This window comes from Paraglaciecola arctica (assembly GCF_018861065.1).
Taxonomy (GTDB): Bacteria; Pseudomonadota; Gammaproteobacteria; order Enterobacterales; family Alteromonadaceae; genus Paraglaciecola; species Paraglaciecola arctica_B.
In genome coordinates this window covers 57,672-101,073 of sequence record NZ_JAHKQO010000007.1, presented here as the reverse complement: position 1 = coordinate 101,073, position 43,402 = coordinate 57,672, and the positions used below count along the sequence as shown (strand labels likewise).

Genomic DNA, 43,402 nt, shown 5'->3' with positions numbered 1-43,402 from the left:
TCTAGCTTCTAGCTTCTAGGCAATGCTAATCATCAATATCCTGCTGACTTAACCAATTCACTAATTTTTGCATGTCTTGAGCCGCAGCTTGATTTAATTGCTCTACCCAATCATGCACATTCTGCCACCAGGCAGGGTGATCACCTTGTTGAATTTCATTAGCAATTTTTTGCACTCTGGCGAGTCCTACTGAGCCTGCGGCACCTTTGATTTTGTGTGCTTGTGAACACACTTCGTCTTTTTCATCGGCACTTAAACTAATTTGCAATATCTCTAAGTATTCGGGCATTTTTTCTTCAAATACTTTGACACTGGTACGCACCATTTCATGGCCGATAGTATCCACCAACATTTGCAATAATTCTAAGTCGAGGATGGTATTCAATTGGTCTTTTTTGGGTTCTGGTGCGGGTTGATGCGGCTCGCTGGGTTGTTCACAAAACAAGCTATTAAAGACTTCGATGATGCGACTCTTTTTAACCGGCTTAGCTATGACATCGTCCATGCCGTTATCAAGATATTCCTGTCGGGTTTTGATCACGTTCGCTGTCAAAGCTACGATACTGGTTTGTTCTACCAAAGACTCTTCGTGTAAAACATTGGCAACTTCAAATCCATTCATATCTGGCAATTGAATGTCTAGTAGAATCAAATCATATTGTTTGTCTCTTGCCATAGTAATGGCTTCGTTACCCGTCATGGCTACGTCAACATGCTGTCCTAGCTTTTCTAACAGGGCTTTAGCAACCATTACGTTTAATTCAATGTCTTCGACTAGCAGAATCTGCAAGCCTGTAACTTTAAGTGTTTCAACTTGTATAGGATTTTTACTAATAGCAAGCGGCAGCTCAACTGTAAAACAGGTACCTTTACCTTCTACACTACTGACGCTAATTTTTCCATTCATCAATGACACCATTTGTTGACAAATAGCGAGACCAATACCTGTACCTGTGGCACTTTGATGTTCAGGTAAATCAACTTGATAATACATCGCAAATATTTTGTCTAACTCTTGCTGTGGTATGCCAACGCCAGTATCACATACCTTAAATGTCACCATAGAAGTTTCGGCATCAATGCTTTCAGCTTTTACTTCTAAAGACACCGTGCCCTTTTGTGTAAACTTGACGGCATTAAATAACAAATTCCACAAAATTTGCCTAAGTCGAGTTCCGTCTACTTCCACTAAGGCCGGCAGAGGCTCTTGCACATGCGCGACAAAGGTCAGCTCTTTGTCGTCAGCTAACAACTCAATAATACTGCCAAGTTCTTTGGTGAAGTCGTTTATAGAAACGGTTTTAAGGGATAATTCAAGCCTATCTCTATCGAGGCGATCCAAATCAATTATGTCATTAAAAATATTACCAAGAGTGATACCACTGGCATATATAGTACTGACCCAAGCAAACTGCTCGCTAGTCAAGTTGGTATCACGCAACATTCTACTAAGGCCAACAATGCCATTGAGTGGGGTACGTAATTCATGACTAATAGTCGCGATAAAAGCAGTTTTATCTTTACTGGCTTTAGTTACAACGTTTTCTGCCTGCTTACGCTCTGTAATATCACGACCAAAAGCGAGTATGCCCAGTCGAGTCCCGTCAGCACTAAAGAATGGAACCTTACGCATCTCAAAGTATCGGCGTCGACCGTCAGCAAAACGCAACCATAATTCTTCAGTAATACTGACATCGTTTTCGAGGATATCTTGGTCACTCGCGACAACTTGGCGGGCGAGTTCTTCGTCGTAAACTTGGTGAGGTGTTAAACCAATTAATTCTTGTTCGGTTTTACCTGTCATTTGTTCTGCAACTCGGTTGCAGCCTGCAAACTGGCCCTCTTGATTACGATAATAAATTAAGTCGGGAGATGCATCGATAATAGATCTCAATAATGTAGATAACTGCGATGCTTGTTTTTCTTTTTCAGACTTATCTTTGATTTCATGCTCTAAGTCTGTAAATACACTTTCTCGCTCCAACTGCGCATTTTTGCGTTGTTCAATCTCATGATTGAGCTGCTTTATATTATTCTGCAACGTACGATTCAGTAACTCATCTTCTTCACGCAATTTTTCTAACTGCGCAACAGCGTCTTCAAGACTCTCTCTAGAGTTTTCTAGTTGTTTCACTAATTCACTAAAGAGCCACAGTACCCATGGCGCACTTAGCAAAGTCAGAATAAACGCGCTAATAAAATCTTCAATATGAGCTCGGTCACTGACAATGAGTCTCATAAAGTAAGTACCAGTAAAGGTAAATATCAAGGTCAAAATAACGAACAAAACACTGGATTTTACCGCCCCAAAGCGATTGATTAATTGTGCAGCGCGGATTGCCCATGGCTCAACTGAGGTCTTTTTCGTCATAATATAGGGGTCTCAAACTTGTGTGGTTTTAACCAATTCGCGACATGCTAGCAAGAAAGTTCCTAGGATCAAAACTTAGCCAAGCATTAAAGTGTATATATCAAGCCCAATAAAACTATTTATGCACTTTTTTTAAATATAAATTCAATACATTGCTAATCGTCATTTGAAATAAAGCCCTTTTTTTAACCTTTTAGTAACAAACGATGCTGTTTTTTAGCTTTTTTTTATAGCTTATAACCAAGCTGCAATACAAAACTATGCCTTTGAAATAAAAGAATTTTTAATACTAAATAGGTAGCAATGAATGAAAAATACGAAATCCTGCATATAAGAGAATTGATTTATAAAATAATCCTCGGTATTTTGTACAACCTGCTTAGTATAAATATTCGATACTCGACTGGTATCCCCGATAATAATTACGACCGGAAAATAAGCACCAGGGCATGAAGCCACCTCACATTCATACACGTATCTTAGATGTATGATTAGTACTAACAATATACACACCCTGCCCAGTCGAAGGTTGAAGGAGTTTGCATTAATGAGTTTATATCATCCTAATGATTCAAAGGATAACTGTGGTTTTGGTTTAATCGCCCACACTAAAGGCGAGCCAAGTCATAAATTGGTCAGTACTGCTATTGAAGGCTTAGACCGTATGCAACATCGTGGCGGGATCGCCGCAGATGGCAAAACAGGCGATGGCTGCGGACTTCTGCTACAAAAACCCGACGCGTTTTTTCGTGGCATTGCGGAACAAGAAAGCTGGAAACTAAGTAAAATGTACGCCGTGGGCGTAATTTTTCTTAATCAAGACCAAGCTTTAGCTGATACGGCAAAACAAATCATTACCGAAGAACTGGAAAAAGAAACCCTTGGCGTTGTGGGTTGGAGAGTCGTACCCACCGACAATTCTATTTTGGGCGACTTAGCAGCATCTTGCGTACCACAAATCGAACAAGTATTTGTTAACGGACCATCAGGATGGCGGTCACAAGACTTAGAGCGTCGATTGTTTATGGCACGTAGACGTGCAGAAAAACGTCTAGCCGACGACGAAGAATTCTACATTGCCAGTTTATCCAGTTTAGTCACAGTGTATAAAGGCCTAGTAATGGCCGGGGATTTACCGAAATTTTATCTAGATTTAGCCGACGAAAATATGAAATCGGCTATTTGTGTATTTCACCAACGCTTTTCAACCAACACCTTACCTCGTTGGCCACTAGCTCAGCCATTTAGGTTTTTGGCACACAACGGCGAAATCAATACTATTCGTGGCAACCGCGATTGGGCTCAAGCTCGCACCGGTAAATTCAAAACGCCTTTATTGCCGGATTTAGCTGACGCTGCACCTTTTGTAAATGAGGTGGGTTCTGACTCTTCCTCATTAGACAATATGCTTGAATTATTTTTAGCCGGCGGTATGGATTTATTCCGCGCCATGCGTTTGTTAGTGCCACCGGCCTATCAAAACAACAAAACCATGGATGAAGACCTAAAAGCCTTTTACGAATTCAACTCGATGCACATGGAGCCTTGGGATGGTCCAGCGGGCATTGTACTGACAAATGGTAGACACGCAGCCTGTAACCTTGATCGCAATGGCTTGCGACCTGCACGTTACGTGATTACTAATGACGGCTTAATTACCTTAGCATCAGAAGTCGGTATTTGGGATTACAACCCAGAAAACGTCCTTGAAAAAGGCCGAGTAGCTCCTGGTGAAATGTTAGCTATAGATACCCAAACAGGTAAATTATGGCGTTCGAACGAGATAGATGACGATTTAAAAGGTCGACATCCTTACAAAGAGTGGCTCGATAAGAGTATTCGCCGCCTAACACCTATTGAAGAATGTGATGCCCCTGAAATTGGCAAACGTATGTTTGACGATGACATGATGAATACTTACTTCAAGCAATTTAACTACAGTTACGAAGAAATAGAACAAGTCGTAAAAGTGTTGGCGAAAGACGGCCAAGAAGCCACAGGCTCTATGGGTGATGATACACCTATGGCTGTGCTTTCAGGAAAAAATAGAACTGTTTATGACTATTTCAGGCAGCAATTTGCGCAAGTAACCAATCCTCCCATTGACCCCTTGCGCGAAAACCACGTGATGTCATTGGCGACTTGTATTGGCCGTGAAAAATCGGTGTTCACTGAAACATCGGGCTATGCCGACCGTGTATTGTTTGACTCACCAATAATGGTATATACAGATCTAAAACAATTACGTAATTACGATCCTGAACATTATTATGCTGAGTTTGTCGACCTTAACTACCCACCAGATGAAGGCCTTAAAACCGCCATTAATCGCATCTGTAATGAAGTAGAACACTTGGTCTCTCATAAACGTGCCGCATTTGTTATTTTGTCGGACCGCGCTATTAAAGCATCAAGGATCCCAATTCCTGCAGCGATGGCAGTAGGTGCGGTGCAAAAACGCTTAGTCGACAAAGGGTTACGATGTGATGCCAATATAGTAGTAGAGACGGCCTCAGTTAGAGATCCTCATCACTACGCAGTATTGCTTGGTCTTGGTGCCACTGCTATTTATCCCTTCCTTGCCTATGAAATTATTGAGCAAATGTGTGAATCTGGTAATTTGGATATGACACCCATGCAAGCCGTTATTAATTACCGTAAAGGTATTAATAAAGGTCTGTATAAAATCATGTCAAAAATGGGTATTTCCACTATTGCCAGTTACCGTAGTTCAAAATTATTTGAAGCCATAGGCATCAACAATTCGGTAATGGAAACCTGTTTTAAGGGTGTACCGAGTCGTATTCAAGGTGCTGATTTTGAAGATTTCCAGCAAGACCAAATTAATTTAAACCGTGTTGCTTGGTTAAAACGTAAAAACCTGGCTCATGGCGGACTATTAAAATACGTACACGGTGGTGAGTATCATTCTTACAATCCTGACGTTGTTACATCACTACAAAAAGCCGTAGTGAGCGGTAATTATCAAGATTATCAAAAATTTAGCGCCTTGGTGAATGAACGACCTATTGCCTGTTTACGAGATTTATTGGCTTTGGCTCCAACAGCCGAGGCCATTTCAATAGATGAAGTTGAACCGGCTGAAAACCTATTCCCACGTTTCGATACCGCAGCCATGTCAATTGGAGCCTTGAGCCCTGAAGCCCATGAAGCCTTAGCAATCGCGATGAACCGCTTAGGTGGTAATTCTAATTCAGGTGAAGGTGGCGAAGATCCTAAACGTTTTGGCAACGAGCGAAATTCCAATATCAAACAGATTGCGTCTGGTCGTTTTGGTGTGACACCACATTATTTAGTGAACGCCAAAATTCTGCAAATAAAAGTTGCTCAGGGTGCGAAACCAGGAGAAGGCGGGCAATTGCCTGGTGACAAAGTTAATGCATATATTGCTGAATTACGCCATTCGGTGCCAGGCGTAACCTTAATATCACCACCACCTCATCATGATATTTATTCAATTGAAGATCTAGCGCAGCTTATTTTTGACTTAAAACAAGTTAATCCAGCGGCACTTATTTCTGTAAAATTAGTATCAGAACCTGGAGTCGGTACCATAGCCTGTGGTGTGGCAAAAGCTTACGCTGACCTAATTACCATTTCTGGTTATGACGGGGGCACAGGTGCCAGCCCATTAACTTCAGTTAAATATGCCGGCAGCCCGTGGGAATTAGGTCTGGCTGAAACTCAGCAAGCGCTAGTGAGTAATGGGTTGCGCCATAAAGTAAGAGTACAAACCGACGGTGGCTTAAAAACTGGCCTTGATGTTATCAAAGCTGCAATTCTGGGTGCTGAAAGCTTTGGTTTTGGTACCGGCCCAATGGTAGCGTTAGGTTGTAAATACTTACGTATTTGTCACCTCAATAATTGTGCGACAGGTATTGCTACACAAGACGAAAATTTACGTGATAATTATTTCATTGGTTTACCTGATATGGTGATGAACTACTTTAAGTTTATTGCTCAGGAAGTACGTGAAATTATGGCCTCAATGGGGGTTCGCAAACTAGATGACCTGATTGGACGCACTGATTTATTAAACGTCCTAAACGGTATTTCGTCTAAACAAAACAAATTAGATCTCAGCCCTATCCTAGCTAAGCCAGAAGCAGGCGACCATACGAAACTCTTCTGCAGTGAAGAAGCGAATGCACCGGCTGACAAAGGTGATTTAAACCAGTTGTTGCTAGCAGAATTGACCAATACTGTGAAAAACAAAAGTGGCGGTGTTTTCCATTATCCGATCCGCAACACTGACCGTTCTGTCGGCGCTATTATTTCCGGCTTGATTGCTCAGCATCACGGTAACAAAGGTATGGACGAACACCCAATTAAACTGAATTTCACCGGTACAGCCGGACAAAGTTTTGGTGTTTGGAATGCTGGCGGTTTAGAAATGACCCTAATCGGCGACGCCAACGATTACGTAGGTAAAGGCATGACCGACGGTAAGCTAGTGATTCACCCACCAAGAGGTGTTAGCTTCAAGTCAAATGAAAGTGTCATTGCTGGTAATACCTGCTTATACGGAGCAACAGGTGGTAAATTGTTTGCCGCGGGCATAGCAGGTGAGCGATTTGCAGTGCGTAACTCAGGTGCCATCGCTGTAGTAGAAGGCATAGGTGACAACGGCTGTGAATACATGACTGGCGGTATAGTGGCAGTGCTTGGACGCACAGGTGTTAACTTTGGTGCAGGTATGACTGGTGGCTTTGCATACATATTAGACGAACAGGATGATATTGAGCAGCGCGTGAATGGTGAGTTAGTTGAACTTATGTCTATAGAAGACAAAGCTATTTTAATGGAACATCTCCGTGGCCTAATTAACCAACATTACGAAGAAACCGGCAGTGAGCATGCTCATGATATCTTAAGCAACTTTGCTGAGTATTTGCCGAAGTTCAGACTGGTTAAACCTAAAACCAGTGACGTTAAAAATTTACTCGGTCACATAAGTCGGTCTACAGCCGAATTACGTGTTCAAGTGCAATAAGGGGGTATCATGTCTAAGAATGTATACCAATTTGTTGATGTAGAGCGAATAGATCCACCTAAAAAGCCCTCTATCATCAGACGTGAAGAATTTGCTGAAATTTATCAGCCAATGAGTGATACCCAAGTAGCAGGTCAGGCTGACCGTTGTCTTGACTGCGGTAACCCTTATTGTGAATGGAAGTGCCCAGTACATAATTTCATTCCGCAATGGTTAAGTTTAGCTAACGAAGGACGCATCTTTGAGGCGGCTGAGTTATCGAGCAAAACCAACACCCTTCCTGAAGTGTGTGGACGTGTTTGCCCCCAAGATAGATTGTGTGAAGGAGCCTGTACCCTTAATGACGATTTTGGTGCGGTTACTATTGGCAGCATTGAAAAATACATTACCGACACCGCCTTTAAACAAGGCTGGCGTCCGGATATGTCCAAGGTCGTTAAGACCAAAAAGAAAGTCGCCATTATTGGAGCGGGTCCAGCAGGCTTAGGTTGCGCTGATATTTTGGTGCGAAATGGCGTTAAACCAGTCGTCTTTGATAAGTATGAAAAAATTGGCGGATTGTTAACTTTTGGCATCCCATCTTTCAAATTAGAAAAAGATGTAATGGCACTGCGCCACGAAATTTTCACCGAAATGGGTATCGAGTTTGTCCTCAATACTGAAGTTGGCAAAGACAAACCTTTCCAAGAATTATTGGATGGTTATGATGCGGTCTTCCTTGGGATGGGCACTTACCAACCTATGCAAGGTGGTTTTGATAATGAAAAAGCCCCGGGCGTTTACGAAGCTCTACCTTATCTAATTGCCAATGTTAATCGTCAACTAGGGTTAGAAAAATCAGCCACAGACTTTGTCGACATGAAAGGCAAAAAAGTAGTGGTACTAGGTGGTGGTGATACCACTATGGACTGTGTGCGTACTGCAATTCGTCAAGGCGCAACTGACGTTACTTGCGCCTACCGTCGCGATGAAAAAAGTATGCCTGGTTCGCGCCGCGAAGTCGTTAATGCTCGTGAAGAAGGGGTAAATTTCAAGTTTAACCTTATGCCTCTTGATGTTGCCGTTGATGAACACGGTAAAGCCATAGGTGTAAAAATGCTTAAGACTGAAATGGGTGAGCCGGATGCTGAAGGTCGCCGCCGCCCTGTAGTAATTGAAGGCTCAGAACATGTACTTGAAGCTGATGCAGTAATAATTGCTTTTGGCTTCCAACCTAGCCCAGCTAATTGGTTTGCTGACTTTGGCATTGTGCTTGACGAAAAAGGCCGAGTACGTGCCCCTAAACATGGCAAGTACGCTTTCCAGACCTCTAATCCTAAGATCTTCTCTGGTGGAGACATGGTACGTGGCTCAGATTTAGTAGTGACTGCTATTGACGAAGGTCGCTGCGCTGCAGAGGGAATATTGGATTACTTAGGCGTGTAGGCTATCCGTAGCAAACAACTGACCATAAAAAGGGGCTTATACGCCCCTTTTTTGATTTTAGAGATGAAGGAATCCCCTTAATCCTTGGCCACAATATCAACCCACACCAAGCGATGATCAGAAGAACTTTCACGACCTTTAATTAAACGGTATAGCGGATCGTCCTTTTTCGGCCAAAAAACCCCTCTCCCATTAGTTTCAAGTGAAGTAGAAGGCAACACATAATCAGCGCGCATAGCCCATTCAGCAGTATGCTGTGCGGCAAATTCATTGTTGGGGCTATGCATACTTGCCGCTTCACTTGTAGGCACAACAGCATTGTTCACCAATGGGTGAGTAAGTAGCCCTCTGATCCCGTCTTTTAATCCATCCCCTTCATCTGGAGAAGCATTTAAATCACCAGCAATAATAAAGTGCTCTCCTTGAAACCCACCTGAGTTTCCTTGGTCATCGTAAATGTAAGCCGAGCGTTGATTACCCGATAGATAATCATTCCAGAAGCGAATTTCGTCATGATTTCGTTTGCCATTGCGATTTTCAGGTCCGTCAAACACTGGAGGCGTCGGATGACTGGCTAACAAATGAATAATATCCTCTCCAAACTTAATTGGGATATCCCAATGCGACTTAGAAGACAAACGTAAAATTTGCTGAGCGGCATGACTATAGTAAGGCTCACCATTTGTTTCTTCAATCGTAGGCAATAGACTATTGGGCATATCTTTCCAAAGGAAATGTTGAAAGGTTCGGATTTTGTGTTGTTCAATGGGGTACTTGCTAAGAACTAACATGCCATATTGACCAGGGTAAAAGCCAAATCCAAAAGCATCTCCTTGGGTTCCAGAAGCAATGCTATCTTTATCTAAATCCATTCCAGAGTTCACACCTGTATTGACAGCAGCACTGTAAAAATAGGGATAGTCAATTGGATCCTTATGGTTTTGAGGCATCTTAAGATACAGATTTAGGAAATGCTCAACGTCAGACATCGCGTTGTTAGAATAATCAAATTCATTCAATAAAATGATATCAGGCCTAACTCGTTGGATAATTTCCGCTATATTTTTAATTTGCTTGTGCTCACCACTCAGCAAATTTTTAGACAGTTCATTACCAATGGGCACCTGCCCTTGCTCGACATAATTAGTGCCGTCCATACTGACATTAAAAGTCGCAACTCGAATACTTTGACTATTAGAGGTCATGCTGAACACCATTAAGAAAACCATCAATATTTTAAACATAGTTAAACCATTTGTGAGGAGTACCAATAAAAAAGCCGACTACAAGTAGTCGGCTTTTAGAGTGTCTAAGTTACAGCTTAGAACTTATATTTAACACCAAAACGCACTTCCCATAGCGATGCGCCACGGTTTACACCTTGCTCAGAAGCATTATAAGCTTCATATACATATTGGTTTTGGTCGTTGATTGATGCTGTAATTACGTCATCGCCAACGAATGAACCTTGACGGAATACACCCCAATCATCGTTCAACATGTTACCCAAGTTTTCGATAACAAAGAACGCACTGGCTTTATGGCCTTCAAAGAACGAAGGAAGCTCTTGCTCAACTCGAACATCAAACTTAATCCACCAATCAGCAGAAGTAGAGTTACGATCCATGATAGCACCACGAGTTAAACCTTCTTCGTCGATCAACTTGTTGAAACCTTCAAGGTCAAAACCATCTGCATAAACAACATTTGCATCATTCTCTTCAGGTACGTATATCAAGTTTCTGTAGTCGTTTGAATCAGGGAACATGCTTGAAGAGTTTGAGAAGGTATAAGAAATTGGCTTACCTTCGTTTGCAGTACCAAACAGACTAAAACGGGTGTCATGGCCATCAATAAACTCGTGCTTATAGCTCAAGTTCATTGTGAAACGGTGACGAGTTTCATAGTCAGAAGTGAATACACCTGGGTTGGTCACGTTAGAAGTGGCGACGTTACCATAGTTAGAGCCAGCAGTTGAGCTAGTCATTGGGCTAACATCAGTAGAACGTGTAAATGCATAAGCTAATGATGCATCTAGACCAGAGTCATATTCTTTGCTAACAGCTAAAGAAAGTACTTTAGAGTCGCCATCTGAGCCTTTAACGTTAGTTAACATCAAGTCGTAACCGTCAAAGCGACCATTTGATGCAAGAATAGGACGACCGTCTGGTGCGTCTACACCAACATCAGACAATGCCAAATCTTGAACGATAGGAGAGTCTTTTTTCTTGGTGTACATTAGGTCAGCAGAAATTACGTAGTCATTATCGGTAATATAAGTACCACCTACGGCATACTTCCACTCATGAGGCATTTTGAAGTCAGGATCAGTCGCATTAACGCCACCGTCACCTGATGTGATAGAGGTGTTGGCTACCGCGTCGTACATGGCTTGTGGTATGTCATAGATTGGACGACCTTCACCAGTTAACTGAGTAGTGAACAAAGTATCAAAGTTTTCAATTTCCCCTTCACGAACACCAATGTTAGTTACACCATCATTCGAGTAAGCGTTAGAAATCCAAACGTTAGGGTTACCACCAGAGTAACGGCCTACACCACCACGAATTTCAAGGTTTTCAGCAACAGACCAGTTGAAACCAACTCGAGGCTGAACCAAAGATAGTCCGTCAACAGTACCAGTATTTGCAAAACCATAACGCTCTTGGAAGTTAACGTTCAAGGTTGGTGTGTCGTCGGTGCTGTATTTATCATAACGTAAACCTACCATTAACTGGATATCATCAGTCAGATCAAAGTCGTCCTGAACATAAATAGTAGTAGTAGTGTTAGCAAATGTTGCGCCAGCGTCAGCTGGGTTATTCGTACCCGCAGAGTTATTGTAGTAGATACGGTCAACCGCACCCGCTTCAAAATCAGCGATAGAGTTAAAACGATACTCACCCACTGTATGCTGCATAAACAAGTTAAATACGTCTAATTTTTCGTATTCGATACCACCAGTGATTTTGTGATCATCTAAATAGTAAGTCGCTGCTAATTTGAATGTATCTGTATCATAATTTAGTTGGTTAGATTGACGAGAATCATCTGGACCAATGTAAATTGTGCCACCGTCAGTGTTAATTTGCGCTTCGGCAAATCCTGAGGCTGCATCTAGTGAATTCTGGCGATTAAGTAGTTCGGATTGGCCAATACGTAATTCTGTACTGAAATTGTCTGTCCAATCTGAATAAATAGAAACAACAGTATTGGTTAACTCTGCTCCACGCTCGTAGAAATGATTAGACAAAGATAAACGGCTTGAACCCGTGTCTGATTGACTTAGACTAAAACCATCATTCCAGTTGTACATAAGTGATGCACGGTGTTGGTCATTGATGTTCCAATCTAATTTAACTAAGATTTTTTCATCTTCGATTGGTGCACTACCAGGTAAACCGCCCACATCGTAATTATAAACACGCTGCGCGATTTCAGTTACTTGATCGACTTCATCTTGCGTGATACGACCTAATGCGTCGTATCCAAACAACTGAACACCTTCTACTTTTTCATATGAACCAAAGAAGAAAAGCGTATCTTTAATTAGAGGGAAACCAACGTTTACACCATAACGTTTTTCGGTGTAGTTACCGTTATCTTGCTCTTCGCCTTCTACCGAATCACCTTTAAAAGAGTCGCTAGTAAAGTCGTAAAAAGCACTGCCGTGAATTTCGTTAGTACCTGACTTGGTAACAGCATTAATATTACAAGCGGTGAATCCACCGTATTGAACATCAAAAGGCGCTAACTCAACAGCAACTTGCTCGATAGCATCAAAAGAGAATGGCATACGTTCGGTTGGATAACCATTGCTGTTCAAGCCGAAGTTATCGTTCATGCGCACACCGTCAAGTGTTAAGCTATTGTAACGAGGGCTTGCACCGGCACATTGAACCGCATCATTAAAACTTTCATCGATATAGATACGAGGATCGGCGCGGATAACATCGTTAATATCACGATTGATTGCTGGAGCATTTTCTAAATCGGCTAAGTTAAAGTTAGCTGAAGGGCCCGTTCCACCGAATGCTGAAGTACTGACTGCAGAAGCAGTCACTACAATGCTTTCCATATTTTGATCATTTTCAAGGGCGAGACTTAGGTCAAAGGCTTCACCTAAGTTTAAGAATACGTCTTCTACGGTTCGATCTTGAAACTGATTAGAATCAACTTTTACTGTATAAGGACCGCCAACACGTAGACCCTTAGCCGAAAACTGGCCAGAATCGTTAACCACTGTGGTTTTAACGGTTCCTGAAGGGACGTGTGTAATAGTAATAACTGTTCCGGCCGCAGCGTTACCTTGTGGGCCTGTTATTTTACCTGAAATACCTGATGACGTTTCTTGTGCCATCGCAGCTCCTGACATGCCTACGGCCAATGTCACTGCCATCGCGATGCGATTGAGTTTTATTTTTTTAAACATTATGTGTTTCCTAAGTTTTATGCGTTCTGAACAGTTAGTCCGAACAGTTATCTGTACTGAATGCCATGAGTCAATGCTGATGGCTTGGTCGATCGATTTAAACCGATTTCTCATTACGTTAACTCTAAGTTTAACAGAATGATTATGACACTTTTATTACAGCTGTGACAGTATTGGTATAATTTTATAAAACTGTCACATATCTCCGTCAAACAACACAAGTTCGCAACATACTTTAACATTAAACTTACAAACCTGACCAACGGGTCAAGTATAAAAATGTACATTGTGAACTGACTTTTATCAAGTTCGCTGGTATCTTTCGTACCAATTAATTTCTTTGTGAAGCTGTTTGATATGTCTACCCCTTTAGTTATTGCCATTTCAGGCGCATCTGGTTCTGGTAAGTCCTTGTTTACTGAGAATTTATTGAAAGAATTTTCGGAAGAAGGTAAAACAGTACAAATTCTACGTGAAGATCATTACTATCGTTCTCAAGATCATTTGCCCATGACTGACCGTGAAAAAAATAATTACGATCACCCCAAAGCCTTCGAGCACGAGTTATTAGTAAAACATCTACAAGCGTTAAAAAATTGGCAATCAATTGAATATCCCCATTACTGCTACAAGACACACACACGCCTTGCAGAAACTGAGACACTCAATTCAGCGCCTGTGATTATCATCGAAGGCATCATGCTTTTAGCAAATGACGCATTGCAGCCTTTGTTTGATATCAAAATATTTGTTGATACCCCTTTAGATATTTGTTTATTACGAAGAATGAAAAGGGATATTGCAGAGCGAGGAAGAACCTTTGAATCGGTAGCCAACCAATACCAAACAACGGTAAAACCTATGTATCATCAATTTATCGCACCGAGTCGATTCACCGCAGACGTCATTGTTACCCAAGGCGGAAAAAATCGAATTGCGTTAGATGTCATTAAATCTCATATTCAACAGAGCTTGCTATAACTGTCGGTTTTACGCTGCTCGAATAATAATAAAAAGAAGGAAAAAGTATGGTTAGTCTTATTGGCGTTGCTTTAATGCTGCTGATTGCCTTTATGTTTTCAGCTCATAAAAAAGCAATTAATTGGCGGACCGTTGGCGGAGCCTTTGCGATCCAAGCTGGGGTGGGAGCCTTAGTGTTGTACTTCCCTCCGGGAATACAGTTTTTACTGGCTTTAACTGGCTATGTAGAAAACATAATTAGTTATAGCCAAGACGGTATTAATTTCATTTTTGGACCCTTGGGTAATAAGTCGATGGGATTCATTTTTGCCTTTAACGTATTGCCAGTCATAGTATTTTTCTCGTCATTAATCACTGTTTTATACCACCTAAAAATTATGAATGTGATTATTCGAGTAATAGGTGGCTTTTTACAGTTTTTCTTAAAAACCAGTCGCCCCGAGTCCATGTCTGCAGCGGCGAATATTTTTGTTGGTCAAACCGAAGCGCCATTAGTCATTAGACCCTATATTCCCAACTTAACCCGCTCAGAGCTTTTTGCTGTGATGGTAGGTGGATTAGCCTCTATTGCAGGGTCAGTCATGGCTGGGTATGCAGGTATGGGTGTAGAAATTAAGTATTTACTCGCCGCTAGTTTTATGGCTGCACCCGGCGGTTTATTAATGGCAAAAATTATTATTCCAGAAACAGAAAAAGTGAAAGATGAGTTAACGGCTAAAGAAGAGCAAGATAACGAATACGCTAATGTATTTGACGCTGCAGCTAGTGGCGCAGCAAGTGGTTTGCATTTGGCCTTAAACGTGGGCGCAATGTTGCTAGCGTTTATCGGTTTAATCGCTTTACTTAACGGATTAATAGGCTGGGGCGGAGGGCTATTTGGTTCGAAAGATTTAAGTTTTCAGGTAATTTTGGGTTATCTTTTCCAACCCATAGCTTGGACATTAGGTGTGCCATGGGATGAAGCAAATATCGCGGGAAGTTTTATTGGACAAAAAATGGTGGTGAATGAATTTGTCGCTTATCTAGATTTCCTTAAATATCAGGCTGAGCTTTCTCCTATTACTCAAGCCATCGTTATTTTTTCTTTGTGTGGATTTGCAAACTTTTCATCAATTGCCATATTGATGGGTGGCATAGGTGCAATGGCGCCAACTAGACGTAAGGAAATTGCCCAACTGGGTTTAAAAACGGTACTCGCAGCCACACTTGCTAATTTAATGAGTGCCGCTTTGGCAGGGTTTTACCTTAGCCTTTAAACAAATATTTATTTTGAGAGAAAAATTATGAAATTAGTTGCAGTCGATTATAAGGCGCCCAATGCAGATAAACTTTTTGTAGAATCTTTGCATCAAACTGGCTTTGGCGTATTGAAAAATCACCCTATTAGCCAAGACAGAGTCACTAGCATATACAAGCGCTGGGAAGCTTTCTTTAATAGTGAAGAGAAAAACCAATACGCATTTAATAAAGATACCCATGATGGCTTTTTTTCAACTGAAATATCTGAAACTGCAAAAGGATTCAAAAAGAAAGATATTAAAGAATACTTTCACTTTTATCCTTGGGGTCGTTGTCCAGAGGCGTTAAAACAAGAGGTGGCTGATTATTACCGCGACACCAATACATTGGCATCTGAGTTATTGTCATGGGTAGAGAAATATTCTCCTGCAGAAGTATCGGCTAAATACACTCAGTCACTCTCGAGCATGGTAACAGATAGTGAGCAAACGCTTTTACGAATTCTGCATTATCCACCACTAGATGGTTCTGAGGAGCCGGATGCAATACGTGCTGCTGCTCATGAAGACATAAATTTGCTGACTATCCTACCTTCTGCCAACGAACCTGGATTGCAAGTAAAAGGAACAGGGGATTCGTGGATTGACGTACCTTGTGATTTCGGCAATTTGATTGTCAATATTGGCGATATGCTGCAAGAAGCTTCAGGAGGGTATTTCCCATCTACTACTCACAGAGTTGTGAATCCTGAAGGCTGCGATCAAACAAAGGCACGCGTTTCTTTGCCGTTATTTTTGCACCCCAACCCAGAGGTAGTATTGTCGGATAGGTACACGGCCAAGAGTTACTTAAAAGAACGTTTAGAAGAGTTAGGTGTAGCATAAATTTAGACTGAGCTAGGTGACCAGATCTCCCTTAATAATAATCAACCGCCTGATATCAATTAGGCGGTTTGCATGACTAAAAGCCTTGTTTCTTGAATTTATAGGCGACTCAAAAACTCTAATTTAGATTGATACATTTGTTCATCTTGTTTATTACGAGCTTTATTTTTGGCTTGTTTTAAATAGCGTTCACTTTGTTGCAATTCGCCAATTTCAAAATAGGCGCGGGCCAGACCAAAATACACTTCATGTTTATTTCTATCTAAAGCGAGAGCTTTGCGAAAATGTTCGAGAGCTTGGTCCCAATGCTGCTGTTCCATTTGTTGCTCACCTAAATCAACGTGATAGTAGGGGTTATTGTTTCTTCGATCTGCCACTTTGCTTAAAATTTCTTCGGCTTCTACCATACGATTAGTGAGTTTATATAAATAGGCTAAATTTTCCATGGCCGTCAGACTATCAGTGTTTATTGTAAGTGCATGATGATAAGCACTTTCTGCTTGAGGAAAGTAACCGCTTAACCGGTACACTATACCCAGATTAATCCATGCAGAATGAAAGTTTGGTTGGATTCGCAAGGCCTCACGAAAATAAGCATAAGCAGACAAGTAATCTTTGCGTAACACCGCATCGGCGCCCTTATTGTTATAAAACATAGATAAAATCGCTTTTTTGCTAACGATTTTTTTGGGTAATCCGCGCCTAGATGACTGCGGGTCAAAATCAACCTGATAACTTCGAGTATTGAATAAATAAACATTGGGATCTTTAGGCGTTAACATTTTAAGGTTTATATGCCCGTTTAACAGGCTAAAACCAGCTCGTCGGGTCCAGTATTCTGGGATCATAATTTCTTGAAAATTTACTTCAAATCCAGCTTCAGTAGCCAAGGCGTAAGTCATGATAGACATGGACAAACAATTTGCGGCTCGTGCCTTAAAGGTATCATTTGCTATGGTGTTGGCGTCACCTTGATATAACAAATTTAACTCTGAACGATCGAATATGGCTTTAACTAAGGCTTCCATTTGGTCAAGTTTATTTTTATAGGGCTCAATTGTGGAGCCTACAAAGGCCTTAGCCGTTTCATCCAAAAAAAACACTTGATGTTCAGATTCAATGTTTACAGTAGAAAATCCTAAATATCCTTGGTCGTGTAATAGATTATCTGTGGGAGCAACGTTTACCACAGTAGATTGACATGCACTAAATAAAACAGCAAAAATTGAAGAAATCAAAACATTCTGAATAGAGGAAAACCGCAGCATAATAATGCCCAAGCAAAATTAACATATTATTAACATAGCGTTAATTACAATGAACTGCTACTTTATTCATCTTAATAACTAGTGGTTTTATCCTGACTTAATACTAGCTAACAACTTTAATTTTCCTTGATAAATAGTTTGCTCTTGAGCTGTTCTTGATTTCTTTTTTGCGAGCTGCAAAAAATGCTGACTACGTTGAAAGTCACCCAATGCAAAGTAAGTTTTCGCTAATCCGAAAAATACTTCGTGATAACTTCTATCTAATTTCAAAGCTCGCTTATAATGCTGCAATGCCACTTCCCATTGCTGTTTTTCAAATGCTTGATCACCCTTGTTGATATGAAAAAAAGGATTGCTAGCTCGTTTGCGTGCAACCCGACTAACGATGTCCTTAGCTTTTTGGTGTTGCCCCATGTATCGGTACAAATGCGACAAATTGCGCCAGGCCGACAGATTGTTTTTGTCTGTTTTAATGGCTTGTAAATAAGCATTTTCTGAAAACGCGTAGTGACCACTAAGTCGATATAAATAGCCTAAATTTGCAAAAGCTGAAGATAAATCAGGTGATTGTAAAATAGCGGACCTAAAATAAGCATAAGCTTTAACGTAGTCGTTTTTTAGAAGAGCGTCAGCGCCATTGTTATTGTGAAACATCGCAACCACCTGTTTACGCTTAAGCAATGTTTTCGGAAAATGCTGGCGAGTCGCTTGCGCATCAAAATCAACCTCGTACCCCTTCTTCTTGAAATGAAAATGTATTCGATTTTTTTGTCTAGGGAGTATTTGAAGATTAATGTGCCTATTGAGTAAACTTTGTCCTTCTCTAATAGTCCAATATTCTGGAACTTTAATATCTTGAAAGCGCACTTCAAAACCTAGCTCTTGAGCAAGCGCAAAAGTCATTATTGACATTGAAAGGCAGTTAGCGGCACGATTCTGAAAAGTCTGATTGGCGACGGTGTTTGCATCTGCTCGATACAGTAAATTTAAATCAGAACGAGAGAATATATGCTGAACTAAAGTTTCAATTTTTTCCTCTGGTTTAAATACCCCCTTTACTGAAGACCTTGCGAATGCTTTAGCTTCTTGATTTAATTCAAAAATGTCCTTTTCAGTTTCGATGGGAATATCTGCAAAGCCATCAAAACCTTGATCGAACAGTAAATCACTTTTAAGAAATGTCACATCAGGAATAGACTGGCAAGCAGACAAAATAACAAACATGAAGCAAACACTTAAAACTCGCATAAGTTACCTTTTGTAGTCACTAGAACGCACACCTTAGAGTCTGATCGCCTTTGAATTGTTTTATAACACTAGCAGACGTATTAAACTTAGGTACTATTGATTTAACTAATTGAAAATTAAGAAAACCATATGAAGATAGCTATTTTAGGTGCCATGGATGAAGAAATAACTCTTATCCGAGACTCATTACAGAATTGCCAAATACAAACGTTTAATCATCTAACAGTTTATGTGGGCAAACTGGGAGATGTAGACGTTGCTCTAGTTAAGTGTGGAATTGGTAAAGTGGCAGCCTCTGTTTCAACTAGTGTGGTGATCCATCATTTTGCACCAGACTATGTCATAAATACGGGATCCGCAGGTGGGTTTTCTAGTCATCTTAATATTGGTGATATCGTTATAGCAACTGAGTTACGACACCATGATGCAGATCTTACCCATTTTGGTTATGAACTAGGCCAAAACGCGGGTATGCCTGCATATTTTGAATGTGACAAAAGTATACTTAAACACGCCGCAAGCGCGACCTCCAGCCTAAACAACGTGCAAGTACAACAAGGACTTATTTGTACCGGTGATTCCTTTGTTGGAAGTGATGAGGCCGCAGCGGTTATTCGTAGAAACTTCCCTGATGTTTGTGCAGTAGAAATGGAAGGCGTTGCCATTGCCCAAAGTTGCCATTTGTTAGGCATTCCTTTTTTAGTGATTCGTTCGTTATCTGATATCGCCGGTAAAACCTCAACGGTTTCATTTGAAGCCTACCTAGACCAAGCAGCCAAAAATTCAGCCACCTTAGTGATGCAAACAATTTCGAAATTGGCCTAATGAATAGCATTATCAATACCTTAATTAGTGAACAACTGTTGTCTTTCTGGGTATTGTTGCTAGTTGTTTTTACCGAACGTTATTTACCTTGGCCTGACAAATATCACCCTGTTAGCTTTATGAAGGCATTAGCTGCGGGTATGCAGGCCAAAGTACTTTCAAACAACCTCAATTCAACCGGGCAACAGAAACTATCAGGCAGCCTAGCTTGTATTGTTTTATTGTTGCCGTTTTACGTAATACTGGCACTGTTCACATACTTATCCGAATATCCGATATTTTTTGAAGCATTAATGCTGCTTGTGGCTTTGCGCTTTCAAGATATACCTAAACAAACAGCCAAAGTTACCGCTGCATTGGCAAAACAACAAAAGATGTTAGCGCGCCACGCTGTATCACAAATAGTCATCAGAAAAACCGAAACAATGTCGCCAATGGGCATAGTCAAAGCTAATATTGAGTCACTATTATTGCGATTTAGCTATCAATATTGCGGCGTCATTTTTTGGTATCTACTAACAGGCGGCGTTGGCGCACTACTCTATCGATTTGTCTACGAAATGTCGTTGAGTTGGAACATAAAGTTAGAAAGGTTTAAGTATTTTGGCCAACCAGTACGCTACTTAAGCAATATATTGCAGTGGCTTCCTAGTAAGCTCGCTAGCGTGAGCATTGTGTTGGCAGTGAATATTAGCCTGGGTATTAAGGCGTTATTTCAACAGATTAGTTATCAATGCAATCACCTGTTTGTTTTAAATCTGTGCGGTTCCAGCCTAGGTATTGAACTTGGAGGTCCTGCCTACTACGATTCACGAAAAATACGCACCACAAAATGCGGTGGCAGCAGGCAAATAATACTAGCCGATAACAACCGAACGTTAGCAGCAATAAATCGCGCCACTTGGGTATGGTTAACACTATATTTTATGGGTTGTGCTTGGTCATTTTCACTCGCCCAATAAACTCAATAGCTAATTAGAAATGCGCATGTTACCGCAATTGTGCTTTACACTATGAATTGTCCTTATTACTATCACTAACTTACTATGTGAGTCACAAAAGAGACCTTTATTATGTTTAAACGCACCGTATTTTGGGTATTAGGCTTACTCAGCTTTTCAGCTTATTCGGGTAACATCAGTACTATTACCCAACAACAATTATTAGCTGCAGAAACGAATAGTCTAGTCATAGTAGATGTTCGTACCCCTGAAGAATTTCAAAAAGGGCATGTGCCCAATGCCATAAATGTTCCTTTAAGTGAAATTGTTGATAACCCAGCAATTTTGTCTTCGTCAAAGGAAAAACCTATTGTGCTGTATTGTCGTTCAGGTTATAGAGCAGGAAAAGCCGCTGAGGCCCTAATAAAAGAAGGCTATGAAAACCTCAGTCATCTTGAAGGTGATATGTTGGCTTGGCAAAAACAAGGCTTAACTGTCGAAAAGTAACGCCAGTTAAGCTCACAAATGGATATAACCTTAACAACACCAGCCATGTTATTCCCTGCGATATCGCTATTGTTGCTCGCCTATACCAACCGTTTTTTAGCCTTAGCCAGTATCATAAGAAATTTTGATTTAGGTGAAAGCAACGAAAATGATCAGCAACAAATCAAAAGTTTACGCGCTAGAATTCAACTGATTAAAAATATGCAAGGTGCTGGCATGGGTAGTTTTTTCTTGTGTGTATTATCAATGTTGGCAATTTATGCTGAATATCAAACTATAGGTAGCACAATATTCGCCTCTAGCTTAGTGCTGCTTTTGTATTCGCTGTGGTTATCAGTAAGGGAAATTCACATATCTGTTGAAGCCCTTGATTTGCATTTAAGTCACCTAAACTTGCCATCCAAAAAACGTACTTGGCATAAAACCACCAAAAATCAATAAAACCACAACGGGAGTTGTCTGGGCATTTTAAAGGGTTGGGCCAACCTCAATAAAAATTGGCCCTAGGTGTTTATTTAAAAGTTATACGAGCAAATTTACGCTTGCCGATCTGCAAAACCACCTGCAAAGCTTCAGTAAACTGATGTTTAACGTTATCTACTTTTTCGCCATCTAGCTTAACCGCCCCTTGTTTGATCATGCGCATTGCATCCGAGGTCGAATTAACTAAGGCTGTTTCTTTAAGAACGTTGGCGATCATCAAACCTTCACTGGGTACGACAAATTCAAACTCCGGCATTTCATCAGGTATGGCATTTTTCTGAAAACGTTGGATAAAATCTTGGTGAGCCGCGTCAGCATCTTGTTGGGTATGGAAACGCGCAATTATCTCTTTCGCCAACTCAATTTTTGTATCTCTAGGATTTAAACCACCTGCAACTTGTTGTTTAATGAGTTCGATGTCCTTCTTAGGCCTAAAGCTCAATAAATCATAATAGCGCCACATTAAATCATCAGAAATAGACATAATTTTTCCAAACATGTCATTAGGCGCATCGGTGATCCCTATGTAATTACCCAAAGACTTCGACATTTTTTGAACGCCATCTAAACCTTCAAGTAACGGCATCATCAATACGGTTTGCTGACTTTGACCTTCTGATTTTTGCAACTCTCTGCCCATCAGTAGATTAAATCTTTGATCGGTACCACCGAGTTCAACATCTGCTTTTAAGGCAACAGAATCCCAACCTTGCACTAATGGATAAAGAAACTCATGGATAGCAATAGGTTGACCACCAGCATAACGTTTTTTAAAATCATCACGCTCTAACATCCTTGCTACAGTTTGATTAGAGGCTAGTTTAATCATTCCTGCAGCGCCCAACTTATCCATCCACTGTGAATTAAAACTAATGGTTGTTTTTTCAGGGTCAAGTATTTTGAATACTTGTTCTTTGTAGGTTTCAGCGTTAGCTAATACGTCTTCCTTCGTCAGAGGTTTTCTAGTGACATTTTTACCAGTTGGATCACCTATCAAGCCGGTAAAATCGCCAATCAGAAAGATAATCTCATGGCCTAGCTGCTGAAAAGTGCGCAACTTGTTGATTAATACGGTATGACCTAAATGCAAATCTGGAGCAGTTGGATCAAATCCCGCTTTGATTTTTAGAGGCTTGCCAGTTTTTAGTTTGGCAATCAGTTCGTCTTCTATTAATATTTCTTCTGCTCCGCGCTGAATTTCAGCCATTGCACTTTGCCAATCTGACATTTTTGTAACCTTGTTAAAAATCTACTATTTAATTCGTTGTGAACATTTTACTTGGCAAGCCCTTGCAATGAAAGGGCAATAGTATTTTTAACAATAACTTAAAGTGATTAGCTACACCTAATAAACTACTCAAAAAACCACCCTTAACTGGAAAATCCTTGGTAATCCATATATTCTGCAGTTATGTTCGAAAAAGTGTAGTGTGTTTGTGATTAAAAAGACCTTTAATAATATGCCTAAACCGCACAGATGGTTTATATCTGGGGTAGCGGGATTTTTGTTCGTTTTGATTCTTTTTCCCTCTAAACCCGTGAGTGCTATCAAAAACGCTGCCACGACTTTAGAAATTGGTAAACGATACGATTTAGATGTTAACTTTGATAATTTCAAAGTAGAAGACTTTTCTATTGTAGAGGAAATGAACACCCCTCAGTCTGTAGTTGTCAAAAAGGGGGACAACTTAGCCACAATATTTAAACGCGTTGGCCTGTCTCCTCAACAAACTTACCATGTCAGCAAAGCGGGAACTCAAGCAAAAAAATTACTAAAGATAATGCCTGGTGACGTTTTAGAATTACAAATTGACCCATTAGGTCAGTTAGTATCCTTACATTATCCCTATACAAACACCGAAACATTAGTCATTACCAAAGCTGAAGACAACGCTTTCACAAGTACAATTGAAACTCTTGAAGTAGATACCCGTTTAAATTACACCCAAGGTGATGTCACCAACAGTTTTTGGAATGCGGGCTTAAAGGCCAATTTATCCAATAACCAAATCATGCAAGTAGCCGGCATTTTTGGTTGGGATATCGACTTTGCTTTAGGCCTGAGAGCTGGCGACAGTTTTTATGTAATGTTTGAAGAGCATTACATTAATGGAGAGTTCATTGAAAATGGCGACATAGTAGCCGCGCAGTTTGTCAATCAAGGCGAAACCTACACTGCCATTCGTTATCAAGATGGTAATTTCTACACCCCTGAAGGTCGTAGTATGCGTAAGAGTTTTTTGCGCGCACCGGTTAACTTCAGATACATTAGTTCAAGCTTTAAAAAGCGCCGTTTTCACCCTGTTCAAAAACGCTGGAAGGCTCACCGAGGCGTAGACTATGCAGCAGATCGTGGCACCCCAGTTATCGCCGCAGGTGATGGTAAAGTCATCAAATCAAGCTATGACAAATACAACGGTCATCATGTTTTTATCCAACACGGTGAAAAATATGTAACCAAATATCTACACTTTACCAAGCGTAAAGTTAAAAGAGGGCAAACCGTTAAGCAAGGGCAATTGATAGGAACTGTTGGCTCGACAGGTCTAGCTTCTGGTCCGCATTTGCATTATGAATTTTTAGTAGACGGTGTGCATCGCAATCCACGCACTGTAGATTTACCGAAAGCGCAACCCATTGAAAATAAAGAAAAACAAAAATTTATCGATATTGCTAAAAACAGATTGCAGCAGCTAAATAATAACAAACGTATAATGTTAGCAATGAATTAAGGCCTGTTATGCCACAGCTATACCTAGGACTAATGTCTGGTACCAGTATTGATGGGGTGGATGTTGCATTAGTCGACTTTTCAGGCTCTCAACCCCGACTGCTAGACTGTCAAACCTTTCCTTTTTCTGCAGCTTTGTGTGCTGAGTTACATAGGCTATGTGCACCTAGCGAAAATGAAATAGAACGCATGGGACGCGCCGACAGGGCGTTAGCTGAAGTATTTGCTGAAGCATCTCTACAATTACTCAAAGACAACTATGTTCGTCCCGATCAAGTTAGAGCAATCGGTTCTCATGGACAAACAGTTCGTCATATTCCACATGGAGAACATTGTTTCAGTATACAAATTGGCGATCCCAACACCCTAGCCGCACTGACAGGTATTGATGTAATCGCCGATTTTAGACGTAAAGACATGGCCTTAGGCGGTCAAGGAGCCCCCTTGGTGCCGGCATTCCACAAAGCCGTATTCGCCAGTCCAAATAAATCTAGAGTGGTAATTAATATTGGTGGCATAGCCAATATCACTTACCTTCCACAACGGGATTGTGATGCCATTATTGGCTACGATACAGGCCCTGGAAATACCTTGTTAGACGCTTGGTGTAAACTACATACTGGCAAAGATTATGATGAAAAAGGCCAATGGGCAGCACAACGCTCCGCCGATACCGAGTTATTACAACTGTTGTGCTCGCATCCCTATTTTAGTTTGCCGACACCTAAAAGCACGGGTCGGGAGCAATTTAACCTTCCGTGGCTACAACAAAACCTAGCTAATTTATCTCGAGAGGTTGATCCACAGGTAGTGCAGTCGACTTTAGTTATGCTGACCACCCACACCATTGCCAAACAAGTTTTACAATTTAAAGATGTAGAGCAAGTGTATCTCTGCGGTGGTGGGGCGCGAAATGAATTTCTTGTAGAAGAACTAGAGTCCGAGCTACATGAATGTGAGCTATTCACAACAGATGAGTTAGGTGTTGAAGCGGATGCAGTAGAAGCTATGGCCTTTGCGTGGCTAGCCTATGCGCATGTTAATAATATACATGGCAGTATTGCCAGTGTCACCGGAGCTAAAAAAGGGGCAGTATTGGGCACTTTGTGCCCTGGCAAAGTAGAATGACAAAACGTCCTTTAGATAAAACAGATATTGCTATTTTGGCCGCGTTATACAAAGACGCCAGAATGAACAATAAAGATATTGCTGTATCAGTGGGCCTTGCCCCTTCTTCATGCCTTGAAAGAATTAAAAAGTTGCAAACTGAGCAGGTCATTAAGGGGGCGCAATTAAGCGTCGACTTTAAAGCCTTAGGCGGCAATATTCAGGTGATGGTTTCTATCCGCCTTTCTAATCATAGTCGCCCTACTGTGGATACCTTTCAAAAGCAGTTAGCTAATTTACCCGAGGTGATAAGTCTTTATCACATGGGAGGAGAAAATGACTTTTTATTGCATGCGAGCTTAAGAGACACAGAACATTTACGAGACTTTGTATTTAACGCTATTACGGCAAGAAAAGAAGTAAACCATGTTGAAACTGCATTAATTTATAACCAAATAAATGGCACAGAACTGCCTAAGGTATAAGTCGCGTTAAATTACTTTCGTTATGCCCTTACAGCTCAAAATACTCAGTAAAACACTTATACAATTGAGTACCACTTAACACCGAAGCTGAAGGAAAATGTAGAATAGCCACCAAATCACATGGCGCGAGTATTTCTGTTGTCGCCTCGTCGGTATCAAGATTATCCACATTGAGCACTCTAGCTAATACCTCTCCCTTTTGTACAACCTCGCCTGGCTTAACGATATACTCTACAATGCCACCCTGCCGGGTAAAGAGTGTCTTATAATGGCGTAGCATGACCGCTTTACGTGACATCTTTTCTGGGATAATGGTGCTATTAGGTAAACATCCTTTTGCCGTTAAATACGCTAGAATACTTTTTGCGTCATATTCACCTTCTGTGAAACTAATCACTTCTTGGCTACCCATTTCCAAAGTGAACGCCTCAACGGTAAAATCAACTGTCTTTTGGCGTTTGTTACTCACTAAATCTGCCAGCAACCACCAAGGGCAGAATGTGGCTTCATCTAACGCACCTGAAAACACATTAGGCATAAATATGACATGTGGAATGTTGAATAAACTAGCAGATTCCTTCGCATACTCAGGCACATAAAGGTGCCGCGTTGACACTGGCCCGTTATGCAAATCAAGCACGTAATCTGCATCAAACGCTAATTGTTGCAACTTTAGATTGAGATGCTGAGCTAATCCAACCCCCCAAGTTTCGCTTAATCGAGTTTGCAATTGCTGTTTCATTTCTAGGCGAAATCGAGATTTGATTGACTCTACAGATTCCTCATCTTCAATGCTGCGTGCAAATTTACGAATAAAGGCATCGTCATAGTAGTAACCACGATTCCAATTTGTACCATTAACAGGGTCAAAACGCCCTAAGGTATACTCCCCCGCCTTGATATTAGTCCCAACCGGGTTGCAGTTAGGTACCAACAATACTTCACCACAAATAGGCAAAGTTTTAAGCCACTGGACAAGTTGATAAATAACTACATTGCCTTGCACTTCAGCGCCGTGAATCGAACTTTGTATATAAACCTTAGGCCCTGGCTTGGCACCAACAAACCGATACATAGGCACATTCATGTTTCTGCCAGACGCATTCTGTGCCACCACTAGATGCTCTTTGAACAACTGATTCATACGACTAGGCAGTCCTGTCTAAAATTTCTATGTTTTTGTTGCTGGGAAATGCGGGGATATTGAACGTCGAACACCATTCCCCCAAAGAATCGCTTCATTAAATAGGCTATGGAGTAGCTTTTGATCTAATTCTAGAATTTTAGAAATCCTAATCACCTTCAACCAGTTACCACTTTCAAAAGCCTTAGCTAACATTAGGTACATGGATAGATCATTCTGTCCCCCACAGAGCGCCTCTTTTACTTCATCAACTAGAGGTAGTTTTTCAATCAAAGACTCCATTTGTTGATCAAGCAAAGCATCAAGCAATGAAAACAGCCCGACTAAAAAGGCGGTGGGAGGGTTATTGCCGATATTTTTTTCAGTTCCAACTAGATCACAAAACCTTCCGCGAACGAGAGACAAATGTAGTAACTCTAAAGGTTTGTCATCTGATAAGTTTGCCAAAGCCAACAAAGCTATAAACTTCTTAATTTCAACTTCGCCCATATAATTCAAAGCATGGCGTAATGACGTAATTTTGTAGCGTTTATTGATCATTGGGTTATTAATAAAGCGTAACAACATATACGACAAACCCACATCGTGCTCAATCACGCTATTAATGCTTTCAATATCAAACGATTCGCTAGAACTAGCCCCCATCAGTTCGACTAAAGTAAGCTTGGAGGTAGGAATATTTTTACTCGAAACAGACATAGGCCGGGCAAAAAAGTAGCCTTGGAAATAGTCAAACCCCATGTCCCTAAAAATACTAAAACTCTGCTGGGTTTCAACTTTGTCTGCAATCAGTTGTACATTTGCATCAATAAATCGGTTTACATTTTTTTCGAAGAAATCCAAATTTTCGTGATTAGAATTGACTTTTAGCATGTCAACATAGGGTATAAAGTCATCCCAACTAGGCTTTAGTCGACAATCTTCCAACGCAATTTTATAACCCATGTTTTTTACATGTTTGCACACATCTAAGAGGCTACTATCTTCATTGCGCCCGGTCACTAACTCCACCACTACATTTTCTGGGTCAAGAGAAGCGGGCAGACCGCTCATTAATGTTTCAGATTGAAAATTAATAAGTGACTTTTTGTTGCAAGATATATCATCTAAATTGAGGGTCTGATAATTTTTGGCGATCAGTTTGGAAGTTGCCTCATCTCTTTCAACTTCAGGATAACAGTTATTTTTGCCATCTCTAAAAAAAAGCTCATACGCAAAAACTTCTTTGTTTCTGTCCAATATTGGTTGGCGAGCTATAAAAGCAAACATATACGTCCTGTCTAATTTTTTATTATTATGGGTTATCGTTAGGTCAACAATAACGGACCATTTTTTTGAACAACGATTGTATTTTAGACATCATAACACTAAAGAAAAGGGGGATGAATAGACTGTTTTCTAATCATTTAGTATTAAACCTAAGCACACACAAAATTGCTGTTCTACTAACTGATACGTAATCTTTACTATTTTAGTCGCTAAAAGCATAAAAAAAACTAGCAAACTAGGCTTATTGAATAAAATAGCGTCAGTTATCTAACCTCAAATGATGCAGCCTTGTTTCTATGTCAAAACGCTTTAGGGTAAAGGTTTGACTTGCTCTTTCTCCATTAAAAAACAATACTTAAAATTAAGTTGCCATTTATCTCTAAAATGCCTTGACGCGCAACCTACGAAAACATAAATTAACCGCCTTTCTAATAGTCTACTTATTACGAAATAAAGCCATTATTTGGATTGGCCCGTAAAAATGAAACTATTGTGCTTTTTCAGCAAACAATATTCTAATTTTATAACACGACTTGAAAAGATAGATTACGCCACAACATCTATTCGGATATCCGAATTGGAATTTTTTACGATTGTGGCGGTCTACTAAGTTAGAGCAAACGTATAGAGAGTTTGCGAAATGAATTAGAGTCGCGGAGCAATGTCTTTTTTGCTAGAATCGCGAGCAAGGTGTAATACGAGGTATCTATGAGTACGAGTACAGATTTACGCGCACTAACGTTAACCGTTCCGCAAACGGGTAGCATTGAAACTTATGTCCAAGCTGTAAGTGGCATTAATATGCTTAGTGCTGAAGACGAGCGAGCTTTGGCTGAACGTTTACAACAAGACGATGACTTACAAGCGGCAAGAAAGCTAATTATGTCTCACTTACGTTTTGTAGTGCACATCGCAAAATCGTATTCAGGTTATGGTTTGCCTCAGGCTGATTTGATTCAAGAGGGCAATATTGGTTTGATGAAAGCGGTGAAACGCTTTGATCCAACAGTAGGTGTTCGTTTGGTTTCTTTTGCAGTGCATTGGATAAAAGCCGAGATACATGAATTTGTATTGAAGAATTGGCGCATTGTTAAAGTTGCCACGACTAAAGCCCAACGTAAGTTGTTTTTCAACCTTCGTAAGAATAAAAAACGCCTTGGTTGGTTTACCCATGCTGAAGTACAAAAAGTAGCAGAAGATTTAGGCGTTAGTACTAAAGAAGTACTGCAGATGGAAGCTCGTATGAGCAGTCATGATCAGGCATTTGACTTATCTGCTGATGATGATGAAAGTGGTAGTTTTGCGCCAGTACAATTTCTTGAAGATAAAAGTGAAGACGTAGAATCTGAAGTCATTAATTCAGATTGGGACTCGAATGCATCTGATAGATTATACTCGGCGATTAAAACACTTGACGAACGTAGTCAACACATCATTCAAACGCGCTGGTTATCGGACGACAAAACCACACTTCAAGACTTAGCAGATAAATATCAAGTTTCTGCGGAACGCGTTCGACAAATTGAAAAAAATGCGATGAAAAAGCTACAAAACGCAATGGCAGCTTAACCGCAATTGCCCAAATGATTATTTAAAAGCGCGATTTTCGCGCTTTTTTTATTCCAGATTTTTACCTCTCCCCCAATTTGCTGTCAATTTAAGAATCTTCTTCAACCGCTGATTCGGTAATGGGTAAAACCCAGAATACCCCAGAAAACTCAGCAACAGCATTGTCGCCGTCTAAAATAGCGACACTTAGCTTAATTTGACATTTTTTGTTTTTACCAAGAAGTTCAAATTTTCCAGTTAATGATTCTATGTTACACAATGCTCTAGGCTGCAAGGTAATCGGTTTGTGATAATGAATATTGCCATCACCTAACACTATTTCTCCGTCCAACCCTTTCTCTTTGAGTTGCAAAAATATCATTCCCCAACCAGTTAAAGTGGCTAAAGAAAAAATACTGCCTGCGAACATAGTGCCATGTAGATTAATATTTTTGTTCAAAGATGCCCTAGTTTCTAGGGTACGACCGCTAAACTGATGTAACTTGATCCCCATTTGTTCACTGATAGGGATAGTGTCATGCCAAGTATCTTGCAACAATTTGCACCACTTAGGATGCAATAAAATACTACTCGGGTCGCTTAATTTTTTTACCATTTGTTGACGTTGTTGTTCCCCAAGTTCTTTCGGGGCGCCTTTTTGAGCTTTAAATCCTAAACTCGTAAATAACGCTATGGACGCTTGAGTACTATTGGTCACAATTCGTACCGCCCCCTCAGTCCTTGCCACAGACTCTAGAGAGGCGACTAACATTTTAGCTAGCCCTTTCCCTTGGTAAGCTTTTTCAACTGCAACATGGCGCACTTGTGCCTCTTCTGCCGTATTCATATGTACTCGACCAACGGCAATCACTTCTCCATCTGAGTTACGCATCATCCGGTGTTGGCTGACTTGTTCGTACTCATCCTTTTCAGAACCTTCAGGAAAGTTCCAAGGCTCTCTTAGCATTTTCCAACGAAATGCAAAATACTCTGTAAAATCTTGTTCGCTAGATGGCGTTTCAATTTTATACATTTTATCAAGGCTCTCAATGATTTAGTTGCCTGAAGACTTTAGGTCTCAACAGTAGCAAGTATTAGAAACTATAAAATCACTAGCAGCAAATTATACTTGTAATTGAAAAGTCACGGGGCCGTCGTTCAATAACGAAACCTGCATATCTGCAGCGAACCTTCCGGTTTGGCAGGGTACGCCATTATCGCTGCAACACTTGATGAAATATTGATACAGGGTTTCACTAAGCTGTGCTGGCGCTGCGCTCGAAAAACTCGGGCGATTACCACTTTGTGTATCAGCAACTAAAGTAAACTGCGAAACAATCAGTAATTCCCCTTTTACTTGTTGTACATTGAGATTCATTTTGCCTTGTTGGTCTGAAAAAATACGATAATTCATCACTTTCTGACTCAGTTTTTTAGCCTTAGCCTCATCATCATCTTTTTCAATCCCCAACAACACTAATATACCGTGTTTTATTTCACCCACACATTTGCCATCAACTTCTACTTTTGCATGTTTGACTCTTTGGATTAACGCTTTCATTGTTTCTCTTTCCAAAATTTTGCCATAGCTTGACTTGCCGAACACAGCGCCTGGGTAATCAACTTTTCTGAAGAGCTATGCCCTGATTCAGGTACTATGTTCAACTGACTGTTTTGCCAAACTTGACTCAAAGAATAGGCGCCTTCAATTTTACATACACTGTCGTAACGGCCGTGAATAATACTTGCGGGTAGGTGCTGAATTTTATCAATATTTTGCAAAATAAAGTTTTCTGGAATAAAACACTGGTGTTTTATGTAGTGGCATTCTAATAAAGCTAAACTAATTGCACTATGAACATCTGAGATCAATTGACTCTCGTCAAACCGACAATGAAGACGGCTTATTCTGGCTTCCCATAGGCACCATGCCTTGATTGCCGCCATTTTTTGTATTTCATTGTCGCTCTTGAATATTTGGTAATAAGCATCGACTATTGATAAATCTGCAGATTTACCTTTAATTGGCACTAAAAACTCCTGATAGTATTCTGGAAACAGTTGAGCGGCACCTCCTGTTGCTTCTAAATACCAATCATAATCCTGTTCTCTTGCGAGAAAAATACCACGTAGTATTAGTCCAATCACACTTTCTGGCTGACGAATAGCCACCAATAACGCTAAAGTGGACCCCCATGAACCACCAAATAGCACCCATTTTTTGACATTGAAATGTTGCTGAATGATTAATACATCGTCTACTAGGGCATGGCTATTATTGCTTTCCAGTTCTCCAAAAGGCAGAGATTTTCCACATCCTCTTTGGTCGAATCCAATGATCCAGTATTTTTCAGGGTCAAAAAAACGCCGGTAATCTTTACCAATTCCCGCTCCTGGGCCACCATGTAAAAACAACACTGGTATGCCTTTCGGACTGCCAGCTTGTTCCACATATAAGGAGTGCCCATTGGAAACTTGCAACATTTCACTCGCAAAGGGTTGGATATCAGGGAAGAGTAGAGTCATATAAATTTACACATCCTATTTGTTTATTATTCACTAATGCTTTAATTTACTACCTAAGTGCATGAAAAAAGTGTACGAAAAGCGTACAAAAAGTACTTTATCTTAGTGGAGGCACAATATGTCAGGTCAAGGTTCAGGTGGCAACGTAATTGCCGCAATTTGCAATTTTTTTATTCCGGGTTTAGGTCAGTTAGTACAAGGTAGAATTTTAGCTGCCATAATATTTTTTGTTTTGGTGAGTGTAAATTACTCACTTGCAGCAACAGGCATTTTATTTTTTATGGCCTTTTTTGGCTTTATTTTTCATATTTGGGCCATTATTGACGCGGCGCGTTTTAAAGGATAATCATGAAAAAACTAATATTAGTCTCATTATTTGTATGTTTGGCTGGATGTCAAAGCGCCTATTACGCCGCATGGGAAAAAGTCGGTGTTGAAAAACGAGATATTTTGGTAGACCGCGTTGAAGACGCCAAGGATTCCCAAGAAGATGCACAGCAACAATTTACTTCTGCGTTGGATGAATTTAGCCAACTTATCAACTTCGATGGCGGTGAATTACAAGATGTATATGAACAGCTTAAAGATCAATTTGAAGCCAGTGAAGAATCGGCCAATACCCTTACAGATCGCATTGACAAGGTAGAAAGTGTAGCTGAAGCGCTATTTGATGAATGGGAAGATGAGCTAGAAAAATACACCAACGCTAAACTCAAGCGCGATAGTCAAAAACAACTAAAAGATACCCAACGTCGCTATACCTCCTTAGTTCGCACTATGCGCAAAGCTGAAAGTACCATGGATCCTATCCTGTCTTCTCTAAGAGACAACGTACTGTACTTAAAGCATAACCTTAATGCCAATGCAGTAGGTGCACTACAAGGCGAGTTCAATGGCATTAAGAAAGAAATTAATCAGTTGATTGTAGAAATGAACAAAGCCATATCTGAATCAAATAACTTTATTTCTAGTTTACAAAATTAATCCCAAATTATGATGACGACGCAAGGTCGTCATCATCTTCGGTAAAGGTATCTTCTGATTCTTCGTTCAAGAACACCTCTAAAACATGAGTCACCTCTGCACCAATCAGCACCACCACCCATGACAAATAAACCCAAACGAATAAAATAGGGATAACCGCTAACGCGCCGTAAATAAGTTCATAGGATGGAAAACTGGTTACGTAGATAGCAAATATTTTCTTGCTAGCTTCAAACAATAACGCAGCAACCAAAGCGCCACATGCGGCATGTTTAGGAGAGATTTTTTTGTTAGGCACCAACATATAAACAATAAAAAAAGCAAATACTGAGGTAATAAAAGGCAAGGTTTTTAATAGGGTAGTAGTAAGACCTGCGGTATATTCTTCAGCATAAGTTGCCAAACCAACAAGGTAGGAGCTCATGATAACGCTGAAACCCATAAGTAAAGGACCTAAAGTCAACACCATCCAATAGATTGCAAAAGTAAAGATCAGTGGACGTTCACTCTTCGATTGCCAAATACTGTTTAGGGTTTTATCTATGTTGGATATAAGCATTAACGCAACAATAACCAGCGAAAGGATCCCAATGGCTCCCATACTAGAAGCATTGCCAACAAATTCACTCATATAAGTTTGTACTTGATCACCAGCTGTTGGCACAAAGCTACTAAAAATCAACGCTTCTAAATCGCCTCTCACTTCTGCAAAAGCCGGAAACATAGACAGAACATTAAAAAAGACCATAATAAAAGGAACAAGAGACAACAGTGACACATAAGCTAAATGCCCTGCTGAAACTGTTATTTTATCTTTTTTACAGTGACCAAAAAACAACAGCAAAAATCGTTTTGCTGTTGTCATGCTTTCTCCAAAATTTGCGATCCCTATTGATTTAACCTGCATGTACTTTAATAAACCTTAATAGCCAAGATATGACTAGTCTGCTCTAACGCCTAACATATGGCAAATAGCATAACTTAGCTCACTGCGATTCAAAGTATAAAAATGAAACTTTCTAATACCTTCTTTGGCCAAGACTTTAACCATATCCATAGCAATATTAGCCCCCATCAAGTTACGTGTAGTTTGGTCATCTTTATCCAAGCCATCATACATTTTGTGAAGCCATTGTGGCACATGTACGTTGGTAAACCCGGCAAAACGCTGTAATGTCTGATAGTTAGTGACAGGTAAAATCCCTGGGACAATATCCAAGTCAATGCCTGTAGCAGCGGCGCGATCTCTAAAACGTAAAAACACCTCGGCATCAAAGAAAAACTGACTGATGGCTTCTGTTGCCCCGGCATCGGCTTTTCGCTTCAAATTGAGTAAATCGAATTGACTATTTGGCGCTTCTGGGTGTTTTTCAGGATAAGCCGCTACTGCGATTTCAAAATCAGCCACCTCTTTTAACAATGCCACTAGGTCAGATGCATAAGACTGAGGTTTTTCAACTCCGTCCGGCAAATCACCGCGCAATGCGACTATTTTTCTGATCCCGCTTTGCCAGTAATCCTTTGCAATTTCAATGAGCTCTTCTCGGGTAGCATCCACACAAGTTAAATGTGGCACTGCCTGAATCCCTGTCTCTGCCTGTATGCGTTTCACCACGTCATGGGTTCTGTCTCGTTCACCACTATTGGCGCCATAGGTCACAGACATATAGGATGGCTTAAGTGGCGCTAAACGCTCTACTGATTTCCACAAGGTTTGTTCCATTGATTCGGTTTTAGGTGGAAAGAATTCAAAGGATACATCGATCCCCTGCACCTCTGATAATGATTGATTTAATGCATCTATCCCTTGTGCGTAAGACGCCATGGGTAACTCCAAAAGTATTTAGCCGTTTAGACGTCTAAAGTAAACTTTGCACGCAGAGCCGTCAAGATGTTTAGAAGTCTATCATTGACCTTTTGCTGGTATTGTTTAGAATTTCCATGCATAAGAAAGACTAAAGAATACATTTATGGCAAATTCGACAAAATGGAACGGTGAGTATATTCACCCCTATGCTGAGCATGGCAAAAAAAGTGAGATGGTGAAAAAAGTCACAGTCTCTATTCCACTGAAGGTATTAAAAGTGCTAACCGACGAACGTACTCGCCGTCAGGTAAACAATTTACGACATGCGACCAATTCGGAATTACTCTGTGAGGCATTTTTACATGCCTTTACTGGGCAACCCTTACCAGATGATGAAGATTTAGAAAAAGATAATACCCAACTTATCCCCAAAGAAGCCAGACAATTGATGCTAGAGATGGGATTAACCATTGATACTGAAATTGAGGGCGATTAAACACTTACACCTAACGTTTAAGTGCTTAATTTCCTATTAGAACTTATGGAAAATACGCAGTGTTCCCCTAAACATAATCGTACTTTCCACCCTTGCCTAAAGCCGCCTGATATCCCGACCTTGCATGGACTTTTTCTACAAACTGAGTAATGTTAGGGAAGTTTTGGGTATTACCTCGAGCAACAGCGGCCTCTAATGGAAAACTCATTTGTATGTCCGCTCCTGTTAAATATTCCCCTGCAAACCACGGATTATTTGCCAGATGGCTTTCAATATAATCCATATTCTTGGCAATGATCGGACCGTAATAAGACGCCATTAACTTATCCACAATCTTATTTGCTATGATCTTCACAAAAAATGGTTTGGCGTTGGTTCTAACCTTATCAAGCACTAACTTGGCCACTAAGGGTGGCATTAAAGTACCTTCTGCAAAATGCAGCCAATAAGTATATTGTCTATGCACTTCCGTGCCTCGCTCTGGGTCAACAAGCTGTCCTGGAGCATTTTCTTTGTGGTAAGTCCCAATTAAGTATTCAATAATCGCACCTGACTCGGCAATAGTAATATCGCCATCAGTAATGATTGGGGATTTACCTAGAGGATGAATTAAGGTCAAAGTGTTCGGTGCTAGGTTCGTTACCTTATCTCTTTGATAGGTCTTAACTTGATATTCAAGGTTAAGCTCCTCTAACAACCACAAAATACGTTGTGAACGCGAGTTATTTAAGTGGTGAAGTGTGATCATCTTTAGCTCCTTAAGTAGCGAATATTTAGTGGTTTATACGCACTGACTTAATCTAAGACCACTTTAGTTTGAAAATTTGTATGTATTCGTGATTTTTATTAGTTACTCAATCCCACACGTTCCCCGGCTTCGATGACTTGTCGCTTTAACCACTGCCAAAGTAGCGGATTAGCTATTTCAATAGCGGCGTTTTTATGCAAAATTTGCGTCACCGACACATCGTGATCAATCCAACTTTGGCAACCATTATGCAGGTTTTGGAGCACTGGCATTAATCTGTCAATTGCTTTAGCGAATTGCGCTTCTGGAGTTTGAGCATGCTCAAACTCGATCCACAACTTCAGATAAGTTTGCTGTTGTTCATCGGGCAAGATCGCAAAAATTCTCTTAGCTGATAAAAGTTCATTTTCATAATCATCATGATTAGCATCATATGCAAATTTATCACCGGTATCGATCTCGACTATGTCATGTAGTAACAACATAGTCACTACTGTCAGAGGGTCGGTTTGTTTCTCTGCGTAAGGCAACAGCGTCAGCGCCAACAACGCAATTTGCCAACTATGCTCCGCACTATTTTCATAGCGCGATAAGCCAGCTGGTTTAATCTTACGTTCGACGTTTTTTAATTTTTCAATTTCGACAATAAATCGAGTGATTGCTTGAAAGTCTTCAGTCATTTTTTACTCTGCGAATTAAAACAGTGGTGGTATCCCATTCCATTATTTAATTCCAATAAATTATTTTCCTGAAGGATCTAAACTCGCGTAGTAGGCTGCTAAATTAGCAATATCAGTATCGCTTAAACTCGCTACCATAGGCGCCATCACCATATTTTTTCGTTCTCCATCACGAAATGCCTTTATTTGTAAAACCAAATACTGCTCTTTTTGTCCTGCTAGGTTAGGATACATAGGAATAGTAGAAATACCGTTGCTACCATGACAAGCACTACAAGTAACCGACTTCGCCTTACCTGCAGCAATATCAGCTGCTAGTAAAGGTTGAGAAAAAACCGTAGCAACGGCAAATACACTGGTTAACACACTGTTCTTAATCTTTATCATGTTCGTTCCTTAGTCTTACACTCAGAGGGTTGAGTAAATAAATTATGTTATTGAATAAGCGATCTTAATGAAATTAGATCATTCTTTTGCTGAAGAACTTACTGCACTGGCTAGCGAAGTCAAGCCAATTAAATTGCTAAATTCCCACTTAGTTGCTTTTAATCATGAACTTGCGAATGAATTGGGGCTACCTGCACAATGGCAAGAAGAAACACATCTATTCAACGCGCTGTATTCACAAGACGGTGCACTTAATCAACGCTCGGTAGCTCAAAAATATGGTGGTCATCAATTCGGCCATTGGAATCCAGAATTAGGGGACGGTCGCGGTTTGTTACTGGCGGAAACTTGTGATCAACACAATAATCACTGGGATTTACACCTAAAAGGTGCAGGTCCAACTCCCTATTCGCGATTTGCTGACGGTCGTGCAGTTTTGCGTTCTACCATTAGAGAGTACTTAGCCAGTGAAGCGTTGCATTATTTAGGCATTCCCACGTCTCGGGCTTTATGTTTAATAACCAGTGACGAGCCTGTCTATCGCGAAAAACAAGAGCGCGCGGCTAAGATGATTAGAGTCTGTCAAAGTCACTTACGTTTTGGTCATTTCGAATATTTTTACCACAGTAAACAACCGCAAAAGCTGCAAAACCTATTTAACTATTGTTTTAAGTACCACTTTGCTGAATGCTCCCAGTCAGACTATCCATACCTAGCAATGTTTGAAAAAATTGTACAAGATACTGCAAAGCTAATTGCGAAATGGCAAGCTTTTGGATTTAACCACGGTGTAATGAATACCGATAATATGTCTATTCATGGGATCACTTTCGATTATGGTCCCTATGCATTTTTAGATGACTTTGAACCCACCTTTATCTGCAATCACTCCGATCCTCAGGGTAGGTACTCCTTCGATAGTCAGCCAGGGATTGGACTCTGGAATCTAAATGCCTTAGCACAGAGTTTTACCCCATATTTAGAAATAGAACAGATAAAGCAAGTGCTTAACAGTTACGAGGAAACTTTGTTTAAAGAATATTCCACGCTGATGCATTGCAAATTGGGTCTTGTAGTTAGCACCGAAAATAGTGAAACCAACGCCAAGCTTATTAATACCTGGTTAGAGATGTTAGCAGTTGAAAAAAAGGATTATTCTGTGGCATTTAGGCAGCTGTGTGAATTTGATATATTGGGTGAGAACCAGAAATTGCGAGAGCAGTTTATTAATCGTGAACGGTTTGACGATTGGGCTAAACAATACACTTTTGCGCTGAAAAATCAGGGTACAATACAAATCCAACGACAAACACAAATGTGCCGATATAATCCACATGTTGTGTTGCGCAATTATTTAGCACAACAAGTAATAGACCAAGCAGAAGAGGGGAATTTTGAAATGTTTCACCAGTTTATTGCTGCATTAAAAAAACCGTACCAAGAAATTAAGGAATATCAAAAATTCTCTGCGCCCCCGCCTAATTGGGGCAAACAACTAGAAATTTCTTGCAGTAGTTAAGGTTAATATCTCTTGAATTCACTCAGCTATTTTTGCAAAAGTAGTAGCAATAAAGTGCAATATACGCCAACGTATAACTTTCGTAATAGCTGTCGAGCATCTATGAAATCACTTTATTCAGTTGGTTTAATATTTTGTTTTTTATACACTTTTTGGCCCAGCGCTAGCATAGCAGCCGAGCAGGTGGTGATATCCAAACAAAATTCTCAAGTGAACTTACTTCCCCAGATCAACTGGCTGGTCACAGAAAAAAGCAGACAGTTGTCAGATATTCAAAATTTACAAAATTGGCAGCACAGCTATATCCCAAATAAAATTAGCTCAGATGAAAGCCTGTGGGGAAAAATCGACATAGCTTTTGAAAATCCTGATGAAAAACAATATTTTCTGACCGTTGACAATCCTTATCTTAACTATGTTGATGTTTTTTTATTGGACCAAAAAGAGCGCATTTTAGGCTCTTATCTTATGGGCAGTAGTCGAGACTATGCTAAACGCCCATTCAGGCACAGATTGTTTATTACTCCTATCAACGGCGAACAACAAGCTGTAACGGTTTTTTTAAGAATAAAAGACGATGGCCCGTTAGTCTTTTCCATTGACATAGACAAACAATCGTCATTAGTAGAAAGGGAACAATTACTGCTCGCTATCATTGGCTTTATTTGTGGTGGATTGGCATTACTTGCCTGTTATTTCTTTATCACTTACATTTTCATGCGCAGCCCTGTACGTTTTTGGTTTGCACTTTCCAATGCCGCTTTCTTATTATTGTTTTTAAATACTAAAGGAGTGCTAAGTCAAATAATCGGTATCACTAGTTACATATCCAACCTCAGTTTTGCACTGTTTGGGTTGTTGCTATTAACTTCATCAAAAGTCACCTTTGCAATTTTAGAAGGCGTCCCTACTATTTGGCGATATTCCTTGTATTGTTTTGGATTTATTACACTAGGAATGGCTTTTTCTGCAGACAGTGGCCAACAAATTACATTTTCAATACTAATGGCGATATTTTCTACCTCGCTGGTTAGTTTACTGGCATTTTTCTATCACAAACCCGACAAAAAAATAGCTAACTTAGTGTGTTTATGTGGGCTGGCTTGTATTGCTCTAAGTGGGTTTGGCCAAGTGACGTTATTCTTAGCGAGTATCCCTTTAACACAAAACCTATCCCTGCTGTTTACGGTGTTTGTTGTTCTGGGCATACTGTTAATCGCGCTTGCTATTGAAGCTCATGAGCGAGTCATAACCTATCGCCACAGTTTACAACAACAACTGGCAATTACTGACCTACAGCACTTTTATGAGTTGTTCAGAAATTCGGCAGAGGGGTTATACACCTCCACTTTAGACGGTCAACTTATCAGTGTTAATCCGGCGATGTGTAATTTATTTGGTTATGCCGATGAAGAAGAAATGTTGCGTGAGGTAGAAAATGCTTCGCAGTTTTATGCTAATCCACAAGACCGCGCAATTATGCTCGGAGAAATACACCGAGGTGATAAAGTCATAGGTAGAGAAACAAAAGGTGTTCGTAAAGATGGTAGCGAGTTCTGGTTTGCCATCTCAGGACAAATTAAGCAAGAACAAGATAAACAATACTTATTTGGTTCAATCTCAGACGTAACTGAGCGCAAACAATCGAATATTAGTTTGGAATATTTAGCCTCTCACGATTCACTGACAGGGGTGTACAATAGACGCGAGTTTGAGCGCCGCCTACAACGGGGTTTAGTCAATGCGCAAGATCAAAACAGTGATCTGACTTTACTCTATTTGGATTTAGACCAGTTTAAGGTTGTCAACGACACCTGCGGTCACAAAGCCGGTGATTTATTAATAAAACAGCTTTCAGAAAAACTTGATGCTGTGGTGATGGACAAAGGCACATTAGCTAGACTTGGTGGTGATGAATTTGGGGTATTGCTGGAAGGCGATAATGCACAAATGGCCTACTTGCTGGCGAATAAACTACTGACAGCAGTACAAGAGTTTCGCTTTGTTTGGGAAAATCGAATTTTCACACTAGGAATTAGTATAGGGCAAGTACCCTGGCAACCTAATATCAACTCACCAGAGCAGTTATTAAGTATGGCGGATGCGGCCTGCTACTTAGCTAAAGAGTGCGGTCGTAATCAAATCCATACCTATTCAGCAGAAGATACTCACATGCAGCGTTATGAGTCTGAAATGTCTTGGGTAACTCATATCAATCATGCTTTGCAGAACGATAGCTTCGAATTATATTATCAACATTATCAATCATTAAGTCACAAGGCTGACGGACATCATTACGAAATTTTGCTCAGAATGCGCGACCAGCAAGGGAATATTATCGCACCTGGAGCTTTTTTGCCTTCTGCCGAACGATATAATCTCACGGCACAAATTGACCGTTGGGTCGTAGAAAATTATTTCAGTTGGCTCGAAAGTAACCCACAACATAGTGAAAAACTAGAAAGAGTCAGTATTAATCTAAGTGGCCACTCCTTGGCTGACAAGGAGCTTAAGTTATTCGTTTTAAATGCTTTTGAAAAACACAAAATACCTTATCGCAAAGTTTGTTTCGAAATCACCGAAAGCATGGCAATTTTAAAAATGGATGAAACCTTAGAGTTCATCAATACTTTCCACAAATTGGGATGTTTATTTGCCCTAGATGATTTTGGCAGTGGTTTTTCTTCCTATAGCTATTTAAAAAACTTGCCCGTGGATCAAGTCAAGATAGACGGTAGTTTTGTGAAAGACATATTACTAGACCCCGTTGATATGGCGATGGTGAACTCTATTAAAGATGTCGCGAAAGCTATGGGAATGGAAACAGTTGCAGAGTTTGTTGAATCCACTGAAATTATGGTTGAACTAGGTAAAATGGGGGTTGATTTCGCCCAAGGATATGGCGTAGCTAAACCGCAATCACTCAATCACTTCACCGCACATAGATGAATCTAAGCTATTGTAAAACTCTGAATCGTGCCCATATACTCCAATACTTCCGAATTGGAGATGTACTTTAACTTAGTTGTACGAGTACTCAGTATGTGGGCCACTTGCCCGCAAGATTCCCTTTAATAAAGTACGTTTTACAAAATATGAATCCAAAATTAGATCAGTATCAATATGTTAGCTCGGCCATGTTACCTACCCGCTGGGGGAAATTTCAGATTCATGGTTTTATTGATAACGAACTTGACCAAGAGCATGTTGCCCTATCTTACGGAGAATGGAGCATTGACGATATTGTGCCTATTCGAATTCACTCAGAGTGTTTAACCGGCGACGCATTATTTAGTACTCGTTGTGACTGCGGAGCACAACTAGAAAAAGCATTGCAGAATATTGTTCAGCAAGGCAAAGGAGTATTGTTGTACCTGCGTCAGGAGGGAAGAGGCATTGGTTTACTTAACAAAATTCGCGCATACCACTTACAAGATCAAGGTATGGATACCGTTGAAGCAAATGAACATTTAGGTTTTGATGCTGATATAAGAGATTATGGTATTTGTAAATTGATGTTAGAAAAATTGCAGGTGAACAATGTCAATCTAATGACCAATAACCCCAAGAAAGGTCTGGCGCTTACCAGCATGGGCATTAATGTTGCTCAGCGTACTCCTATTGACCACGGTATAACGGATGACAATCGCAACTACATTCGTACGAAAACAGAAAAGCTAGGGCATCAGTTCGATAAACATTTATTTAAATAAACGACTCGTTAGTCAATGTTCAGCCATGGTTAAGGCAACCAATCGTATAACCTAATCTAAACTCTCAAGTGTTAGGCAAGTTTTTAGCCACACTTGGGTTTTCGATTTTATAAGGAAAGGGTTATGCACATTCAAACCAAGTACCTATTCATTTATTTAAGTGTTTTTTACTTATTCACAGCCAATGCCATTCAACCTGCGCTTGGGCAGCAAACCAACAGTGCCGAGATTATCGAACTTGATCAAGCCCAATTAGATCAAATGTTGGCTCCAATTGCCCTATATCCAGATACCTTACTCTCACATATTTTAGTGGCCTCGACCTACCCATTGGAGGTTATCCAAGCCGCACGTTGGCGTGCAGCTAATCCAGACTTAGATGAACAACAAGCTCTCAATGCGGTAGAAAATAAAGATTGGGATCCCAGTGTTCAAGCTTTAGTACCCTTTAATGATTTATTGCAGAAATTAAGCGATGATTTGGACTGGCTACAATCCTTAGGCAGTGCTTTTTTGGTAAACGAACAGCAGATATTAACTAGCGTTCAGAATTTACGCCAAAAGGCCTACGAACAAGGAAACCTGAGTGATAACGACTATATCAATGTAGAACATGACGAAGACCAAATTGTAATAGAAA

At 40.3% G+C, this 43,402-nt stretch carries 36 protein-coding genes (1 of these 36 running past the window's edge); 20 read left to right on the top strand and 16 right to left on the bottom strand.

Annotated elements, in window-relative coordinates; genetic code table 11:
* Positions 1-25: 25 nt before the first annotated feature.
* Positions 26-2,371 carry an aerobic respiration two-component sensor histidine kinase ArcB gene (gene arcB / locus KO534_RS02605; protein WP_215926922.1) on the bottom strand — a complete coding sequence of 782 codons (2,346 nt, stop codon included), beginning with the start codon at positions 2,369-2,371 and terminating at the stop codon, positions 26-28.
* Positions 2,372-2,918: 547 nt separating this feature from the next.
* Here arcB and gltB point away from each other — a divergent pair.
* Together gltB and KO534_RS02595 are read left to right on the top strand one after the other, a co-directional pair.
* Positions 2,919-7,385 (top strand): glutamate synthase large subunit, encoded by a 4,467-nt coding sequence (gene gltB / locus KO534_RS02600; protein ID WP_215926920.1) that lies wholly within the window; start codon positions 2,919-2,921, stop codon positions 7,383-7,385.
* Between the two features lie 9 nt (positions 7,386-7,394).
* Complete coding sequence (locus tag KO534_RS02595; RefSeq protein ID WP_215926918.1) at positions 7,395-8,810, top strand: FAD-dependent oxidoreductase; 1,416 nt, start codon at positions 7,395-7,397, stop codon at positions 8,808-8,810.
* A gap of 77 nt (positions 8,811-8,887) precedes the next feature.
* Here KO534_RS02595 and KO534_RS02590 read toward each other — a convergent pair whose 3' ends face one another.
* Both KO534_RS02590 and KO534_RS02585 read right to left on the bottom strand, forming a co-directional pair.
* Positions 8,888-10,015 carry an endonuclease/exonuclease/phosphatase family protein gene (locus KO534_RS02590; RefSeq protein ID WP_252731919.1) on the bottom strand — a complete coding sequence of 376 codons (1,128 nt, stop codon included), beginning with the start codon at positions 10,013-10,015 and terminating at the stop codon, positions 8,888-8,890.
* 116 nt (positions 10,016-10,131) lie between these two features.
* Positions 10,132-13,242 carry a TonB-dependent receptor gene (locus tag KO534_RS02585; protein WP_215926904.1) on the bottom strand — a complete coding sequence of 1,037 codons (3,111 nt, stop codon included), beginning with the start codon at positions 13,240-13,242 and terminating at the stop codon, positions 10,132-10,134.
* 357 nt (positions 13,243-13,599) lie between these two features.
* Between KO534_RS02585 and udk the strand changes: the two genes are divergently transcribed.
* The 3 genes from udk to KO534_RS02570 are packed head-to-tail and all read left to right on the top strand — an operon-like array spanning position 13,600 to position 16,346.
* Positions 13,600-14,223 (top strand): uridine kinase, encoded by a 624-nt coding sequence (gene udk / locus KO534_RS02580; RefSeq protein ID WP_215926902.1) that lies wholly within the window; start codon positions 13,600-13,602, stop codon positions 14,221-14,223.
* Between the two features lie 47 nt (positions 14,224-14,270).
* The gene (locus KO534_RS02575; protein WP_215926900.1) at positions 14,271-15,479 is read left to right on the top strand and encodes a NupC/NupG family nucleoside CNT transporter; all 1,209 of its coding nucleotides are present in this window, start codon (positions 14,271-14,273) and stop codon (positions 15,477-15,479) included.
* A 27-nt stretch (positions 15,480-15,506) separates the two neighbouring features.
* Entirely contained in the window at positions 15,507-16,346 is an 840-nt protein-coding gene (locus KO534_RS02570) for a 2OG-Fe(II) oxygenase family protein (RefSeq protein ID WP_215926898.1), read from the top strand.
* Between the two features lie 98 nt (positions 16,347-16,444).
* Here KO534_RS02570 and KO534_RS02565 read toward each other — a convergent pair whose 3' ends face one another.
* Both KO534_RS02565 and KO534_RS02560 read right to left on the bottom strand, forming a co-directional pair.
* Positions 16,445-17,614, bottom strand: a complete 1,170-nt coding sequence (locus KO534_RS02565; RefSeq protein ID WP_215926896.1) for a tetratricopeptide repeat protein — start codon at positions 17,612-17,614, stop codon at positions 16,445-16,447.
* Between the two features lie 87 nt (positions 17,615-17,701).
* A complete protein-coding gene (locus KO534_RS02560; RefSeq protein ID WP_252731918.1) occupies positions 17,702-18,838 on the bottom strand; it encodes a tetratricopeptide repeat protein in 1,137 nt (378 codons plus the stop codon).
* A 153-nt stretch (positions 18,839-18,991) separates the two neighbouring features.
* Here KO534_RS02560 and mtnN point away from each other — a divergent pair, with 153 nt between their 5' ends.
* The 4 genes from mtnN (at position 18,992) to KO534_RS02540 (ending at position 21,576) form a co-directional block, all read left to right on the top strand.
* On the top strand, positions 18,992-19,687 hold the full coding sequence (gene mtnN, locus KO534_RS02555; protein ID WP_215926892.1) for a 5'-methylthioadenosine/S-adenosylhomocysteine nucleosidase: 696 nt from the start codon (positions 18,992-18,994) through the stop codon (positions 19,685-19,687).
* Entirely contained in the window at positions 19,687-20,649 is a 963-nt protein-coding gene (locus KO534_RS02550; RefSeq protein ID WP_215926890.1) for a cobalamin biosynthesis protein CobD/CbiB, read from the top strand. The genes mtnN and KO534_RS02550 overlap by 1 nt, the downstream gene beginning before the upstream one ends.
* A gap of 111 nt (positions 20,650-20,760) precedes the next feature.
* Positions 20,761-21,135 (top strand): rhodanese-like domain-containing protein, encoded by a 375-nt coding sequence (locus KO534_RS02545; protein ID WP_215926888.1) that lies wholly within the window; start codon positions 20,761-20,763, stop codon positions 21,133-21,135.
* 18 nt (positions 21,136-21,153) lie between these two features.
* Entirely contained in the window at positions 21,154-21,576 is a 423-nt protein-coding gene (locus KO534_RS02540; RefSeq protein ID WP_215926886.1) for a DUF2721 domain-containing protein, read from the top strand.
* 70 nt (positions 21,577-21,646) lie between these two features.
* Here KO534_RS02540 and tyrS read toward each other — a convergent pair whose 3' ends face one another.
* Positions 21,647-22,846 carry a tyrosine--tRNA ligase gene (gene tyrS / locus KO534_RS02535; RefSeq protein ID WP_215926884.1) on the bottom strand — a complete coding sequence of 400 codons (1,200 nt, stop codon included), beginning with the start codon at positions 22,844-22,846 and terminating at the stop codon, positions 21,647-21,649.
* Positions 22,847-23,054: 208 nt separating this feature from the next.
* Here tyrS and KO534_RS02530 point away from each other — a divergent pair, with 208 nt between their 5' ends.
* Genes KO534_RS02530 through KO534_RS02520 form a run of 3 tightly spaced genes read left to right on the top strand, consistent with a single transcriptional unit; the run spans position 23,055 to position 25,941 of the window.
* A complete protein-coding gene (locus tag KO534_RS02530; protein WP_215926882.1) occupies positions 23,055-24,350 on the top strand; it encodes a peptidoglycan DD-metalloendopeptidase family protein in 1,296 nt (431 codons plus the stop codon).
* A gap of 8 nt (positions 24,351-24,358) precedes the next feature.
* Positions 24,359-25,477: an anhydro-N-acetylmuramic acid kinase gene (locus KO534_RS02525; RefSeq protein WP_215926880.1), complete on the top strand. Its 1,119-nt coding sequence runs from the start codon at positions 24,359-24,361 to the stop codon at positions 25,475-25,477.
* Complete coding sequence (locus KO534_RS02520) at positions 25,474-25,941, top strand: Lrp/AsnC family transcriptional regulator (RefSeq protein WP_215926878.1); 468 nt, start codon at positions 25,474-25,476, stop codon at positions 25,939-25,941. Before KO534_RS02525 ends, KO534_RS02520 begins: the two co-directional genes overlap by 4 nt.
* Before the next feature lie 28 nt (positions 25,942-25,969).
* On the opposite strand, the gene KO534_RS02515 is transcribed toward KO534_RS02520, so the two are convergent.
* Both KO534_RS02515 and KO534_RS02510 read right to left on the bottom strand, forming a co-directional pair.
* Entirely contained in the window at positions 25,970-27,085 is a 1,116-nt protein-coding gene (locus tag KO534_RS02515) for a succinylglutamate desuccinylase/aspartoacylase domain-containing protein (RefSeq protein WP_215926876.1), read from the bottom strand.
* A 27-nt stretch (positions 27,086-27,112) separates the two neighbouring features.
* Positions 27,113-28,354, bottom strand: coding sequence for an EAL and HDOD domain-containing protein (locus KO534_RS02510; protein ID WP_215926874.1), 1,242 nt, complete (start codon positions 28,352-28,354; stop codon positions 27,113-27,115).
* Between the two features lie 708 nt (positions 28,355-29,062).
* On the opposite strand from KO534_RS02510, the gene rpoH reads away from it, so the two are divergent.
* Complete coding sequence (rpoH, locus tag KO534_RS02505; RefSeq protein WP_215926872.1) at positions 29,063-29,923, top strand: RNA polymerase sigma factor RpoH; 861 nt, start codon at positions 29,063-29,065, stop codon at positions 29,921-29,923.
* 88 nt (positions 29,924-30,011) lie between these two features.
* Here the strand turns inward: rpoH and KO534_RS02500 are convergent, their stop codons facing one another.
* From KO534_RS02500 to pip, 3 genes are all read right to left on the bottom strand, one after another.
* Complete coding sequence (locus KO534_RS02500; protein WP_215926870.1) at positions 30,012-30,935, bottom strand: bifunctional GNAT family N-acetyltransferase/hotdog fold thioesterase; 924 nt, start codon at positions 30,933-30,935, stop codon at positions 30,012-30,014.
* A 90-nt stretch (positions 30,936-31,025) separates the two neighbouring features.
* Positions 31,026-31,463 (bottom strand): D-aminoacyl-tRNA deacylase, encoded by a 438-nt coding sequence (dtd, locus tag KO534_RS02495; RefSeq protein WP_215926868.1) that lies wholly within the window; start codon positions 31,461-31,463, stop codon positions 31,026-31,028.
* On the bottom strand, positions 31,460-32,428 hold the full coding sequence (gene pip / locus KO534_RS02490; protein ID WP_215926857.1) for a prolyl aminopeptidase: 969 nt from the start codon (positions 32,426-32,428) through the stop codon (positions 31,460-31,462). The genes dtd and pip overlap by 4 nt, the downstream gene beginning before the upstream one ends.
* Positions 32,429-32,546: 118 nt before the next feature.
* Between pip and KO534_RS02485 the strand changes: the two genes are divergently transcribed.
* On the top strand, positions 32,547-32,774 hold the full coding sequence (locus KO534_RS02485) for a hypothetical protein (protein WP_215926855.1): 228 nt from the start codon (positions 32,547-32,549) through the stop codon (positions 32,772-32,774).
* A 2-nt stretch (positions 32,775-32,776) separates the two neighbouring features.
* Positions 32,777-33,412, top strand: coding sequence for a DUF2959 domain-containing protein (locus tag KO534_RS02480; RefSeq protein WP_215926853.1), 636 nt, complete (start codon positions 32,777-32,779; stop codon positions 33,410-33,412).
* A 7-nt stretch (positions 33,413-33,419) separates the two neighbouring features.
* Here KO534_RS02480 and KO534_RS02475 read toward each other — a convergent pair whose 3' ends face one another.
* On the bottom strand, positions 33,420-34,277 hold the full coding sequence (locus tag KO534_RS02475; RefSeq protein ID WP_252731916.1) for a virulence factor BrkB family protein: 858 nt from the start codon (positions 34,275-34,277) through the stop codon (positions 33,420-33,422).
* 75 nt (positions 34,278-34,352) lie between these two features.
* Complete coding sequence (metF, locus tag KO534_RS02470) at positions 34,353-35,237, bottom strand: methylenetetrahydrofolate reductase (RefSeq protein WP_215926849.1); 885 nt, start codon at positions 35,235-35,237, stop codon at positions 34,353-34,355.
* Between the two features lie 145 nt (positions 35,238-35,382).
* Here metF and metJ point away from each other — a divergent pair, with 145 nt between their 5' ends.
* Positions 35,383-35,715: a met regulon transcriptional regulator MetJ gene (gene metJ, locus KO534_RS02465; protein ID WP_215926847.1), complete on the top strand. Its 333-nt coding sequence runs from the start codon at positions 35,383-35,385 to the stop codon at positions 35,713-35,715.
* 67 nt (positions 35,716-35,782) lie between these two features.
* On the opposite strand, the gene KO534_RS02460 is transcribed toward metJ, so the two are convergent.
* The 3 genes from KO534_RS02460 to KO534_RS02450 all read right to left on the bottom strand — a co-directional run bounded on the left by KO534_RS02460 (position 35,783) and on the right by KO534_RS02450 (position 37,530).
* Positions 35,783-36,463 (bottom strand): glutathione S-transferase, encoded by a 681-nt coding sequence (locus KO534_RS02460; RefSeq protein ID WP_215926845.1) that lies wholly within the window; start codon positions 36,461-36,463, stop codon positions 35,783-35,785.
* Between the two features lie 98 nt (positions 36,464-36,561).
* Positions 36,562-37,143, bottom strand: a complete 582-nt coding sequence (locus tag KO534_RS02455) for an HD domain-containing protein (RefSeq protein WP_215926843.1) — start codon at positions 37,141-37,143, stop codon at positions 36,562-36,564.
* A 60-nt stretch (positions 37,144-37,203) separates the two neighbouring features.
* The gene (locus tag KO534_RS02450) at positions 37,204-37,530 is read right to left on the bottom strand and encodes a c-type cytochrome (protein ID WP_215926841.1); all 327 of its coding nucleotides are present in this window, start codon (positions 37,528-37,530) and stop codon (positions 37,204-37,206) included.
* A gap of 67 nt (positions 37,531-37,597) precedes the next feature.
* Here KO534_RS02450 and KO534_RS02445 point away from each other — a divergent pair, with 67 nt between their 5' ends.
* The 4 genes from KO534_RS02445 to KO534_RS02430 all read left to right on the top strand — a co-directional run.
* Positions 37,598-39,049, top strand: coding sequence for a protein adenylyltransferase SelO (locus KO534_RS02445; RefSeq protein WP_215926839.1), 1,452 nt, complete (start codon positions 37,598-37,600; stop codon positions 39,047-39,049).
* Between the two features lie 102 nt (positions 39,050-39,151).
* Positions 39,152-41,998 carry an EAL domain-containing protein gene (locus tag KO534_RS02440; RefSeq protein ID WP_215926837.1) on the top strand — a complete coding sequence of 949 codons (2,847 nt, stop codon included), beginning with the start codon at positions 39,152-39,154 and terminating at the stop codon, positions 41,996-41,998.
* 146 nt (positions 41,999-42,144) lie between these two features.
* A complete protein-coding gene (gene ribA / locus KO534_RS02435; protein WP_215926835.1) occupies positions 42,145-42,762 on the top strand; it encodes a GTP cyclohydrolase II in 618 nt (205 codons plus the stop codon).
* A 123-nt stretch (positions 42,763-42,885) separates the two neighbouring features.
* Positions 42,886-43,402, top strand: partial view of a DUF3300 domain-containing protein gene (locus KO534_RS02430; protein ID WP_215926833.1) — the beginning only. 755 nt of this gene lie beyond the right edge of the window; the window shows 517 of its 1,272 coding nt (coding positions 1-517); the start codon lies at positions 42,886-42,888; its stop codon lies beyond the right edge, outside the window.

What these genes read in the sequence shown, in the direction of transcription:
- tyrS (WP_215926884.1), bottom strand. Translation starts at nt 22,846, where the DNA reads ATGTCAGATTGGCAAAGTGCAATGGCTGAAATTCAGCGCGGAGCAGAA.
- KO534_RS02445 (WP_215926839.1), top strand. Translation starts at nt 37,598, where the DNA reads ATGAAATTAGATCATTCTTTTGCTGAAGAACTTACTGCACTGGCTAGC.
- mtnN (WP_215926892.1), top strand. Translation starts at nt 18,992, where the DNA reads ATGAAGATAGCTATTTTAGGTGCCATGGATGAAGAAATAACTCTTATC.
- ribA (WP_215926835.1), top strand. Translation starts at nt 42,145, where the DNA reads ATGAATCCAAAATTAGATCAGTATCAATATGTTAGCTCGGCCATGTTA.
- udk (WP_215926902.1), top strand. Translation starts at nt 13,600, where the DNA reads ATGTCTACCCCTTTAGTTATTGCCATTTCAGGCGCATCTGGTTCTGGT.
- KO534_RS02515 (WP_215926876.1), bottom strand. Translation starts at nt 27,085, where the DNA reads ATGAATCAGTTGTTCAAAGAGCATCTAGTGGTGGCACAGAATGCGTCT.
- gltB (WP_215926920.1), top strand. Translation starts at nt 2,919, where the DNA reads ATGAGTTTATATCATCCTAATGATTCAAAGGATAACTGTGGTTTTGGT.
- KO534_RS02520 (WP_215926878.1), top strand. Translation starts at nt 25,474, where the DNA reads ATGACAAAACGTCCTTTAGATAAAACAGATATTGCTATTTTGGCCGCG.
- KO534_RS02585 (WP_215926904.1), bottom strand. Translation starts at nt 13,242, where the DNA reads ATGTTTAAAAAAATAAAACTCAATCGCATCGCGATGGCAGTGACATTG.
- KO534_RS02455 (WP_215926843.1), bottom strand. Translation starts at nt 37,143, where the DNA reads ATGACTGAAGACTTTCAAGCAATCACTCGATTTATTGTCGAAATTGAA.
- KO534_RS02595 (WP_215926918.1), top strand. Translation starts at nt 7,395, where the DNA reads ATGTCTAAGAATGTATACCAATTTGTTGATGTAGAGCGAATAGATCCA.
- pip (WP_215926857.1), bottom strand. Translation starts at nt 32,428, where the DNA reads ATGACTCTACTCTTCCCTGATATCCAACCCTTTGCGAGTGAAATGTTG.
- KO534_RS02475 (WP_252731916.1), bottom strand. Translation starts at nt 34,277, where the DNA reads ATGACAACAGCAAAACGATTTTTGCTGTTGTTTTTTGGTCACTGTAAA.
- KO534_RS02450 (WP_215926841.1), bottom strand. Translation starts at nt 37,530, where the DNA reads ATGATAAAGATTAAGAACAGTGTGTTAACCAGTGTATTTGCCGTTGCT.
- rpoH (WP_215926872.1), top strand. Translation starts at nt 29,063, where the DNA reads ATGAGTACGAGTACAGATTTACGCGCACTAACGTTAACCGTTCCGCAA.
- KO534_RS02590 (WP_252731919.1), bottom strand. Translation starts at nt 10,015, where the DNA reads ATGACCTCTAATAGTCAAAGTATTCGAGTTGCGACTTTTAATGTCAGT.
- arcB (WP_215926922.1), bottom strand. Translation starts at nt 2,371, where the DNA reads ATGACGAAAAAGACCTCAGTTGAGCCATGGGCAATCCGCGCTGCACAA.
- KO534_RS02550 (WP_215926890.1), top strand. Translation starts at nt 19,687, where the DNA reads ATGAATAGCATTATCAATACCTTAATTAGTGAACAACTGTTGTCTTTC.
- KO534_RS02525 (WP_215926880.1), top strand. Translation starts at nt 24,359, where the DNA reads ATGCCACAGCTATACCTAGGACTAATGTCTGGTACCAGTATTGATGGG.
- KO534_RS02545 (WP_215926888.1), top strand. Translation starts at nt 20,761, where the DNA reads ATGTTTAAACGCACCGTATTTTGGGTATTAGGCTTACTCAGCTTTTCA.
- KO534_RS02440 (WP_215926837.1), top strand. Translation starts at nt 39,152, where the DNA reads ATGAAATCACTTTATTCAGTTGGTTTAATATTTTGTTTTTTATACACT.
- KO534_RS02500 (WP_215926870.1), bottom strand. Translation starts at nt 30,935, where the DNA reads ATGTATAAAATTGAAACGCCATCTAGCGAACAAGATTTTACAGAGTAT.
- KO534_RS02485 (WP_215926855.1), top strand. Translation starts at nt 32,547, where the DNA reads ATGTCAGGTCAAGGTTCAGGTGGCAACGTAATTGCCGCAATTTGCAAT.
- KO534_RS02480 (WP_215926853.1), top strand. Translation starts at nt 32,777, where the DNA reads ATGAAAAAACTAATATTAGTCTCATTATTTGTATGTTTGGCTGGATGT.
- dtd (WP_215926868.1), bottom strand. Translation starts at nt 31,463, where the DNA reads ATGAAAGCGTTAATCCAAAGAGTCAAACATGCAAAAGTAGAAGTTGAT.
- KO534_RS02540 (WP_215926886.1), top strand. Translation starts at nt 21,154, where the DNA reads ATGGATATAACCTTAACAACACCAGCCATGTTATTCCCTGCGATATCG.
- KO534_RS02460 (WP_215926845.1), bottom strand. Translation starts at nt 36,463, where the DNA reads ATGATCACACTTCACCACTTAAATAACTCGCGTTCACAACGTATTTTG.
- KO534_RS02570 (WP_215926898.1), top strand. Translation starts at nt 15,507, where the DNA reads ATGAAATTAGTTGCAGTCGATTATAAGGCGCCCAATGCAGATAAACTT.
- metF (WP_215926849.1), bottom strand. Translation starts at nt 35,237, where the DNA reads ATGGCGTCTTACGCACAAGGGATAGATGCATTAAATCAATCATTATCA.
- metJ (WP_215926847.1), top strand. Translation starts at nt 35,383, where the DNA reads ATGGCAAATTCGACAAAATGGAACGGTGAGTATATTCACCCCTATGCT.
- KO534_RS02560 (WP_252731918.1), bottom strand. Translation starts at nt 18,838, where the DNA reads ATGTTTGTTATTTTGTCTGCTTGCCAGTCTATTCCTGATGTGACATTT.
- KO534_RS02510 (WP_215926874.1), bottom strand. Translation starts at nt 28,354, where the DNA reads ATGTTTGCTTTTATAGCTCGCCAACCAATATTGGACAGAAACAAAGAA.
- KO534_RS02565 (WP_215926896.1), bottom strand. Translation starts at nt 17,614, where the DNA reads ATGCTGCGGTTTTCCTCTATTCAGAATGTTTTGATTTCTTCAATTTTT.
- KO534_RS02575 (WP_215926900.1), top strand. Translation starts at nt 14,271, where the DNA reads ATGGTTAGTCTTATTGGCGTTGCTTTAATGCTGCTGATTGCCTTTATG.